The organism is Pseudonocardia sp. OZ21 (assembly GCF_059359135.1).
Genome location: NZ_JCADBN010000030.1, coordinates 1 through 52,150 on the forward strand (window position 1 = coordinate 1; position 52,150 = coordinate 52,150).

The window sequence follows — 52,150 nt, forward strand, 5'->3', positions numbered from 1 at the left end:
CAGGAACGTGACCAGGAAGCCCAGCGCGAACAGCATCGGGGCCTCGAAGGTCATGTGCCCCTTCCACAGCGTCCCGACCCAGTTCACGAACTTGACGCCCGTGGGCACCGCGATCAGGAACGTGGTGAAGGAGAAGAAGGCCAGCAGCACAGCTCCGGTGGCGTACAGATGGTGGGCCCATACCGCCACCGACAGCGCGGCGATGGCGATCGTGGCGTAGACCAGGCCCTTGTAGCCGAAGATCGGTTTGCGGGCGAACACCGGGAAAACCTCGGACACGATGCCGAAGAACGGCAACGCGATGATGTAGACCTCGGGATGGCCGAAGAACCAGAACATGTGCTGCCACAGGATCGCCCCGCCGTTGGCGGGGTCGAACACGTGGGCGCCGAGGTGGCGGTCGGCGAGCAGACCGAGCAGCGCCGCTGTGAGCTCCGGGAACGCGACGAGTATCAGGATCGCGGTGATGAGGATGTTCCACGTGAAGATCGGCATCCGGAACATCGTCATGCCCGGGGCGCGCATGCAGACGATGGTGGTGATGAAGTTGACGGCCCCGAGGATCGTGCCCAGTCCTCCGACGACCAAACCGATAATCCACAGGTCTGATCCGCTACCGGGTGAGTGGACCACGCCGGACAGAGGCGCGTAGGCGGTCCAACCGAAGTCGGCGGCCCCACCCGGCGTCAAGAAGCCGGAGAGCACGATCAACCCACCGAACAGGAACAGCCAGTACGAGAAGGCGTTGAGCCGCGGGAACGCCACGTCCGGGGCGCCGATCTGCAGCGGCACAATGTAGTTGGCGAAACCGAACACGATCGGCGTCGCATACAGCAGCAACATGACCGTGCCGTGCATGGTGAACAGCTGGTTGTACTGCTCGTTCGACAGGAATTGCAGACCGGGGCGAGCGAGCTCGGCGCGTATCAGCAGCGCCATCGCTCCGCCGGCCAGGAAGAACACGAACGACGTCACCAGGTACAGGACCGCGATGTCCTTGTGGTCCGTCGTCCGCAACATCCTGACGAGTGCCGACCCCACGGCAGCACGGCGCACCGGTGCTACACGAGCACGGACCGGTGCCGGAACAAGTTGCGTCATAATCGCCTCCCGGACTAACCAGCCCGCCAGATTCACATCGTCTTCGCCCACCGCTCGGCGAGCGCCTGCGCGGACACGTAGACCTCTCCGCGCTGCAAGGCCAGTAGCTACTACGGGTCATCATGGATCGTGAGGAGCACTCGAACGACGGAGAGTGAGGCTCGATGTCCTCCGATGGCCACACGTCGAAGACTCTCTGGACTATCTAGTCCGACTATCAGGCCTTGTCGGCGAACTGTCAAGTCCACTGAGACCCGACTCCACCCGTCTTCGGACGGAACCGGTGACCGGGCGCCAGCGGTGCGACTTGCACTTTATGTCCTATTAGCAGAGTTGCGCGGTCGCGAGCGCCCGCACCGAAGGGGATCTTACCCCCGTGCGCACTGGACTTGACAGTACTAGACTTGACGGGTAGCTAGATGTCGCACGGTCTGGCGGGCACCGCGCCAAGTCGCCCTGCGGTCGCTCGTGCTGGTCGGATGACCGGCTGATTCGAACACCGACAGTGACGTCGTGTCGATCCTGAGACCGGCCAGCCCACATCGCACGGCCAAACGCAGAGGAGAGGAAGCATCATGTCCGTCACCAGAGGCTTCGCGGGGCCTGGCCGCCCGGCGCGTGATCCGCGCCTGCCACCGGGTCAGTACGACGCCGGCGACGGGTGGCCCGTCCTGCACGCGGAAGCCACTCCGTCCATCCGCACCGACGGCTGGACCTTCACAGTCGACGGCCTCGTTCAGTCGCCTACCACGTGGAGCTGGGACGAGATCCAAGCTTTGCCGGGATCTCGTTACGAGGGCGCCATCCACTGCGTCACCACATGGTCAAAGTTCGGCATGACATTCGACGGGGTCTCGGTCGACACCCTGCTGAAGGCAGCGGGTCCGCTCGACGACGCGGCGTTCGTGCTCGCCCGTTCGCACACCGGCTACACCACCAACCTGCCGATCGAGGATGTGACGGACGGCAAGGCGTGGGTGGTCTGGAACGTGAACGGCACGCCGCTGGAAGCGATCCACGGAGGACCGGCCCGGCTGCTCGTGCCCCACCTGTACTTCTGGAAAAGCGCGAAATGGGTGTCCGGGCTGAAGCTACTGCCCCAGGACCAGCCCGGTTTCTGGGAGCGCAACGGATACCACGACCGGGGAGACCCCTGGCTCGAGCAGCGCTACCAGGGAGATTGACATGTCCACAGACGACAGCGACTCGACCGACGGCGTCGACATCGACTCCGGGCTCCTTCAGCCTGAGGACAGCCTTGACGACCGCGGAGTCCTAGACGTACTGGACGAGGGCTACTCCCCTCCAGACCGTGCCTGGGAACTGAACGACTACGGCCTCACCGCGAGGGAAGCGGCCGAACACGAAAGCCTCAACGGCCGCTTGGCACGCGAGCTGCCCGACATCATGATCCCCGACGGGGACGGGCTGGGAGACGCCTCGGACACCGACGGCGAGTTGTACGACAACGAAGCCGGCACGGCGCGTTCAGGGAGGTTGATCGACGTCGAAGCCACGGGCGAGATCGACGACTTCGCTTACCTCTACGCGGTGGACATCGGTCGCGATGGTGGAGCGGCCTCCGCCGAAGAGGCTGCGGTACACATCGTCAGGGATGAAGACGAACAAGAATTAGCCTGAGGCCGCCAACGCGCCGGAAACGACGGTGTTGGCACCCGATCAATCAGTGTGTGAGACCCGTGGACCAATTCACACCCCCATCTGGACTCTGAGAGACACGGTTAGTCCTATCGAACGAGTTCTCGCCGACTAGCACGGCGCTCGCGCCGCCTCGGCTTCGACGGTGCATCCCGTCCCACCACGCTGAATACCTTCCGAAGGAGGAACTGATGGTCGACACGCTCAAGAATATCCATGCCGTGGATGGTGACCCTGTCATCGAGGGACACATCCCCACCGCGGTCACGGCGGAGGCCTTCGTCTACAACGACGGCTCCACCCAGGTCTTCGAATCCAGCGGCGCTACCACCTACGTCGAGCAGGGCCAGCCGACACAGGGCAAGTGGTACATCGATGACGGTCGCTTCTGCTCCTTCTGGCCTCCCAGCTATCGTGCCTGCTACGACTTGCATTGGATCGTGGAGGAAGGCCGGATCGTGGGCGTGCGGTTCACCGAGCGCAACCGGGGATCAAGCTTCGACGGCCGTTATCGGTGAGCTTGGCGCCCCCGGCTGCAAGGGAGGCGGCCGATCAGGGCCCTGCATCCTCCGCCGACCGATCCGCTCCCTCCGCCGACCGAGCCGAATCCGTTGGCGGCGACAAGTCCGACCGCCCTGGTCGACCAACCAATGGAAAGCAATCGGCACCTACTCAGCACGGACGTGGTAGACGGCGGGCCTTGGTAAAGATCGGCCCAGACGGAAGCGGCACGGAGGTGTATCGGTTGGGTAGCTCCGGTAGTGGATGTACACATGCATTATGGTCAGCGCGTAGCGGCTACGGCGTGGTGGGCGGGATGGCAGCAAGGCTTGGACCGCTGACCTCCCGTACGCCGTCGACCTAGTGGCTTGTCACGCAGCTTTGACCGGGGCTTTCCACGCGGTCGTGGTCGGCCATGACACGCCGCCGGCGTGCAGGATGCGGCGCAGCGTCTCGCGGCTGAGTTCGGCGACGATGCCCTCGTTCAGCAGGGTGGTCGCGCAGCTTGGCCGGCGACCAGGTGGAGAACGCGGTGATGCCCCGGTCGGCGGGTGACGTCCGAGCGATCGTGCAGATCCAGGTGCGGACCTGTTCACCGATCTTCTTCGGGCGTCCCCCGCTCGGTTTTGGGTCCAGCGCGTCGAACCCCCGTTCGTTGAACACGTGGATCACGTCACGCACGTAGTCGTCGCTGACCAGCAGTAACGATGTGATGTCTGGGACGGTCTGGCCCTGGGCGAACGTTCAGCACCACGATCGCGCAGCGCATCCGGACCGGGTTTTGGCGGTCCGGGTGATGCGCTGCAGCTTGCGCCCCTCGTCCATCGACAACGGCCGCACGAACACGCTCGGTCTGCGAGCCACAACCACCTCCCGCACTCGACGTGCGGGCAGCCTCCCGGGCTCGACCAGTAAGATCAATTACCTGGTCGACACTGCGTGTCGAGCCACTAGTTCGGCGGACAGCAGCAGGCGCTGGCGGCGGCTTGTCATCGGTACTCGGGGTTGGGATTGCCGAAGTCGAATCGGCGACCTCGGTCCCACTCCGACCGCCGGTTGCCATATGCAGGGATGCCCTCAGCGCTCTTGATCATCTGCGCCAGGTGCATGAGGTTCCACGTCATGAACGCGGTGTTGCGATTGGTGAAGTCGTTTTGTGGCCCACCCGACCCCGGATCAAGATAAGACGGGCCAGGGCCGATGGCCCCGATCCAGCCCGCATCGGCCTGCGGTGGGATTGTGTACCCTATGTGCTGTAGGCTGTAAAGCACGTTCATCGCACAGTGCTTGACGCCGTCCTCGTTGCCCGTAATGAGACAGCCGCCTACTCGACCGTAGTAGGCGTACTGTCCCGCGTCGTTCAGCAGGTGTGAGCACGCATAGAGCCGCTCGATGATCTTCTTCATTTCGGAAGAGTTGTCGCCAAGCCAGATCGGACCACACAAGACAAGAATGTCGGCAGCAAGGACCTTGCCGTAGAGGGCAGGCCACTCGTCGGTCGTCCAACCGTGTTCAGTCATGTCGGGATAAACCCCGACGGCGATGTCGTGGTCGATGGTCCGTATGACTTCCACCTCCACGCCCTCCCGCTTCATCAGGTCGGCGCTGAGCCGGATCACGCCCTCTGTATTGCTCGATTGTGGAGACCGCTTGAGGGTTCCGTTGAAGAACAAGGCCCGGAGGCCGTCGAAACGAAGATCCACCTGAATTCCTTCGAAGCGAGAGGCCGTTCCTTCGACCTCGCTGGACAGGTCCTTGATACGCAACGATCTCACCGCTCCGAGGCACTCCCGCCCCTCCCCCGGTCGCCTTCGAGCAATGCTTTGAGTGTCGCAGCGTCGTCGGAGACCACGCTGACGGCTCCATGAAGCACTGTCCTCGCTTGGGCACGCGGGATGACCGCCGCGCCTGACGCGTCCGCGAACACGTAGTCGCCAGGCCGAACGGCAACACCGTTCACCACTACGGGCCGATTCGCCTCGAACGGAGTGACGACGTCACCACCCCAGCGGACCGCCTCACCTCGGCAGTACGCAGCAAAACCGTACGTCGAGAGTTCCGCGAAGTCGCGTAGCCGCGCGTCGGTCAGCACGCCGGCCAAGTTGTGGCGGGCCAGCCGGCTCAGCTTGGTACCCCCTGCCATTGAGACATCGGGATGACCGTTGCTCGCCAACACCAGCACGCTGCCCATGCCACCATCGGACACCGCTTCGTCGAACAGGTTGCCGAAGTTGTAGCGATCAGATGGCAGCGCTACTTCGCAGGACGGAAAGTACGAGATCGTGACCGCCGGGCCGAAGAGCAATCTACCCGGCGTCGGGCTCACCAGGTCAAGAAGGTGGCATCGGTGCCGGTGCAGCCGTCCCATGGCGTCCACGATGTCAGCGGTACTGACTTGTTGGGCCAAGACGCCCAACTCCGGATCTTCGATCGTCATCGGACCTCCCGGCGCGCGAGAGCCCCACCTCGTCGCACGACCTGGGGAGCGGCCCGGGCTCAGGTGGTGCGCGGTCCGTTGCTCATATCGTCGACCTGAATCCCATCGGGATCGGCGGGCTGGAGTCGCGTCGTCATGCTCTAGGTGTGGGTTCGCCATCGTGGCGAACGATCGACACTTCTCATTGGTGGCCGACGGTGTTGCTGGTCGGCATATCCCGATTGTAGATGGATCCCCGGCCTGATCGCATCCGTACTCACCCTAGCCCCGGCGGTACCAAGCTCGCCAGGGAAGGACGTGTCGCCCGAAGGCGGCTTGCGACACCATGGCGCTGGCGAGGCACCAGGCGAGCAGACCGCTGGTGATCAGTTGGCAGGCGCCGATGACCAGGACAGTGGCGTGGGCGCCGAGCCCCGATGGCCAGGAGTGTGCAGCCGGCCGCGAGCATTGTGAGCACGCTGGCGAGAGCAACGTTCTCGGTGGTCGCGACGGGGCCGGTGTTGTCACGTTCCCCGTGCGGCCGCGGATCTCATGCATGCCGCAGGCGTTGCCGGCACCCACTATGGGCCAGGTGGTCGACGCTTCGGGCATGGAATGCGCCCAGCCCCACCCAGGTCGTGTGCGCAACGGTGGGCTGACCGGTCGAAGGTGACGTGCGCCCGGCTCCCGTCCATCTGCGACCTCTTCGATCGCCGCCAGCGGCGGGCTGTAGCAGGCGGATGGGTGTCTGGGCAGGCAGCGAGGCGGAGTGACGCGCTGCAGCGCCCTCCCAGCGGCTCCGATGGCGGGGCGGCTACCTACGCGCACTCCGGCGAACCCAGGCGCCAACCGCCCTCCGGCCGCTTCATTGGTACTAGATGGTCCATCGTCGTATCGCTCTCCGGCGTCGAGGGGAGAGCGCGGACAGCGCGGCGGACACTCGGAGCGGAGCATCGCCGGTCCCATGGGTGCATGCGCGGTCATCGCTGCTACCGGGAGGCCGGGCGCTGGGTCCCCTGGTTATGCGGGTGAGCGAGTTGGGCGCGCGGCCACGGGGACGTCTCAGGCGCCGGCTGGAGGACGCCTGGGCGATGTGGTGCGCGCCACTTATTACCCTCCTGCGGGCCGCCCGCCTGATGCCATAGTCTGGAACAAGCAGTCTAGTTTCGGTGCTGACTGCTCTACGAGGGCCTCATCCCGCCCTGGGTCGATCGACGGAGCGTTGAGTCGAAATCGCCGCATCACAGGTCAACCAATGAACAGGAGACCGCTATGTCCGAGTCCTATTCACTCCCCACTGAACCCGAAGGCATGGCCGCGTCGCTGGTTGAGCGGTTCAACTCCGGCAAGGTCAGCGCAATGATGATCCACTACGAGCCGGGGGCCGTGTTCGTCGCGAGAGACGGGCGAACCGTCACTGATCCCACCGAGATCGCTGCCGAACTCGAGCGCGATCTCAGTCTCGGCCTGCCGCTGCAGGCCAAGGCGCGCCATGTGTCCATTGCCGGCGACATCGCCCAGATCGTGCTGGACTGGTCAATTGACGGCACAGGTCCCGACGGCGAGCACGTGCACCTCGAAGGCTCGGCAAGCGATGTCGTGCGCCGCGGCGCGGATGGACGGTGGCGGTACCTGATCGACAATGCTCTTGGGACGACAGTGGGACAGCCCGCCTGAGACGTATGCGCCACGCCAACTCTCGGCGATGGGTCCACTCTTCAGCGTGCCGTCGACGATCACCGCCACGTGGTGAAACTCCCCGTATGACGAAGATTAGCTTTGCACGCTCAACCCTCGCGTGAACGGCCTCGGTTGGGTAATGCCACTGCACTTCACGTGGTCGGGATTTTGACCTGTGCGCCCGAACTCTCCGGGAGGCGACGGAAGCCATGAGGTGCTGTCGGCCCCGGCGGTTCGCGCACGACGGCGGTACCGACATGGTGGCGTGAAGGGCGCCCATTCCTCGCCGATCCGAGGCAACGCCGGTGACGTTCAGCCGGCGATGGGCGGGCACTTCAAGACCGCCGAGCTGCCCCTTCTGCGCGATGTCGGCCGGAAAAGTGAACCGGACTTCGTCCATCCGTTGCTGTGCGCATTCGCCACACATGTAGCGAAACCGACATTCGCTCACCATTGTGGTGCTGGACGATGAACGGCGCACCCATCGCGCTTCGATCTTGCGAGGATGAGGTTGTGAGAACAGCAAAAACGGGTTCCGGATATGATTTCATTGTCGTGGGCGGCGGGAGCGCCGGTTGCGTGATCGGTTCTCGATTATCGGAGAACGACGACGTCCGCGTGCTTCTTGTCGAAGCCGGAGGACGTGATCAGCTGTCGGCCATGGCGAGCCCGGCTGGTTGGCTCGCCCTGCTTGGCAGCTCCGCCGACTGGTGCACCCCGTCCACCGAGCAGGCCTTCCTGGGCTCATCGATCGTTCTGCCGCGCGGACGCGCCCTGGGGGGCTCATCGGCCATCAACGGGCTGAACTTCCTGCGCGGGCATCGCTCGAGCTACGACCGGTGGGCGGCGATGGGGGCAAAGGGGTGGGAGTTCGACGACCTCCTGCCCTACTTCCGGCGCAGCGAACGCGCGGCGGGGCGGGATCCGGCCGTCCGCGGCACGGACGGACCGATGGTCGTATCACCACCGCCCGAGCCGCATCCGCTGATCAGCGCGTGCCTCGACGCGGCCGCCGAAGCGGGGTGTCCAGCGGCGACGGACGTGAGCAGCGGCCTGGAGGAAGGTGTCGGGCGCTGCGACAACACGATCGTCGACGGGGTGCGGCAGAGCGTGGCCGATGCCTACCTGCGCCCCGTGCTGGACCGGCCGAACCTGGACGTGGTCACCGGCGCTGTGGTGCACCGGCTGCGGTTCGACGGTCGTCGTTGTACCGGGGTGGAGTACTCGCTGGACGGCACGGTGATCCTCGCGGAGTGCTCGCGGGAGGTGGTGCTCACCGCGGGGACGATCGGGTCGGCGCAGTTGTTGCTGCTCTCCGGTGTCGGGCCGGCGGATCACCTGCACGACGTCGACGTAGAGGTCCTGCACGACCTTCCCGGGGTCGGGGCCAACTTCCACGACCATCCGGCGGCGATGGTGAGCTACAGCGCCTCCCGCCCGGTGCCGCTGATGCCGGGCAACCCCCCGGGCGAGGCCATGGGACTGGTCCGCAGCGACCCCGCTCTGGGCGACGCGGACCTGCAGATGCTCTTCCTCAGCCGGCCCTTCCATCCGGCCGTCCGCACCGACATGGCTCACGGGTACTCAATCATGTTCAGTGCGATGACTCCGCGCAGCCGAGGGTCGGTGCGGCTCGCAAGCGCCGATCCCGAGGCCGTCCCGCTCGTGGACCCGAACTATCTCGGTGACGACCGCGACGTCGAGACGATGACGGCGGGCCTGCGCCTCGCCAGGCAGATCGGGTGTGCCGAGGCGCTCGCCCCCTGGCGGGGCGAGGAGGCACCCGCGGTGTCGGACCCCGACGACCCGGCCGCCGTCCGGGCGTACCTACGAGGAAGCCTGATGCCCTACTTCCACTACGCGGGTACCTGTCGGATCGGGATCGACGACATGGCCGTGGTCGACTCGGAGCTGCGAGTGCGCGGGCTCGACGGGCTCCGGGTCGCCGACGCGTCCGTGATGCCGTCGGTCGTCTCCGCGAACACCAACGCGACGGTCTGCGCAATCGCGGAACGGGCGGCGGCTCTCATCGCCGAGTGACGCTGCAGGCTCAGGTGAACGCCGCGACGAGCGCGCGGAGACAGGCCTCCCCCGGGGTGACGAGCAGCTGACTGGGCACCTCCACGGGTGAGTCGAGCGGCCGGATCACCACACCGGCCGGGCTCCATCGCACCCAGCCCACGGTCGTGGTGCGCTGCCCCGGCTGATCTCCACCAGGGCGTCCTCGACGGACCACCGGCCGTCCGAGGCACGGGGCGAAGCGGCGTCTCGGCATGCGGTGTGCACGGCATCGTGCAGGCGGGCTCTGCGGAGCGCACGGGAAGCCGTAGCACTCGTACCGTGCTCGTCGTGGCCTTGTCGAGATCGTCCCAGGCGCGCCAGCGCGGCTGTATCGACCGGCTTCCGAGCGGGTCGGCTCGGGTGAGGGTGTACGCCAGCGTCGACCAGCTCACCGGAAGATGTGGCTACGCAAGACCGTCCCTGCGCGGGCGACCCAGAGGGAAACCGAACGTGAAGCGGACAAAGTCCTGACCCGGTTGCTCAATCACGTCGACGAGCGGCGCCATCCTCGTACGGAGGATGCGGTCAACGGGTTGCTCGACCGGTGGCTCGATGTGCTGGACGTTGAACGCCAGACTCGCGCTGGCTACCTCTCGCAGATCGACAAGCATGTCCGGCCGACAAGATGCTCTGCCGCACGTCATGTAGCCCTGAACAACGGTCGATCACGGTTTCTGGGGATCCGTGCCGTTGATGGGACGGAGATCCGGACCTGACGCAGTGGCGTGGGCTTTCCTGTCGGAGTCGACTTCTCTGGCGGCGGCGAGCTTGCAGGGCGCGGCGGGGCTTGCGCTCTTCGAGCTCCTCGGCGGTCACCGGGATCAGCATCGGCTGGCCGGCGACGCCGAACATGGTGACCACGAACCTGGTCTCGGCGTCAGCGAGGTTGTTGCCGTCCTGGTAGTGGATCACGTCGCCGCCCGGCTCCCAGAACGTCTCGCCGGCATGCACCACACGCTGGGATCGCCCTCCAGCTCGGAGATCATCTCGCGCCCTGGACCTCGCCGAAGGCGGGTCCGGTGTGCCGGTGAGGCGGAGAACCGGCACTCCCCGGAGGCAGGGTGACGAGGAGCGTCATCGCTTCGGGGGTCGGGAACCGGCAGGGTCGGCACCGAACCGACAACCTCGATCTGCGGCGGCGGTGTCGCCGCGTTCGGGTCCTCGATGTGGTGAGCGTGGACGACGGACATGGATACTCCCAGCTTCTTCAGCGATTACCTGGAATCACCGACATCAGCAAGGACACATAGCCGTCGGCGTACAACCGCCGATGACCACGAGAGCATGCCCGCGGAACAGCTCCGCACCGATCTCCTTGACCCAGTGCGCCCAGCAGTCGCCGTCCCAGTTGGCCACGTAGCGGTCGCGACGCCCGAACACGCGGGCTGCGTTGAGCGGATCGGAGACCGCATCCCGCACGCCGTCGACACGGCAGGTATCCGCGAGGGCGATGACCGGCCGCAGCATCGCCTTGCTGGGGATACAACCCCAGTACGCGCAGTCACCGCCCACCAATTCCTGCTCTACCACCGCAACCTTGAGCTCCGCAGCTCGGACCCGGCCGGCGACGGTCTGCCCCACCGGGCCGGCACCCATGATGACGACGTCGAAGACGTTGTCCGTTGTCCCATTCATTCCCCGTCCTTCCCGCAACGATCGACGTGCTGGTTCTCGCTCGTACTGGTGGTGGCCACGGCAGCCGTGCCGGACGCGTTCCGCAGCGAGAAAACCGCTCTCCGACCGGGCTGAGGCGCGCGTCGAGCGCGCTGCTCCTGGTACGACGACGCCCTCCTTTCCGGCTGGTCATCAGCGCGGCGAAATCGCCACACCCGGCATTCGTCCGGCCCCCGTCCGCGGAAGCGGAGGACAACTAGAGAGACGACCAGCAGCAGCGAGGGCGCCGTGCACCTCGGCCATGAACGGGCCGGGCCGCAGCCGTAGGCCGCTGCATCGGCCGACACTCCCAGCCTGTCGGGCGCCGGCGCAGTGAGCCGCCCCGCGGTCGCGCCCGTCGCGGCCTGGTCGTCCGCGGTGGCCTTGCTGTAAAGATGCGCACGCCGACCGCGGGCAGGGCGTCCGGGGGTCGGCGGCCTCGCGCGCGAATAGGTGCTCCGCTGGGCCGCGACCAGCGTGTACCCAGACCTCCCGCGCACGGTCGTGCGCGGCCAGGTGTGGAGCCCGCCGTCCTCGACGCCGACCCGTCACCGTACGGCTCGTTCGCCCTCGTGGTTGCCCGGAGCAGGAGTCCTGATCATGAACCTTTTCCCGACTTCAGCTCGACATGGCCTGCAGGCGCCGCGGCGAGCGCCACCCGGTCGAGGGCCAGACCCAAGGCCGTCCGCACCGGCTGCTCGCTACGCCCGGTGTGGGCCAGCACCAGCCCGCCCTGCAGTGCCGCCATGACGCCGGTGCCAAGTTCGGCGAGGTCGGCCGCGGCGTCGAGTTCGCCGCGCTCTTGCATTCGGCGAAGTGCGGCGGCGAGGTAGGACTCCCACGTCCGGAATGCGTCCTCGAGCTTGGCCCTTGCAGCGCTGGACTGCTCGGCCGGCTGGCCGACCAGTGCACCGATCGGGCAAAGGCCGACTCCATCCTGCGTTCGGTTCATAGCCACGAAGACATCGGCCCACTCGCGCAACCACTGACGGAGTCCACCCGGGCGAGCAGCGACCGCTGGCGGGCGAGCACGGGGTTCACCTGGAAGTCGACCACTGCCTCGATCACGAAGTAGCGGTGGACCTGCGAGCGACTGGCGTTCGACGCGGTCAGGACCTGCTCGAGGCTCGTTCCCGCAACACCACGGCTGCAGACGATGCGGGCGGCAGCACGCACGATCAGCTCGCGCGTCACCGTGCCCCGGTGAGTCCGCAGCGGAGCCTCCTCCGCGGCATCATCTCTCGGCATCGATCGAATGCGAACCAGCACACAGACTATCCGGTCCACTTTCAGGCCGTAATCCGTGGCACTAGTCCAGCAGAGCGGCACCGCTTTTCGGGCAAACCTGAGATCCGACTGGGGCGGATGATCGAATCGGAGCATCGCCGATCCCTAGGGGTGCATGCGCGGGGCCTCGCCGTTGCTGGCAGGCGGACGCTGGATCCCATGGTGAGGCGGGTGATCGGGGTGGGTGCGCGGCCACCGGGGATGCCTCGCACCCTGACTCGAGGACGACTGGGGCGATGTGGTGTGCGCCACTTGTCACCCTCCTGTGAGCCGCCTGTTCGATGCCATAGTCTGGAACAGTCAGTCTAGTTATCGTGGTCGTGACCGTTCGACGAGGTCCGCATCCCGCCCTGGGTAGACCGATTGTGCGCTGAGTCGTAATCGCCGCATCGCAGTTCAACCAACATGAACAGGAGACCGGAATGTCCGAGTCTTATTCACTCCCCATCGAACCCGAAGGCATGACCGCGTCGCTGGTTGAACGGTTCAACTCCGGCAAGGTCAGCGCAATGATGATCCACTACGAGCCGGGGCCGCGTTCGTCGCGAGAGACGGGCGAACCGTCACCGAACCCGGCGAGATCGCTGCCGAACTCGAGCACGACCTCAGTCTGGGCCTGCCGCTGGAGGCCAAGACGCGCCACGTGTTCGTTGCCGGCGATATCGCCCAAATCGTGCTGGACTGGTCAATCGATGGCACAGGCCCCGACGGCAAGCACGTGCACCTCGAAGGCTCGGCAAGCGACATCGTGCGCCGCGGTGCGGATGGACGCTGGCGCTACGTGATCGACAATGCCCTTGGGACGGCGGTACGACAGCCCGCCTGACACGTATCCGCCACGGCAGCTCTCCGCGATGGACCCCCTCTTCAGCACGGCGTCGACGATCACCGCCACGTGGTAAAACCGCCCATATCACGGAAGATCGGGTTTCCACGCTCAAGCCTCACATGAACAGGCCGTCGGTTGGGAAATACCACCGCATTTCATGTAATCGAGATTTCGGACCGGCGCACCCCTCCACGAGAGGCAGCACCGCATCGAGCGCCTTTGGGCCGTCAGAGAATCCTGTCACGGACGAGGCATGTCGTCCCGTCTCAAGGACGTGCCGACGATGCCAGGACATCACACGAACGAGTTGGGAGCAACTCATGACCATGAAGCACTCGCATTACATCGAAGTCGTGAATTCGTCGACTCCCCCACCGGAGTTCGAGGTCGTCAGCTCGGTTCCGACCCCGCCGCTGCCCGATTCTTCCGAAGTGATGACCCTCCTCGTCAAACTGCCTCCGGGAAGCGCCGGCAACCCGCCCCATCGGCACACCGGCCCCGCCTTCGGTTACGTGGTCCAGGGTGAGATGGTCTTCGAGCTCGAGGGCGAGCCCGAGCGCGTTGTGCACACCGGCGAGACGTTCTGGGAGCCGGGCGGCGACGTGATCCACTACCAGGACGGCAACAATCTCACCGATGTCGAGACCCGATTCGTCGTCACCATGTTCTGCGTTCCCGGCCAGCCGATGCTGATCCCGGTGAGCCCCGACGAGCTTGAGCAACGCCGGTCGCGCCGCGCGCCTCGACCGTGATCCGCCCGCACCCGCTCGAGAGAACCGAGGTGGCGTCCACAACCGGCAGTTCGTGAGCCAGCGTGCTCGACGTCCGTTGTCGGAGGCACCTGCACGAGTCGCTACGAACCAGAACCGGCGCCTCGACAAGCGCGGCGATCATGTCAGGAGGGACAGGCCGATGCCGATCCACTCGCGAGAATTCCGGCGATGTCTGGGGCACTTCACGACGAGGGTCACGGTGAACGCATTCACCGCGGTGTCCTCGACCCGCCACTGATTCTGGTGTCGCTGGACCGGCGGTCGAAGGTCTGCCCGCCTGTCGAGTCGCGACCGTTCACGGTCAACGTGCTCGAAGCAGCACAGAAGAACCTCGCCCTGCGCGGCCCGACAGCGCCGGGCGCGACATGGCCCGGCCGGTGTTGGTGTCGACGGCCAGTGCCTGATAGCGACAGGGGCTAGCTGGGACGGCCTAGGGCACATGCGCTAGCTGTCGGTCTATGCGTCAGCGGGAGGTGTCCGATAGGCGTGAGTTCATCGGCTGTGTTGCTCGGGGCCGTCGCGTTGCGCTGAACCTCATCCACTTGGCCGGATCGGCACCCCGGAAGACATCGCGAACATGGTGTCGTTTCTGCTCTCGGAAAAGGCAAGCTGGATGACCGGCGCCACCGTCGACGTTGACGACGGCGTCATGGCCGGACGTAACTAACTTGGCCAGCTGATCGGTTCGTGGAGGTACACGCCGGCGCGACCTCGCCGGCCGCCGGGCTGCGATGGGATCGCTGTTCGGCTCGCCGAGATGCGCGCTGGTTCTACAAGCATGCGAACGATGCTTCCCTACGCCAGAGTTGGTATGCGTTTGGATGAGGAGGCCGACCTTGGGAAGTCCGGACGCCGAACGGAGATGGCGACGGATCGCGGGACGCGGCCATCCCTCGTCACACCGAGCTCGGCAGGTGTAGGTGTAATTGACCCGTATCCACAGGACCACGGCGAGAGGCTCGTGCAGGTGTTTCCTCACGTCCGTCGACCATATTTCAGTGTCGGATACGGTCCCATTAAGGATGTCGGAGGCTTTGATGATGTCGATTTTCGCGATTCGACCGTCTTGTGCAACCGCGGAGAAGTATCGCGCAGCGGGCGTGTGGCGCGACTCCGGGCCCATCGGAGATCTGCGGCGGTGGCGTGAGCACAGCCCTGATGCCACCGCGATCAGGGCCTATCGGGCCGGCGCCGTGGGGGCTGCGCTGTGTTCGGTGGAGCTCAGCTACGCCGACTACGCCCACTACGTCGAGCGGTTCGCCGGAGCGCTGTACGAACTGGGCGTGCGGCCGGGTCAGGTGGTGGCGTTCCAGTTACCGAACTGGTGGCAATCCGGCGCACTCTTGCTGGCAGCGATGCGGCTGCAGGCGGTGCTGGCACCGATCATGACCACGATACGGCCTCGCGAGCTGGAACCAATGCTGGCCCGAGTGGGCGCGAACGTCTGCGTCACGGTGGACGAGTGGGACGGGTTCGACCACGCCGCGGCACTGCGCGAGATGGCGCCGCGGCTGCCCGAGCTGCGCCACCGGGTGGTGATCGGCACGGCGAAGGACGGTGAGACCGAGTTCGGCTCGTTCTTCGAGGACACGCCGTGGGAGCAGCGCCACCCGGTCGCGCTGGATGATGCATCCGAAGACCCGGACCGGGTGGCCATACTTTTCTTCACCTCGGGCACGTCGGGCGAGCCGAAAGGCGCGCTCCACAGCCACAACACGGTGCACGCCGGTATGGCTGGTCTGGGGGAGCCGGGAGTCGGGCAGTCGGACGTGATTTTCACGCCTCATGCGCTGATGCACACGCTTGCGTATCGCAGCACGCTGCTTTCCCTGTGGAGCGGGGCGTGCAGGGTGCTGCTCGACTCCTGGTCCGGCGAGCGAGGTGCAGCGATACTCGCCGAGACCGGCACCACGATCATGCTTGCCGCGCCGACGTTCATCCAGGACGTGATCGCGGCCCGGGACGGCGAGCCGCAGCGCGTGCCCGCGCTTCACGCGCTCGTCTGCTCCGGCACCACCATTCCGCGGCCGCTGGTCTCGCAGGCCCGGCGGGTGTTCGGGGTGCCGTTGCAGGCCGGGTGGGGAATGACCGAGACCGGGCTGATCACGCGGACCCGCGAGGAGGACCCGCCGGAGTGGGCCACGCACAGCGACGGACGCCCGTGCAAGGGCGTGGAGATCGACCTGCGGTCCGACACCGACATCACCCGCGACCAACCCGGCCGTGGCTTCGTCCGCGGCGGGGGCGTATGCCTGGCGACCGTGGGCCGTGACACCGGCAAGGTCGTGGTCATCGCCGAGCAGGGTGACGGCTGGTACGACACCGGAGACCTCGCCGCGCCTGACGGATGCGGCGGAGTCAAGCTGATGGGCCGCGCCGCCGACCGGATCGGCGGGGTGTTCATGATCCCGGTCAACGACGTCGAGTCCGTGCTGCTGGGCCATCCCGGCGTCGCGGACGTCGCCCTGGTCGGCTACCCGACCGACGACGGCGGCGAACTGGCGTGTGCGGTGATCGTCTCAGCGACCTCGCCCCCGGTCACCCTGGATGAGCTGTGTGAGTACCTCGGCGACCAGGGCATGACGCAGTGGTACCTGCCCTCCCGCCTGGAGAGTGTCGAAACACTGCCACGCAACGCCAACGGCAAGGTGCGCAAGGAGCTGCTCCGACGCTGGCTGCGTGGCGAAGCCGCGCTCACGGAATGACCGACGGTGGGCCACGACACGTCACCGGCGCGCCATCGTTGTGACCAGGGTGATCCGGCCCAGCTCGTCGAGCGTGAAGACCTCGGGGCCGGCGACGTTGCGGGTGCCCCGCAGCGGGGCTCTCACGCAGACCTCGGCCGCGGCCTGGGCGACGTCGGCCGAGGCCATGGGCTGGATCCGCGTAGCAGGCAGGCGGACGGTCTTGTCGTCAAAGGTCCATGACAGCACCGCGTCCATGGACATTGCGTGCCTCAATAGCCACATACTCGGCCAGCGTGCCATCACGGGTCCAGTCGACCGGCCCGAACACCCGAGCGCTGTCACCACGCCTGATTGGTCACCACGATTGCCTTCATTCACACCTCCATGTCTTGAGCCGCCCGGAGGTTCTGGGCCGCCTACGGTGTGAGCCCAACCCAGTGGCGGCAGCTGCATCACGGCGCTGCGCTGCCGCGCGAGCCATGGCGGATCTCGGCGTGACCGGTCAGCTCACGTCGAGCACGGCCTTGCCCGCGATCCGGCGGGCGAAGAGTGCCTCCACTGCGCTCGCGACGTCCTTCCAGTCCCCGCGCAGGCCGATCTGCGGGTCGAGGCGGCCTTCGGCGAGCATCCCGAGGAGGGTCACGAGGTCCCCGGCCAGCTCTGCGCCCATCATGAACGACTGCAGGCTGCGCAGCTCTCCGACGGTCGCGTACGGCTCGAACACGGTGGGCTCGCCGGACGTGGCGCCGATGGACTGCACCGACCCGCCCACCGCGAGCAGAGCGAACGCTTCGGCGAGCTGAGGGCCTCCGACGTTGTCGAGCACGCCGTGCAGCCCTGGCTCGACGCCCTCGAGCCCGACGATGACGTCGGCCGCTCCCAGCTCGGCGAGTCCTTCGCCGCGCGCCGCGCTACCGACCGACGCGATCACGTGCGCCCCGGCTGCCGCTCCCAGCTGCACCGCGAACCGTCCGACGCCGCCGGACGCCCCGGTGACGAGCACCCGCTGCCCCGTCACGAACCCGAGCCGGCGAAGCGCGCGCAGCGCCGTGACCCCGACGACCGGAAGCGCCGAGGCCGCGCCGAGGTCCACATCGTCGGGCACGACCGCCAACTCGGCGACCGGGACGGCCCGCAGCTGCGCCCACGCACCCGACGGTCCGAACGTGACGACCCGGGCGCCCGATGGCGGCCCGGAGCCGTCGGCTGCGGGGGTGCGCACCACGCCCGCTGCGTCCCAGCCCGGCACGTAACCCGCCGGTTGGTTGGCGACGCCACGCAGCTCGCCGTAGTTGAAGATCGCGCCGCGCAGCTCGCCGTGGTTCAGCGAGATCGCACGTACCTCGACGAGCACCTCGTCGGACGCGGGGACCGGATCTGCGGTCTCACCGAGCCGCAACCTGGCCGGGGCGTCGTGGTCCACCTAGAGCGAGCACGGTCAACTCCTTCCGTGGCGGTCCTGTGCGACCGCCTCCTCGGCCGCCAACCGCAGGCCGGCTGACGAAGGATCGGGCACATGTGCAGCAGCGCCAGGCGCTCGGGCTCGTCGAGCGCCGCGCGCATTCACGGCGGCCGGCGCGGCTCCTCGCTGCCGTCGTCCGCGTAGCGTTCGAGCAGCAACTCGACGTCGGCCCGCTCGCCGTCCGAGTCCTCACGGACGAACGCGGATGATCGTCTTCCCCTTGATCCGCTCGGTCGCGTTGAAGGCGGCGACGGCATCGTCGAGGGCCGCGACGTTGCCGATGTTCGTCCGCAGTCGTCCGTCCCGCACCCGCCGGACGATCTCACTCAGCTGGACGCGATCGGCCTCGACGACGAAGTCGATCGCCAGGCCGTCCGCGGGCCGAGCCTCGGCCGGGCCGGCGATGGTCACCAGCGTTCCTCCGGGTCGGATCACGCCTGCGGACCGCTTCCCGATGTCGCCGCCGATGACATCGAACACCAGATCGACTCCGCCGACGTCTTCGAGGGCGTCATTCTCGAGGTCGACGAACTCCTGCGCGCCGAAGTCGAGCGCCGTCTGACGGTCGGCAGCACGTCCCGTGCCGATGACGTAGGCACCCGCCTCACGCGCGAGCTGCGTCACCATCGAACCGACTCCACCGGCCGCACCGTGCACGAGAACGCTCTGCCCCACCTGGACGCGGCCGTGCACGAACAACCCCTGCCACGCGGTCAGACCCGAGATCGGCACGCTCGCGCCCACCGTGAAGTCGACGTCGCCCGGCAGCGGCGCGAGGTTACGCGCCTCGACGGCCACATACCCCGCCAGCGTGCCGTCGCGAGTCCAATCCGTGAGCCCGAACACCCGCTGACCCACCGACAGCCCCGTCGTGCCATAGCCGAGAGCGCTGACCACTCCGGCCAGCTCGTGCCCAGGGATCGACGGTGTCCGGTCGCGGCCGAGGCGATCCGTCCAGGTCCCGGGCCACGTCAGCTCACCCGGCGTGAATCCCGACGCATGAACCTCAACGACGACGTCGTTCCCCGCTGCGTTCGGCTCCGGCCGCTCCACCAGCGTCATCCCGGCCGTTCCCACGGCCTGATCCGTCACCACAACCGCCTTCATCCGGCACCTCCCCTTGCATCCAGTCCTCGCCGCCACACTCTGATGCCATGGCAGGCTTTATCAGACACGATAGTCCAGTCCTTCGCGATCGCCCGTTGAGTCGCACACGCCGCGACGACGGCCAGCGAATGCCCCGCTGTGGGCAGCTGACCTCAGCTTTGAGATCTCTGCGCGCCGACGAACAGTCGACGCGATGCCCGTGCGGACGCCTGCGACGGCCTGGTCCAGCCGACTATTGGCGAGGTCTACTGGACTGTCAAGTCTGGCCGTGACGCCGCCCGGGGGCGTGACGTCCGGGAGCGTGCTGGCCACAGACGGCGTGGGGGCCGCAAGATGGCCACGCAAGCCAGGATCTTCGAGACCAGCATCCGCACTCGGTAACTGGACTTGACAGTACGCATCATATCCGTCAGCATCCGGTCTTCCGGTCCAGTTATTGAGGAAGCGGGGTGTCGCCGCGCATTCGACAGCAAGCGCTCCTGCGGCCAGGGCCTGCCCCGTACGGCCCGGTGCTGATCAGTTCGAGGTAACGACGGCCGTCATCAGAGATGGTTCCGTGCGGCTAGCCCGGGAGAAGGCTCACGACTCGAGCACTTCCGCTCCATAAGGTCTCCACCGGGTCGGTCGCTTCAGGAATGATCGACTTCGGCTCCCGGACCATCGTCAGATGGACTTGACAGTCCAGTCCATCGGACGCGGCGGCGGCGCGCTCAACGGGCGTTGCATCGCCCGTCTGAGACATGCCCGGACTTCGTTGATCAGGTATGGCCGGAGCGGGGCAGCCACAGGTGATCCACACGCAAGGTCCCCGTGGCCTCGGCACGGCCAGCACTGTGCACCTGCGCTTCCGGCCGAGACCAATAAAAGGGATCCAACCCTGCCCTGGCTGGCTGGCCTGTTGCTCGTGCTGTGGGTCTGTTCCGGGGAATCGTGAACCCGGGAACGCTGGTCTGGATACTCGATGCGGCCCCGGAAACCCCGGAGGCCGCGTCGGCAGTGAATGTGACGAACCTTCAGATAGCCCTGGCGGCAGGGTCTGGCCTCGGCGCGATCCTTGTTTCGTCGACAACCTTGCAGACGGTGTTCCTCACGGCGGGCTTCATCGTCCTTGCCTCCGCCGTGCTCGCCGCGGTGGCGGCACGATTCGTGACCCTCGCCCGGAGGGAATGAGGAGACCGGAGCAAGGCAGGGGGCGCACTCGGGAAGGCGTCACACAAAAGCCCAGAAGGGTCCTTGACACGTGAAAGGCGCAGGTCGATGCACAGCATGGCACCAGTGACCAACATGGCCAGCCGGGGCAGAACGCTCCGGCTGGCCTTCATATCTGCGGTGGTCTCCCTGGTGGCCGCGTTTGCCGCGGTGGGCTCGACGATTCCGCTGTTCAACATCTATCGGGCCGAGGACGGGTTCACCAACGCCGGCATCTCGATGACCGTCGTCGCCTACTCCGTCGCCACTCTCGCCACACTGCTGGTGCTGGGGCGACTGTCCAATCATCTGGGCAGACGGCCCACCTCGATCGCCAGCCTCATCCTGCTCCTTGCGGGCTGCGTGCTGCTACTGAACGTGCACGAGATCGGCATCCTGATCGCCGGACGGCTCCTGATGGGCCTGGGCGCCGGCCTGGCGAGCAGCAGCCTCACCTCCTACATCGTGGACGCCGCACCGGCTCGGCCGGCCTGGCTGGCCTCCGTCGCGTCCAGCCAGACAGTCATGCTCGGCCTGGCCGTCGGCGCCATCGCCTCCGGCGCCCTGGTCCAGTTCGGCCCCTGGCCGCGCGACCTCATCTTCCTGGTCGTCATCGTCCTCCTCCTGGTGTCCGTGGCACTGATCGCCGTCAGTCCGGAAACCGTGACCTGGATGCCGGGGGCGTGGCGATCGCTGCGCCCCCGGGTCTCCGTGCCGGCCCGGATCAGGAGTCTGCTCCCGGTCACGGCCGCGGTTCTCCTAGCGACCTGGGCGGCCGGTGCGTTCTATCAAGCGTTCGTGCCCGCGCTGGTCGAAGATCAGCTCCACACTCGCAGCCCGCTCGGTGTCGGACTGGTGTTCGCCGCCTACATGGGTCCGAGCGTTCTCGGCGCTCCCCTCGCCGGCCGCTTCACACCCGCGACCGCCCAGCGTGTCGGCATGATCGGCTTCCTGGCCGGAATGATCGGCATCGTCACAGCGATCGCCACTGGCACCCTGGTGTTGTTCATCGTCGCGACCATCGTCGCGGGCGCCTCTCAAGGCATCGCCATCAGCGCCGCCACCCGCGCCCTGCTGCACGGCAGCACCCTGGCCGACCGGGCACCGACCTTCAGCGTCATCTACCTCCTCAGCTACAGCGGTGCGACGATCCCCGCCCTCATCGCCGGCCAACTCTCCAACACCTTCTCGCTACCGCAGATCGCTCTCGGATACGGCGGACTCGCCCTCCTCGCTGCTCTGTTCACTGTCATCGCTGCACGCAACCCGCACATCGACGCAATCGGGAACAGCCCAGCACGTTGAGTGATCCTGACGAGCCTCACCGTCATCCCATGCTGTTGATCTGCCCGCCCGCGAGGGAATTTCAGACGCGGGTCGAGACACGAGCCTGAAGCTGACATGATGACACTGCGGCGAAAACTGAAGATCTTCCGATTCTCCGTCGTCGACCAAGAATCTTGCACATCTTAGAAGGGACAGCTACGCGATGTCTGACATTGCAGCCCAGGCACGCTACGAACAGTTCGCCGAACTCCACCGTGGCCCCGACACGTTCATCATGCCCAACGCATGGGACGGCCCGACGGCCCTGCTCTTCAAGGAGGCCGGGTTCAAGTCCATCGCGACCTCTTCAGCGGCTCTCGCCGCGACACTGGGCCGGATCGACGGCATCCACGCCGTCAGCCGGGACACGCACCTCGACCATGCCGCCCTACTCACGTCCGTGAGTGGACTGCCGATCAACGGCGACTTTGAAGACGGCTACGGCGAGACTCCCGAAGATGTCCGGGCCACTGTCGACGCTGCCATTGCCCGCGGTCTCGCCGGCATCGGAGTCGAGGACACCACTGGTGACCCCTCCAACCCGATTCGTGACTTCGATGACGCGGTCCGCCGCATCGAGGCGGCCGCCGCAGCAGCGCACGGACGGATCGTTCTGACCGGCCGTACGGACAACTTCTTGTGGGGGATTTCCGACGTCGATGACACCATCCGCCGCCTCTCGGCCTTCGCGGAGGCAGGAGCCGACGTCCTCTACGCACCGAACCTGCCGGACATGGCCTCCATCAGCGCAGTCATCAGGGCTGTCGCCCCCAAGCCGGTCAACGTCCTCGGCAGCCCGCAGGATACGGCTACCCTCGCAGAACTCCAGACGATCGGTGTCCGCCGGGTCAGCCTCGGGGTCGGCCCCTACACGCACGCCCTCGGAGCTACACAGGTGGCCGTGGCGAAGCTTGCAAAGGGAGACCTGACGGCGCTGGCATCAAATCTCAACTTCGGCCACATCATCGGCCTGATCAAGGTCCATCTTGATTCACGCGGAGAGTGAGTCCGCGATGTCGGTGCCTGCTCGGAGCAGTGTTTCTGATCTCGTGGCGATTGTTCGGAGTCGGTCCTCGAGAGCGCTGCGAGTCCCGTCGACTTCGCGAAGCGATTGAAGGACGGATTGCACCGCGAGCCTCACACCCTTGACTGCGAAGAGCCGGTAATCAGGTGTCCGAAGCGGTTGGTGATCGGTCGCTGGCATTCTGGGCAGAGGTGTTCGAGGAAGGGGTGGTGGTGCGGTCAGGCGAAGACGGCGGGCAGTCTCGAGTCGGCCTTTCACGCCGCCGTGGTCCGTCTGCACCGGGTCCCGTCTCCGGTGAGGCAGTCGGGGCAGTAGCGGGCTGCCGCGGGCAAGAGCCAGTCCAGTACAGGGATGCGTGTGCCGGCGCGGACGACGTCGAGGCTGTGGGCGAGTCGCATCACGTAGCCGGCCAGCAGTTCGCCGGGCGGGGGGGTCCAGGCTTCGGGGCAGTGGTCTGATCAATCGATGCGGAGAATGCCGCGCGCGCGGTCCCGGCCTGCACCGCCACTGCGGGGTGCGTACGCCTCATGACGACGACGAACGCGCCGAGCGCGACGGCACCGCCGGATGTCCAGAGCCCCGCCTGCTGCCGGGCTCCGAAGCAATGGCGGCAGCGCGGGCGGCCGCAGTCTGGGTCGGGACGGCCGCGGCGCACGACGATGCCGCGACCATGCGCACCCGCGTTGCACGGTGCGTCGGCGTCCCCTTTTCGGTTTCGGTCATGGTGTTCTCCTCGCTGAGCACCGTCCGAAACAGACCCGTCCCGTGTCATTGGTTCCGCCGTTTGCAGGGGTCGTCGTGGTTCATCCCTTGACGGTGAAAACTACTTCTGCAGGAAGACCTGCAACATGGCCGTCACTTCGTGTGGCTTTTCCTCCGTCACGAAGTGTCCCGAATTCTTCAGTACTCGTCCCTGGACGTTCACGGCGTAGTCACGCCATTGGTTGGCGATTATTTCACCGAAGGAATCTTCGCCACCGACCGCAAGGATGGGCATCCTCAATTTGCCCTGAGCCAAGAACTCCTTGTTCTGCTGAATGTTCGCGCGGAGCTGACGGTAGACATTCATCCAGGCTGTCGTGCGGCCGGGCTCCTTCAGGAGGTGGGCGTAGAAGTCGTAGTCCGACGCAGTGAACGGCGACTTGTTGCCCGCCAGGTACTCAGTGATCATATCCTCGACGAGGACGCGCTCGTGACCGGCGATGAGATGTTCGGCGAGAGGCAGCTGGAACAGACCCCAGTGCCACGGCGCGGGCTTGTTGGGGTCGGCGTTGAGAACGGGGGAGCTGTAGACGCTGTCATCCGGGATGGGAGCTTCAAATGCAGCCATGCGCCGCACTTCCGACGGCCATTGCGCCGCGTAGTCGTAGGCGACCCACACACCAATATCGTGGGCGACTATCTGGATGCCGTTGTTGAGCCCCAGCTGCTTCAGCAGCTGATGCACATCCTTGGCCAACTGCACTGCCTGGTAACCACCCTCAGTGACCTGGGAGTCGCCAGTGCCACGCATGTCGACGGCGATCACTGTGTGGGTCTTGGAGAGCGGGCCCATCTGCTGCCGCCACTCGGTCCACGACTGGGGGAACCCGTGGATCAGTACCACAGGCGAACCTTGGCCGCCCTGCACGTAGTGCATACGAAAGCCATTTACTTCCGCGTACTTGGACTGAAAACCAGCGGGTGGTTGAGATTGCGGATAAGGCGACGGCGACTGCGCCGCCACGGAGACATGCTCGTGGCTCTCGCCCCCTGCTCCGGAGCTCAAAGTCGCGGAAACCACCAGGAGGGCCACCAAAGCCGCGACTAACGCGGAGAAACTTTTGGCTTTTCCTATTCCGATGCCCATTGTTCTCCTACCTGGAGTTGGTATCTCGTTATGCGTCACACCAGACGCGTTAATACGGCGAAACGACCCGGTCGGTCATTTCATGAAAAACGACCGTCGGACCATGCCCGGTCCCCTGTTCGTTCGCCTGAAGGCTGGAGTCGGCCGCCAGCCGATACCCCACTTCGACCACACGAGTCACGGGCTCACTGGATCTCTTCGGAAGTGCGCGCCCGGGAGAAGCAACTTCTTGCCGCCGGCCCTCGGGCAGCCGAGCCGCCCGCTGGCCGGCGAGATCCGCCTCGGCCTCCACACGCGGCCCAGGCCTTCAGCCCAGCGAGACCCTGGAGGGCGAGGTCGATGGTGTAGCCGGCACACGACCTCGCCGGCGTGACCGCCACGCATATTTGGACCTAGTAGTCCATACTTGCGTCGTTGCGCACGGGAGGCAGTCGTGAGTCGCGCATGCCGCGACGACGGGGGGTGAAGCCCCTCGCTGAGGGCATCTGAGCTCCTATTTGCGGTTTCTCGGGCCGACGGTGCAGTCGACGACGACGCCCGTACGGAGACCTGCGACGGCCTGGTCCAGTCGACTATTGCGAAGCAATACTGGACTGTCAAGTCTAGCCTCGACGGCGTTCGGGAGCGTGAACAGCTTCAGCTCGCCACCGTTGGTTCGAACCCGCACTGCCACTCCGACTTCAGCTCCGAGCTGGGCCTGGACCTACCCGGCCCGCAGAACGGCGTCCGGACCCGGCCGGCACCCAGCTGCTGCTCCTGGCCCGCGGCCTGCCCGGCTACCGGCGCCTTGCCCCGGTCGCTCTCCTCGGCGCAGCTGCGCGGGCAGGAGACGGGCCGCCCGGTCTACGACCTGGACGAGATGGTCAACGAGCTGGCCGGGCACGCCGTGGTGCTCACCGGCGGCCGCAAGGACCCCGTCCGGCTCGCCCTGGAGCAGGACGGTTCGGACGCCGCCGCGGCCGAGTTGGGATGGCTGGTCGACCGGTTCGGTGCTGCCCACGTCGCTGTCGCGCTGACCGATCACGGTCACCCGGACGATTCGCAGGCAACGACCTGCCCGCCCAGCTCGCCACCGAGTACCGGGTGCCAGCGAACGCAGTGCACCACTCGCACCAGTAAAGCCATCGGCCGGGTTACCGGGCGTAGAGGGAGCCCTGGTGGTGACGAGCGCGCCGGGCCTCCTCATCGAAGACGACGACGTCCGGGGACGTCTCCCCGGTATCGATGCCGATCCGGAGGCGGCGGCTTATGACGGGTCCTCCTGCTCAACGATGCGCTGGCAGGACACAGGGAAATTGCAGCCGTGCACCATCCCGTTGAACATGGCCAACTCTGAGGGCCTCAGCAACGCGCAGTGGCAGCTGTATGAGCCGTCCTACCTGCGGTGGGCGCGCTGGGCCGGTCGCATGTGGTGTGTGAACCGCCACGCCGCATCCGGCCTGCAAGACTTCGGAACGAACTCATCGGCACCACGGAGCGGCCGGCGTCGTCGCGAGCGCGGCCGACGATTTTCACCCGCCCGCGAGTGGACCGGAGATCCCTGGCGACCGCAGGGATGACCTGCCCGAACGCCACCCGACGTGTCGGCAGACCGCGATCATCTGTGGAACCCGGGCGTTGGCCGGTCAATAATCGTGGACATGGCGGAGAGCGGCGCTCGCGTGGTGTTGGCCGAGGACGACGTGTTGCTGCGTGAGGGCCTGGCCAGCCTGCTCGCGGGGGCCGGGTTCGACATCGTCGGGCGTTACGGCACGCACACCGAGCTGATGGCCCACGTCTTGCGGCTGCGCCCGGACCTCGTGATCGTCGATATCCGGATGCCGCCCACGCACACCACCGAGGGCTTGGACGCGGCCCGCACGATCCGGCAGGAGCTGCCCGACACCGCGATCCTGGTCCTGTCGGGCCACGTCCAGGTCGAGCAGGCCACCGAGCTGCTCAGGGGCGGGCAGCGGATGGGATATCTGCTCAAGGACCGCGTCAGCGACGTCGAGGACTTCCTCTCCACACTGGACCGGATCATCAAGGGCGCCTCCGTCGTGGATCCCGCGCTCGTGCAGGAGCTGCTCGCCGCTCACCGGGTCGAGGATCCCCTTCGGCACCTTTCACCACGGGAGCGTGAAGTGCTCGCGCTCATGGCCGAGGGTCTGTCCAACGCCGGCATAGCCCACCGGCTGTGGCTGGCCGAGGGGACGATCGAGAAGCACGTCCGCAGCATCCTCACGAAGCTGGACATCGCCGAGGCCGGTGAAAGCCACCGGCGTGTGCTGGCCGTCCTCACGTTCCTCGGCAACAACTGACCACCCGCCCGTACCCCTCGCCGAAGTGCGGGGATGTCACGTTCTCGTCCGGACGTTCCCCTGAACGTCGGTTACATCGAGCAGCACTGTGGAACATGCGCGTGCCTGCTAGCAGGTAATTGATGTTCCTGCTCGCGGGTACAGCGAATTGCCGCTCACCGGGCGGACGTACCTCGCTCCGGCGACGACACTCGCCCTCATCGCCGACATCGGCCAGATCGGCCGACCGGCCCGCTGAGTGGCAAAAAGGGCTCCGCCGCCTGCCCGCGACGCGACCCAAATCCGCGCCGACTGACCCGAGACCTGAGTGGAACCCGTAATGGCAACGATACCGCCCGACACATCGATCATCGGGGATCTGTCACCCGCACACGTCGCTGATCTCATCGACCAGGCCGCCACACTCATCGAGACCGATGGCCTGGAGGTCGGCGACTACTGGACGGGGGCCCTGTTCCAGCCGTATGAGCCCGGGATGCCCTGCTGCACGGCGGGCGCGCTCGCTGCCGTGTCCGGCTACCGCGAGGGCATCGACGCTGAGAAGTCGTTCGTCGGGGTCAGCGACTACGACCCCGAGACCGGTGTCTCCGAGCCCGACCACCCGCATCTCGTGATGGCCACCGCGATGAAGGCGCTCGGGTTCCGGGAGGCCGAGGACCTCTACGACTGGTCGGACAACGCCGGTGACCGGGAGGTTGTGGCGGAGCTCCGGTACGCCGCCGCGCAGATCCGCGCCCAGGCAGGCGGCGCGGCATGAGCTGGACGACCATCAGCGGCGTCTCCGACGAGCAGGTTGCCAGCGTCCCTACCGGGTCCAACGTTCAGGTGACGATCGGGAGCCTGCGACCCCGACAACGGCGAGTACGTCGACGACATCGTCGGACGAACGAGCAGGTCATCCCCGTGCTGGTCGAGCGCGCGCCTCAGCTACTCGCCCGCATCGAGCGCGTCAAGGTGTCCACCGTCAACGCCGCTGTCGTGGCGCCAGCCCGGGGCGAGGAGCCGTTGCCCGGGATCGAGCGGGGCAAGGCCCGCGGATCCCTCGTCGTCCGCCCCGACAGGAACGCCGGCGAGGCTGTTGAGCCGCTCGCTCAGGTCGGCGTCATCACCTGGGACGGGCGCCCCTTTGCTCAGGGCAGACGGCTGACGAGAGCGAACTCCGCGGCTACAAGCCCCGCCCACGCGAACGGAGCGCCGCGGCATGAGCCGCTACCAGCCTGACCAGAGGGTCCAGGTGTTCGACCCCCAGCTGCAGCGGTACATCGAGGGCGGCGTCCTCACCGCCACGACCAGCTGCGTCCGCGTGTCGCTCGACGACCGCATGGTGCCGATCAACGTCGACCCCGCCGACCACTTCCGCGTCCAACCCCTCGACGTCCCGCCATGCACCGGCTGCACGTCGCCGCTGTGCCCCGACTGTGAACCCGGTACACGCGGAGGCCGCGACTGATCACAATCGCTGGCCTGTTCTGCGGCGCCGAAGGGTCCGGACTCGGCGCCTCCGCAGTCCCTGACGGCCGCTGCCACGCTGCAGAGCACAGGCGCTGCCCTCGAAGCCGCGGCCGCGGGCAGTTTGGATGGCGCTACCGGCACCGTGCTGCCACACATTGCCGGCGCGGTCGAGCTCGACACGGTGATCGCCCCGGGCAGGCAGCTCACCGGCCTTTCCGCCGTGCAGCGGATCCGACTGGGGCCCAACGCGGCCGACAACGTGCACACGTCTGGGCTGACGAACACAGCGTGCACGTCCTGATCAACGGCGGGCTGGTCAGGAGCGCCCGTCGGACCTGTCCCCCGACGACCTGGGCCTGCTCCGGATGCGTGGAGCACTTCCGGCTGGACCGCCCCCAGCCTCACTCTCACCGACCGGAGCGGCGATCCTGCCGGGCGGCCGCGAGGGCCGGCAGACCACCTATTGGCGCAGGTCGGCCCGCTACACCGCGCCGACAGCTCCGGCGGAGGGCGCGCGCCGGCGCCGGAAACGGCTAGCGGGGTTGAGCCGCGTCGCGGTCGTACGAAGGGTCGCCTTCGCTCTCGAACAGGTGTAGGCACGGTGTGAGCGGGGTCTGTGCGTGGAGGTGTCGGATGGAGGCAGGCGGGGTGCTGCCGGGCCGAGATCCGCAGGCCGAGGTACTGCACGAGAGCGAACGCACGCGCGTGAGTCGGCTGTACTTGACTGGTCGCACGGTCATCCGTAAGGAGCCGCTGGGGCCGGACGCCGAGCGCCGGCTGCGGCACGAGCGGGCGATGCTGGAGCGGCTCCACGATGTCGCGGGGGTGGCGCAGCTGGAGGCGCCCCGATACCCGGGGTCCATCGTGCTGGCGGATGTTGGTGGCACCAGCCTGGTAGGGCTGGCCAAGCCGCTGCCGCCTGATGTCCTGATCGGGCTGGCGGTGGGGTTGGCCCAGGCGGTGGCGGGGATGCACCGGCGGGGTGTGATGCACCGCGACATCAGCCCGGCCAACATCGTGATCTCTCCCGACGGTGTCCCGTGTCTGGTCGATTTCGCGTTGGCGACCTCGTTCGCCGAGATCCGCCCGGAGTTCACCCACCACACCCAGATCGTGGGGACGTTGGCCTATCTGGCGCCGGAGCAGACCGGGCGCACCGGCCGCTCGGTGGACCAGCGGGCCGACCTCTACGCGCTGGGCGCGACGCTGTACGAGCTGGCCACGGGGGACCCGCCGTTCGGTACCGAGGACCCGCTGCGCCTCGCGCACGATCACCTGGCGCGCGTGGCGGCGCCGCCGGCGAAGGTGAACCCGGCGGTACCGGGGCCCCTGTCGGAGATCATCCTGCACCTGCTGGAGAAGGAACCGGACCACCGCTACCAGACCGCCGAGGGCGTGGTTCACGACCTGGAGCGGGTGCGGGAGGTTCAGGTGAGTCCGACGGCGGCTTCGGTCCGCATCGGCGAGCACGATGTTCCGCTGCGGCTGCTGCCGCCGCGGCTGATGAGCCGCGACGGCGAGTTGGCGACCCTGCAGGCGGCGTTCGAGGACGCGCGGGAGGGCCGGTGCCGGGCGGTGCTTGTCGGCGGGACACCCGGAGTGGGCAAGACCGCGCTGGTCGACGAGCTGCGGCCACTGGTGGCCGGCCGGGGCGGCTGGTTCGTGGCCGGCAAGTTCGACCAGTACCGACGCGACCTCGAGTTCAACGGGGTCCACCAGGCGTTTCGGGCGCTGGGCCGCCTGCTGCTGGCCGAGCCGGAGGCCGAGCTGACCGAGGTCCGCGCACGGATCCTGGCCGCGCTCGGCCCGAACGCCGGACTACTGACCGCGGTGGTGCCGGAGTTCGCCGCGCTGCTGGCCGTGCCGCCCGATCCCGGGGATCCGCTGACCGCGCAGAACCGGGCGCAGCGGATGGGCGTGCAGGCGCTGCGGGCGGTCGCGTCGCGGAAACATCCGGTGGTGCTGTTCCTCGACGACCTGCAGTGGGCCGGCCCCACCCCGCTCGGCTTTGTCGACATGCTGCTCGGCGAGGAACCGGTCGAGGGCCTGCTGTTGGTGGGCGCCTACCGCGACGAGGACGGGGACGCGGCGCATCCGCTGGCGGCGCCGCTGTCCCGATGGCGTGACCAGGCCGGAGCGCGGCACCTGCGACTGGACAACCTGCCCGTCCCGAGCCTCGTCACCATGGTCGCTGAGATGCTGCACGCGGCCCCGGCCGCGGCGGCGGGTTTGGCCGAGCTGATCGGGCCGCACACGTCCGGCAACCCGTACGAGACCGTCGAGCTGCTGAACGCCCTGCGCCGCGACGGCGTGCTCACCGCGACCGCCACGGGATGGCGATGGGACACGGCCGCGGTGCGCGCCCATCTGGGCCGGTCAAAGGTCGGCGAGCTGCTGGCGGCACGCATCGAGACCGTACCGCCGCGGTCCCGGCAGCTGGTGGAGGCGATGGCCTGTCTGGGCGGGCGCGCCGAGCTGAGCCTGCTGCAGACTGCAACCGGCGCCCACGCAGCCGAGGTGGAACCGATGCTGGCGCCTGCCCTCGCCGAAGGCCTTCTCGTCATGGAGCCCGGCGCCCACGAGGCGGTGCGGTTCCGCCACGACCGGATCCGCGAGGCGATCCTGCGCGAGCTCGACCCGGGACGGCGATGCACCCTGCAGCTGGCCACCGCCCGGCGGCTGGCCGGCGTGCCGGAGTTGTACGCGGTCGCCGCCGAGCAGTACCTGTCGGTCGTCGACGCGATCGACAATGCCGGCGAGCGACGTCGGGTGGTGGCGCTGCTGCGGCGCGCCGCCGAACAGGCCGGTTTGATCGGGGACCACGCGCTGGTGAACGCGCTGCTGGCCGCCGCGCTGCGGCTGATCGAACCGGGTGAGACCGCCACGCTGATCGCGGTGCACACCGGTCGCCACGCCGCCCTCTACGGCCTGGGGCGCCTGGATGAGGCGGACGAGGAGTACCGCACGATCGAAGGGCTGGGTCCCACCGCGTTGGACCGTGCGGCCGCGACGACGGTGCAGGTGAGCAGCCTGACCCACCGGAACCGATTTGCGGACGCGATCGGGCTCGGCATCGACTTGCTGCGTGAGCTCGGCATCACCGTGCCGGTGGCGGACCGGCTCGCCGCCGAGCTCGACCGCCAGTTCGACCGCCTGCACCGGTGGCTGGACCGCACCGATGCTGCCGATGATCTGGCTCGGCCCGACCTCACCGAACCCACACTGCTGGCCACGACCCGTCTGATCGACGCGGTCCAGCCGGCGGCCTACTTCGCCGGCGGCCACGCCACTGTCGCCTGGCTGAGCCTGGAAGCGCTGCGGATCTGGATCGAGCACGGCCCTGGCCCTACCCTCATCGGACCTGCCAGCGCCGCCGCCGTCGCCGTGGTGGCGCTGCGCGGCGACCACGCCGCCGGATACCTGGCGGTGCGCCGGGTCCTGGCATTGGGCGAGGCCCGCGCCTACGAGCCCGGCACCTCCGAAGCCCGCCGGCGGTTCGCTCTGCTGAGCTGCTGGTTCGAGCCGATCGAGAACGGGGTCCGAGCCGCGGGGCGGGCCCGCGAAGGGCTGATCGCGGCGGGCGACCTGGCCAACGCCGGCTACACCTACCACCCGACCGTGCATTACCTGCTGGACTGCGCGCCGTCACTGGACGTCCTCGTCGCCGAGATGGAGGCGGGGCTGGCCGTCGTGCGCCGGACCGGCAACGAGCAGACCGGCCAGTGGCTCGACAGCTACCAATGGCTGGCCGGTGTACTGCGCGGCGAAAGCGTCGCCACAACCCCTAAGGTGGCCCTCACCGACAGGTACACCAACAACCCGATGGCGCTCTTCCACGCGCATCTCAGCCACGCGCTCGTCGCCGCGGTCTTCGGCGATCCGGTCGGCCTGTCGCAGCACACCGCGGCGGCGATGCCGCTGCTGTCGCAGCACACCGCGGCGGCGATGCCGCTGCTGTCGTCTGTACCGGGCCTCTACCCCACCGCCGTGGCCCGCCTGCTGCGCGGGTTGGCCCTCGCCGAGCAGGCGCGCGCCAGCCACGGTGACGAACGCGGCCGTCTGCTGTCCGAACTGGACGAGGTGACGCAATGGCTCGCCGCCCGCGCCGCGGACGCGCCGGACAACTTCCGGCACCTGACGCGGTTGCTGGTGGCGGAGCGGGCCTGGGCGGTCGGCGACTTCCGCACCGGCGCCCTCGCGTTCGACACCGCCCGGCGCGAGACCGCCGGCCGGCAGCGCCCGTGGCACCGCGCCCTCATCACCGAACGTGCCGCCCGCTTCTACCTCGCACACGGGTTGGAGCAGGCCGGCCGCGACCTGCTCGCCCGCGCGCGGCAGTACTACGCCGCATGGGGCGCGACGGCGAAGGTCGCCCAATTGGACTGGGCCTACCCGACCTCACGGCTGGGAGCACCCACGACCAGCGAGCCCGACGGCGACCGGCGTGCCGATGATCCACGGCTGTCCTCAACGGTCACGACCGGCACACTCGACCTGCTCGGCGTCCTCGCCGCGTCGCAGGCGCTCAGCTCGGAGACCAACATCGAACGCCTGCACACCCGCGTCGTCGAGGTACTCAGTGCAATGACCGGCGCCACCAGCGTGCACCTGCTGTTGTGGGACGACGACCGCCACGACTGGCTGCTGCCCACACCGAACCACCTCGCGGATACCGCCACGGCGGGCGGCCCGCATGAACGCGACCTGCCGATGTCGGCAGTGCGCTACGTCCAGCGGACCGCTGAGATCCTCATCGCCGTCGACGCCACCCGCGACGACCGCTTCGCCCGTGATCCGTACATCGCCGGCCTCGGCGCCTGTTCGTTGCTGGCCATGCCCATCCTCGGCCGCGGCGCGCTGCGGGCGGTGCTGTTGCTGGAGAACCGCCTCATGCGCGCCGCGTTCACCACGGAACGGCTCGACGCCGTCAGACTCATCGCCGCGCAGCTCGCCGTCTCCCTCGACAACGCCCAGCTCTACGCCGACCTCACCGCCTCGCGAGCGCGTATCGTCGCCGCCGCCGACCAGGCCCGCCGGCAGATCGAGCGGGACCTGCATGATGGCGCCCAGCAACGTCTTGTCACGCTAGCCATGCGCGCGCGGATCGCCCGAGCGGCCGTACCGCCCGAGTCCTGCGCGCTGACGGAACAGCTGGAGGCTCTCGCGGCCGAAGCCGCCACTGCCATGACCGAGCTGCGCGAGCTCGCCCGCGGCATCCACCCCCCGACCCTCGCCCAAGGCGGACTGCTCCCCGCCCTCAACGCGCTCGCCCGCCGATCGCGCGTCCCCGTGCGGATCAAGGCCCCCGCCCGACGGCTCCCGGAACCGGTCGAAATCGCGGCCTACTACGTCGTCGCAGAGGCGCTGACGAACGCCACCAAGCACGCCGAGCCGTCGATCGTGACCGTGGGTGTCGAGATCGACACCACTCCGGCCGGCGTCGTCCTGCGGGTCCAGGTGCGCGACGACGGCCGCGGCGGCGCGCACTTCACCGGCGGGACCGGCCTGCTCGGACTCAAGGACCGCGTCGAGACACTCGGCGGCCGGCTCGCCCTGCACTCCGCCCCCGGCGCCGGCACCGCCGTTCTGGCCGAGTTCCCCCTGCAGTGCGCGGGCGTGGACCTGAGCTGAGCAGGAGTCACCTCACCGTCGTGTGCCGCCTCCGATGTCGCGGACCAGCGACGTGATCCCCGCGGCGGAGAGCGTCGGCTTCCACACGAACCCGATGGCCGGGCTCGCCTCGATCAGGTCGGTGAGGTCCTCCTCGGCGTTCACGGAAATCAGGATCAGGTGCCCAGCGTCGAGGTTCGGCTGGCCGGCCAGGTATCGCGCCAACTCGAAGCCGTCGGTCGTGCCGAGGTCGACGTCGATGAGCGTCACGTCGGGGCGCAGTTCGGCAGCGCGGACAAGTGCCTCGGCACCCGTCGAGGCGACGCCGACGATCCGGAGACCCTCCTGTTCGAGCAGAGTCCGCGCGGCGCACAGGAAATCCAGGCTGTCGTCGACGAGCAAGCACCGCAGGGTCACGATCGTCAGGCTAGGGCCGCCGCGCCAGCCCGACTATGCAGCTAGCCGCTATCCGAGCGGGCAGAACTTCGTGGTCGCCCCCTCCCCTCCGCTCCCTCCCTGGGCACCCTGGAAACGACCGGCCTCCCGGCTAGCAGGGTTTCCGACGGGGCGGATCTCCGGACCGGCCATTGGCTGCTGACCGGGCAGACAGCGCCTACTGAACCCGCGATGGTGGGACTCGCAGGCCATCGCTCGGCCTGAGCCGTGGAGTCCGCACGACCTCCTCATCGACCCGGACGTCGGCGGCACTGGTCAAGAGGAGTCTCATGACTTTCCGTTGTCGCATCCGGCCCACTCGTCCGCCGTCCGGCGCATCGGGCACTCGCGCCGCCGACAACGCCCCCGTTCCCCGGTGTGGTGTGCTGCTCGGAGGCCGCTACCGGCTCGCGAAACGAGTGGGCCGTGGGGCGACGGCGGACGTGTGGCGTGCCCACGACGAACTGCTGGACCGGGACGTCGCGATCAAGCTGTTCCGCGCACACAGCCCGATCGGCGCCGAGGCGCGGCTCACCACCCGGGTACGGGATCCCAACGTCGTCGCCGTGCACGACCTGGTGCTGCACCGCGGTTCGGCCTGCCTGGTGATGGACTACCACCCCGGCGTGAGCCTCGCCGAGCTGCTGCGAGACCGGCACCGGCTGCCACCGTCCGTCGTCGCCGCACTCGGCCTGCAACTGTCCGCCGCACTGGAGGCGGTGCACGAGGCCGGCGTGGTGCACTGCGACGTGAAGCCGGCGAACCTGATGATCGCGGACAACGGCAGGCTGGTCCTGATCGACTTCGGCATCGCCGAGCTCAGTGGCGGCGAGCCGGCCCACCCCGCCCGCCGCACCGGCGACGTCGTCGGCTCTCCGGCGTACACCGCCCCGGAGCTCGTCCTCGGCGGGCCGCCGCGCCCCGCCTCCGACCTCTGGTCTCTCGGGACCGTGCTCTTCGCCGCCGTCCAAGGCCGGCCTCCCTTCCTGCACGAAGGCCTCGTCCCGACGCTCACCGCGGTGCTCCACGATCCGCTGCCCCCGGCCTCGCGAGCCGGTCGTCTTCGGCCACTCGTGGAGCAGCTGCTGGTCAAGGATCCTGCGGCGCGACCGTCGTCGGCAGCGATCCGGTCGATGCTCGTCGAGGCCTACCCCGCGTCGTTCTCGAGCACGGTGGATGTGCGTGCTGTCGCGCCGCGCAAGCCCGTGTACACGCGCTCCCGAAGGGCGGCATGAGCACGTTGAGGTCCGCCTGGATCTGCGGTGGCCCGGTCGCATTGGCCGCCAGGACCATGCGGAACGGCGTGGACAACCAGATGTCCGGGGTCGTCGCTCGCGCGGGCAGCGCTACCTGATGGCCAACACCACCGGGCCCCGCGCGCCACGAGAGGTCAAGACCGAGCTGGTGGAGATGCGCGGGAAGGTCTTCCGCAAGGTGTTTGTCGGGCCGACCACAAGCCACGGCTTGGTCAAGGAGCACTGGATCTACATCGGAATGATCGAAGTCGACACCGACCACGCCGCATGACCCAGGGACATCTGCGACGAGCGGGCGGGCGCTGATGACACGTGGCGATAATTGTGAGCGAATCGCCCGCGCTCTGCCCGAGTAACGACGACCCGATCAGTGACGCGTTGGTCCGAATTATCGGGATCCCCCTGAGCACCCAGTGCACACGCGACGCCGGCGTACCGACCCTGCCCGGTGTTATCGACCGCAGGCTGAGGGTGTGCTGGTCCTCCGGGTTGGGCTCGAAGTGGCCCCAAGCCGAAGCGACTGTTGGTTCCCGTGCGCTGGGATTCCGACCTCGTCCTTGAGCATTCGCGCGACGTGCAGCAGGTTCCATGGCCATGCCGTGGTGTTCGGTCATGAGGGGTTCTGTTCGGTCGGCACGGCGGGTTCGCCGCCATTGATGAAGGCGTCGCGCGGGTGTTGCACCGACGCCAGCGAGAGGATGTCGCGGCCGAACAACGCGGCGGTCAGCCAGATCACGAGCACGCGGACCTTGCGTTCCCAGCTGGGCACAGCCAGCACGTGGTAGCCGCGGTGCATCAGCCAGGCGAGCGGCCCTGTGATCACGATTCGCCGGTACTGGAAGATGCCGTGACCGATGCCGAGCGACGCAATAGTGCCGAGGCTGTGGTGCCGGTAGTTCTTCGGCTTTCCGCCGTGCAAGGTCGCGGCGATGTTGCGGGCGAGCAGCTTGCCCTGGCGGACGGCGTGTTGGGCGTTCGGCACCGTTCGGGTGCCCGGGGTCGGGGAGGTGAGGTCCTCGATCCCCGCGTCGTCCCCGGCGGCCCAAGCGTCGGGTGCCGGTTCGGTGTCGGTGCCGACCCGCAGGTCTGGCCGGGTGACGAGGAAACCGCGCTCGTCCACCGGTAGGTCGGTGCGCATGCTCACGACCGGGTTCGACGCGTTGCCCGCCGTCCACACGATGAGCTCCGATTCGAACTCCTCGCCGGTGGAGAGCACCACGTGCCCACTGGTCGCCGACTTGACCTGCGTGTCCAGGTGCACCCGCCCACCTCGCTGTTGCAGGAAGCGCACGACCCAGCGGCCAGACCGCTCGGTGACCTCGGGCAGGATCCGGCCTGACGCCTCGATGAGGTGGAACCGCAGCTCGTCGCGGTGCAGTTCGGGGTAGCGCTGCAGCAACGCGGTCGCCAGCGACAGCAGCTCGGCGAAGCCCTCGATGCCGGCGAAGCCGCCGCCTACGAAAGTGACGGTGAGCAGCTTCTGCCGCTGCGGGCCAGGGGGTAGCGTGGCCGCCCGGTCGAAAGACGTCAGCAGCCGGTCGCGGATTGCGACCGCCTCCTCCACGTGCTTGAGACCGATCGCCTGCTCGGCGATACCGGGCACCGGGAACTTGCGGGTGACCGCGCCCGCGGTGACCACGATGAGGTCGTAGCCCAGTTCGAAGGTGTCGCCGTCGGCGGGCCGGACCGTGACCACGCGGTGCTTGTGGTCGATCGCGCTGACCATCCCAGCGATGACGCGCGTGCGGTGCAGATGGCGACGCAGCGACACCGCGGCGTGCCGGGCCTCGATCGACCCGGCCACCACCTCGGGCAAGAACGGCTGGTAGGTCATGTAGGGCCGCGGGTCGACCACCGTCACTTCGGCCTCGCCCCGACGCAGCTTCTTCTCGAGTTTCCACGCGGTGTAGAAGCCAGCGTAGCCACCGCCGACGATCACGATCTTGCGCATGATGCCCTCTCTTTTTCTTGGGTGCGGTGACCGCGGATACGGAACCGACAATGGCGGTATCTCAAGGACGGCGTCCAGCAGGCCGGGCGATACATCGAGTACGACGCACGAGTGCGATCCTTCGACAGACTGACGATCATTTTATATGCCTTGCGCCAACTCGGCTCGACTCAGTTGAGCCGACGAGGTAGACATCAAGGATTCCCCATTCGGCCGGCGCCGGAACAGATGCTCAGTTGCCAGATTGCCGATAACGCGGACCCCCGTGCTCCCGTATACCTAGGGGCGACCGTTCGTTCGTCTCCGCACGTTGATGGGGAGCGGCGGAGGCCGCCGCGGACGCAGCCCCGGACCGGGGACGTTGGGGGCCTCGACGAATTCCCCCCGCAGAGCCTTGTCCGGCGGTGCCGTCCCATGCCGTTCTGCACCACCGCGAACGTGCCACCCTCGCCATGCACCTCATCCGCCGCCGTGACCGCTCCTGCGAACCGGGCAAGGATCCGGGTGGCGAGCCCGCAGCACCTCACGTCGACGCGGAGCCCCCGCCCTCGACTCATCACCTTCCGGGGATCGCCGCATCCGAGCCTGCACGGCCACTCCTACTCCACAGATTATGGACTATCGGTTCCATCTTACGTCGTCCCCGATTCACGCTGCGCTGCAACGCGCTGTCCCGAGCTCGCACACGGGTCGGGGCCGGGCCGGATCCTGATCGAGGCCGCGTTCCGCTCGGGAGTCCCGACTCGGGTGTGCTCGCCGCTGGCCACATGCTCGCTGATCAGGGCGGTTCTCCGCTTCCGCCAGGTGGCGCGCAGCACGCATCCCGATAGCGGTGGCTGTGGACCTCTCGCTCGACAGCATCGAGGCCCGGCGGGCGCGCAGCGACCGCGCGTCCGGGGCAGCGAGCTGACGCCGTTCAGGGCCGGCCGCCACCACATAGTCAGACTTGACAGTCCAGTATCGCGACGGCCATATTGGGTCTGTCCAGGCCGCAGCCGGCCTTCCGCCGGACGCCGAGGCCTGCCCTCCGAGTGCCGGCGACGGCGACCGAGAGGGATTACCAGATGGCGTTGACGAGGGGATTTACCGGTCGCAGCCGCGGCGCGCGCGACTCGCGGTTGCCTCCCGGCCAGTACGACGCCGGCACGAACTGGCCGGTCTTACACGTCGAGCCGACTCCTAGCGTCGACACTGCCGGGTGGAGCTTCGAGATCGACGGGCTCGTCGACAAGCCGGTTCGTTGGAGCTGGGATGAGATCCACGCGTTGCCGGTCTCTCGGTACGAGGGCGCCATCCACTGTGTGACCACATGGTCGAAGTTCGGCATGCGGTTCGACGGCGTATCCGTCGACACTCTCCTCGACGTCGCGGGAGTCGGTGACGACGCAGCGTTCGCGTTGGCAAGATCCCACACCGGCTACACCACCAACTTCCCGCTCGAGGACCTCACCGGCGGCAAGGCCTGGGTCGTGTGGGACGTCGACGGCGCCCCGTTGGCCAGCATCCACGGCGGCCCGGTCCGGCTGCTCGTGCCCCACCTGTACTTCTGGAAGAGCGCGAAGTGGGTGTCGGGCCTGACATTGCTCGCCGAGGACCGGCGGGGCTTCTGGGAGCAGCGCGGCTACCACGACAGGGGGGATCCGTGTCTCGAGCAGCGCTACCAGGGGGATCGATGACCGCAGTCTCCGGAGAGCCGCCCCACCCCGGACCGTGGCAGTCCGGCAGGGTTACCGGCATCCGCCAGGAGACCCCTACGGCGAAGACCTTCACCCTCACACTGCCCCAACCGCGCTCGTTCTGGGCGGGCCAACACTTCATCGTGCGCCTGACCGCCCCCGACGGGTACCGGGCGCAGCGGTCCTATTCGATCGCCAGCGCACCGTCGGACTCGGCGGAGGTCGATCTCACTGTCGAGATCCTGCCGGGCGGCGAGGTGTCGCGCTTCCTCCACGAGGCCGTCGAGGTGGGCGACACGCTCGATGTGCGGGGCCCGATCGGCGGCCACTTCGTCTGGAATCTTCAGCCCGCGCTCGGAGTGGCGGGCGGTTCCGGGGTCGTACCACTGATGTCGATGCTGCGCCACGCCCGCAGACTCGGCCGGCCGGACCTCTTCCGCCTTCTCGTCTCGGTGCGTAGCCCTGAGGAGCTGTACTACTCCGCCGAGATTCAGGGACCGGACGCCTCGATCGTCTTCACGCGCGCCGTCCCCGACGGACATGATCGTCCACCGGGTCGTCTCATGGCCCGGGACCTCGCGGCAGCCCTGGACGGGGACCGTGATGTCTACGTCTGCGGGTCCACTGCCTTCTGTGATGCCGCCACCCAGCTGGCCGCGACCGCGGGTGTGCCCGCTGAACGGATCAAGGTCGAGCGGTTCGGATTCTCGGGATGACCGGCCCGGGGTCCCAGTACGAGACGAAAGGAATCGAATGATGATCGAGCAGCAGCGGGCAGTTCTCGCCGGGGGTTGCTTCTGGGGGATGCAGGACCTCATACGCTCCCGCCCCGGCGTGTTGGCCACCCGCGTGGGATACACCGGCGGCGACACCCCCAACGCCACCTACCGCAACCACGGCTCGCACGCCGAGGCCATCGAGATCACCTACGACCCGTCCGCCACCACCTACCGCGACCTGCTGGAGTTCTTCTTCCAGATCCACGACCCCAGCACCCCGAACCGGCAGGGCAACGACGTCGGCCCGTCCTACCGGTCGGCGATCTTCTACCTCGACGACGAACAGCGCCGGGTCGCCGAGGAGACGATCGCTGATGTCGACACCTCCGGGCGGTGGCCGGGCAAGGTCGTCACGGAGGTCACGCCGGCCGGCGCGTTCTGGGAGGCCGAGCCCGAACACCAGGACTACCTGCTGCGCTACCCCCACGGCTACACCTGCCACTTCCTTCGGCCGGACTGGGTGCTGCCGCGACGCCGTGACGTCGCGCCGCGACCGTCGTCCCAGCTGACCTGACCATCGCCACCATGGACGGATCGGCGACGGGGACGAGTCCCGCGCTGCTGCGGATCCGCGAGCAGATCATCGCCGACCCGGCCAACCGGGACGCGACCGCCGCGGGCCTGCAGCCGATCTACACCGCGCACCCGGCCGCCCGGATCGTCCTCATCGGGCAGGCCCCGGGAACACGCGCGCAGCGCAGCGGGATCCCCTGGAACGACCCGAGCGGCGTGACGCTGCGGGGCTGGCTCGGGGTGACCGACGACCAGTTCTACGACCCGATGTTGTTCGCGATCTTGCCGATGGACTTCTACTACCCGGGCAAGGGAGCCCACGGCGACCTGCCGCCCCGACCCGAGGTCGCACCACGCTGGCATCCACGGCTCCTCGCGGAGCTTCCGCACGTCCGGCTCACCGTCCTGATAGGCCGGCACGCCCAGAAGCACTACCTGCCCGAATCCGCCGGAGCGAACCTCACCGACACAGTCCGGGCGTTCCGCGACTACCTCCCCGACCGCATGCCCCTCGTCCACCCCTCACCACTGAACTTCCGCTGGCAGACCCGCAACCCATGGTTCGTCGAGGAGACCGTCCCGGCGCTGCGCGCCCGCGTGCACGCGGTCCTCCAGCCGGACGTCGATCCGGCCGGCCGGGAAGCCGGAGTCTGAGACGCCGGTAGAACCGCCAGCCCGGAGCGGGCGTAGGTAGGCGCACAGGATCTGGGGGCCGCCGGTGTAGCCGCGGTCGGTGATCTCCTCGAACAGCTTGGCGGCGTTGGCGCAGCCCTCCTGCCAGCGCGGGTGCAGGTAGGGCTTGGACTGCGCGAGCAGACTCGCCCGTCGTCCGGTGCCGGTGTTGACCAGCAGTTCCGGGCGACAACTCGACAGGCGGGTTGATTCTGCGGCGCGCCCGGGGCTGGCGATGGCGCACGACATGTGCCAGTACTGGACTGGTGTGCCCGCGTGTTGGTGGGGCTTCCCCGGGGTTGAGCTGATCAGCTCGCTGCGCCGGATGCACGTTTCTGAGGTAGCGCGAGGGCTTCCACGTTGCGGATCGCGAAATCGAGCGCCAGTGCCATCGGCCGTGCACTTCGCCTGGACTGTGAGAGAAGGTATCCGCCCTGGTAGGCCGCCACGATGCCGGTGGCGAGTTCGGCAGGGTCGGCCCGGGCATCGAGTTCGCCACGGTCCTGCATCCGGCGGATGCCCGCGGCGAGGTACGACTCCCAGTTCTGGAACGCAGCGTTGATCAGAATCCGCGCTGGTTCCGACTGATCCGCCAGCTCACTGGCCAGCGAGCCGATCGCGCAGCCGTGCGCTCCGTGGCGCTCGTCGACGAAACGAACGACCGCATCGCGCCAACGCCGCAGACCCTGCAATGAGCTGAGCTGTTCGAGGTGGGGTTCGTGCCGCTCCATCACTCTTGCGGTCTGCATTCTGATCACCGCGGTGACCAGAGCGTCCTTGTCGTCGAAGTAGTGGTAGAGCTGTGACTTGCTGGTACCGGATGCCTCGACCACCTGGTCCATCGTCGTGCCAGCGACCCCGTTGGCGTGCATGAGCTCGGCCGCGGCTCGGACGATACGGTCGCGGGTGAGGGCGCCGCGGGCGGTCAAGCGCCGCGCGGGAGACTCGGCTCCGGCACTCGTCACGGAGGCGATCCTAGCCTGACGACGTGATGCCGACGTCTGAACGCGGCATTTCGGACAACCTCGTCCAGAGGACTCGGCACGCGGTGCGATGCCGGCTACAGGCGTGTCGCGCAGGCGCCGGAGAGCGTTCCGTAGTCCGGCGGCCCTCCTGCGCACCGCAGCAGGCTCCCGGTGGAGTGGCACAAGCGCGCTCGCCGCGCCGCTGTCGTCCGCGATGTCCCCGGCCACCTGCCTTCGGGTAGTGACGGCCTGGCTGAACCGGACGAATCCGCTTCGGCCTCACACGGGGATCTGCCGGCGCACGACAGCACGGAGCACATGGGGCCGGGCCGCCGACACGCTGCGCCTCGGCCGGTCACTGTCACTCTGGGCACGATCTTCGGCTCGAAGCTGCCGTTGCAATCACGCGGTATCGCTAGTTCGATCGGCCCAACCTCGGTACGGACCATCGGACATCTCCTCGTCCAAGGCAGTCTGCAGTACTGTTTTGAGTAGTCGCCGCTGGTCAGGCAGGTGGTGACGACGTGATCGGCGCGGCTGGATCTGGCTGGTGGCGGTGACGGGGCATGTCCACCCGGACGGTTCCCGGCCGGCCTTCTGGCTGTGGGCCGTACGGGCGCGCTGTGGGCGTCTGGTGAGGAGGCGGCGTCGTTGCCGCCGGAGCGGAGGCCTGATGGTTACTCAGCTGAGCGACCGGATCGCCGGGGAGCAGGCGGCGCTGCGGCGGGTGGCGACGCTGGTGGCCCAGGCGACGCCGCCGGAGGAGGTGTTTGCCGCCGTCACTGAGGAAGCCGGGCGGCTGCTGGGCGCCCACCACGCGTGGATGACCCGGTACGACCCCGATGGCGCGGCAAGGTTGGTCGCCACGTGGAGCAGCACCGACACCCCCGTCCCCACCGGGACCCGACTGAATCCCGGCGGGCAGAACGTGTGCACGCTGGTGTTCCAGACCGGCGCTCCCGCGCGGGTCGACAGCTCCACCGACGCTACGGGTCTCGTCGCCGACCTCGCCCGCGAGTTCGGTTACGGCGCGGTCGTGGGCGTGCCGGTCAGCGTCGAGGGCCGCCTGTGGGGCGCCATGGTCGTCGCATCCCCGCAAGGGGAGCCGCTGCCGGCCGACTCCGAGACGTGGCTGGCTGGGTTCACCGAGCTCGTAGCCACCGCGATCGCCAACTCGCAGGCGCGGGTCGAGCTGCGCTGGTTCGCCGAGGAGCAGGCGGCGCTGCGGCGGGTGGCGACGCTGGTGGCCCAGGCGACGCCGCCGGAGGAGGTGTTTGCCGCCGTCACTGAGGAAGCCGGGCGGCTGCTGGGCGCCCACCACGCGTGGATGACCCGGTACGACCCCGATGGCGCGGCAAGGTTGGTCGCCACGTGGAGCAGCACCGACACCCCCGTCCCCACCGGGACCCGACTGAATCCCGGCGGGCAGAACGTGTACACGCTGGTGTTCCAGACCGGCGCTCCCGCGCGGATCGACAGCTCCACCGGCACCTCGGGCCCGGACTGCGAGGTCGCCAGCGAGCTAGGCGTCCGCGGGGCAGTCGGCGTGCCGGTCAGCGCCGGGGGCCGCCTGTGGGGCGCCATGGTCGTTTCATCCACACAAGAGGAGCCGCTGCCGGCGGGCACCGAGGCGCGGCTGACCGGGTTCACCGAGCTGGCCGCGACCACAATCGCCAACGCCGAGGCCCAGGCAGAACTGGCCGCCTCCCGGGCGCGGATCGTGGCCACCGCCGATGCCACCCGTCGCCGGATCGAGCGCAACCTGCACGACGGCGCTCAGCAGCACCTGGTTTCCCTCGCCCTGCAGCTACGAGCCGTGCAGCGGGCCGCGCCGTCCGGAGCCGGTGAGCTCATGCGGCAGCTGGACGCGGTGGCCACTGCGCTGCTCGAGGTGCTGGAGGAGCTGCGCGAGATCGCCCACGGCCTGCACCCGGCCAAACTGGCCGAGCGCGGGCTGAGCTCCGCGCTGAAGGCGCTGGCCCGCCGCTCTGCGGTCCCGGCCCGACTGGATGTCCGAATGGAGGGGCGGCTGGCCGAGCCGGTCGAGACCGCCGCTTACTACGTGGTGGCCGAGGCGCTGACCAACGTGGCCAAGCATGCGCACGCCACCGCTGCCGAGGTCCAGGTGGCCGCCGGTGAGGGCGTGCTGCACGTGCGCGTCCGCGACGACGGCTGCGGCGGCGCCGACGTCACCCGCGGCTCCGGTCTCACCGGCCTCAAGGATCGGGCCGAGGCGCTCGGCGGTCGCCTGGCGCTGTACAGCCCGCCCGGAGAGGGCACCACTCTTCAGGTTCAGCTCCCAGTAGAGCAGGACCGCCCAACCGCGGCAGGTCCGGCAGGCCCAGGCGCCGCAAACAGCGCGCAAGTGGTGCCACCGTGTCGCGTTCTCTAGGTGCAGCTCTGTCCCGCTGATCGGCGACGTCCGCGATCTCGTACGGCAACACGATGGCCGAATCACAACCGCCGTACTTCGCGACGCCACCCACTGGGACGAGGTCGTCAGTGAGCTCGGCAGCGAGCACCTGCGACGGCACGCCCTGCGCCACACCGGCCTGACATGGATGGCCGACGCCGGCGTCCCGGTCCACGTGCTATGCACCACCACCGGCGAGGAGGCGAGCTCGATGATCGTGAACTTCACCGCCGTGTCGGCGGTCCACCGCCCGATCAAGTGGACGTACTCCCCCATCTCGTCGCGGTAGCGGCCGTGGCTGCGTCCGAGATGCCCGTACCGCTTGACCACGGCGATCCCGCGGACGAACTCCACCGTCACGATCCCGACAGCTGCGCGGTCGTACTCCTGGAACTTCTCCCCGCCGCCGTTCATCATCACCGCGTACAGGACCTCTGTGACCAGCGGCGGGACCAGCGCGGCCATCGCGAGCTGCCACTGCACGACGAAGAGATAGCCGAGGCTGAGCACCGGGACGCAATCGCAGTGTCCTGCCGACCCACCCGCCGACGGCCGTCGCCGAGCAGTCGACGCTGCTCGACCGCCTCTCGGGCGGCCGCTTCGACCTCGGAGTCGGGCGCGGCGGCCCGGTCGTCGACTACGAGGTGCTCGGGTGCTCGCTCGCGTACGGGCGCGACGGCATGCCCGAGGCCCTCGCCTGCTCATGGGCTCCTCCACCGGACCCGTCTCGGCCGACAGCGACCTCTACCGCTTCCGGCCGGTCGCCCCACGCCGCGTCCCCTGACGCGCCCGCTCCCCGAAGCGCGCCCGAGAAGCTGAGCACTTCGCCGGTCGGGCCGGGTCCGTTCTGAGGTAGCGCTCGGAAACTGAGGATCGGCAGCTTGACGCGGTGCGGTACGCCACACGTCGACCAGCTCCGGCACCGCTTCGGGGGATCCCGATCGTCAAGTCGGCAGGAGACGGGCGCGCAGGACGACGTCGTCGACGTGGTGGGTCGACACCGCGCCGGGTGGGCGTGGTCGCGTCGCGTGGAGCTCGATCTTCCAGCCCGATGCGTCGGCCAGGACGGCGGCGATCTCGTCGACACCGAGGTAGGCGTCCGGGTCGAACATGCGGGTCTGCTCGGCCACGTCGATCGGCTCGCGCATCGGCGTCAGGTCGTGCCCGACCACGAGCAGGGTGCCACCGGGCGCGACCGCGGCGAGCAGGTTGCGTAGACCGCGTCGGTCGGGAGTGCGATGGACGGCGCCGTACTGCATCGACACGAGGTCGTAGCCGCCGACCTCGAACGCGTCCGATGCGTTGGCGTCGCGATGCAGGCACTCGACGTCGAGGCCGCGGCGTCCGGCCTCGGCGGCGACGCGGCCCAGTGCGTGTGCGGATATGTCGGTGGCGGTGACCTTCCAGCCCTGCTCGGCTAGCCAGATGGCGTCGCCGCCCTCTCCTGCCCCGACGTCGAGTACGCGGCCAGCGGCCAGGCTGCTCACCTGGTGCACGAGCGTCCCGTTGGGGTTGCCGCTCCACATCCTCGCGTCGCCCCCGTAGCGATGGTCCCAGTCGGTCTCGTCGCCCGACGGTCGGGCGGCTGCGCGCACGTCGTCGTCGGCGAGGCCGAACGCGATCATGGCGCCGACGCGGCTGCCGTGTGCGGCGGCGTGGAGCACCTGCATGCTCGGGTCGGTCACGTTGCCCGCCGCGTACAGGCCGGGCACCGAGGTCTGTCCCGTCGGATCGACCTCCACCACGTCGCCAGCGCCGGTGACGTGCGGGACCGTCGACAGGCCAGCGGTCGCGAACACGTCCGCCCGGGCCCGGAACCTCGGGGCCACCACCACGGCGTCGGCCTCGATCGTGCGCCGGTCGACCAGCTCGACGCCAGCGACCCGGCCGTCTTCTCGGGTGACGACGCGGCGGACCGGCGTCCGGACGGCCTCGGTGCCGGCCGCGGCCAGCGCGTCGAGGGCACCGTCGTCGAGCTCGGAGGCGTCGTGCACGACGATGGAGTAGCGGTCCGTGAGGTGCCGGAACAGCGGTGCCGGATGCAGTCCCATCGAGTGCGTGACGATCTGCACGATGCGCTGGTCACGCACCTCGAAGCCGTGGCAGAACGGGCAGTGGATCACATCTGTACCCCAGCTCTCGGCCAGGCCCTCGATGTCCGGAAGCTCGTCGGCCAACCCCGTCGCCGCCAGCACCCGGCGAGCCACCACGGCATGACCGCCGCCGACCTCGACCCGGAACCAGCCGTCGTCGCGTCGCTCGACGGTCCGCGCCCGGCCGGTGAGGATCTCCCCGCCGTAGCTGCGGACCTCCTCGCGCCCCCGACCGATCAGCTCCGACGGTGGCGCGCCGTCGGATCCGAGGTAGCCGTGCATGTGTGCGGCGGGGGCGTTGCGGGGAGTGCCGTCGTCGACGACCACCACCGACCGGCGCTGCCGGACGAGCTGCAGCGCGGCCGCCAGCCCGGCCGCCGATCCGCCGATGACCGCGACGTCGCAGTGCCGTTCCATCTGTCCCGGTGGTGTGTGCGACTCATGTGCGTGCTCAGCCATGGCATCGACGATACGATTCCTGGACGAAGCAGCAAGTATCCTTGCAATATTCGCAAGAGGCGACCGGAGGTGACGGAATGGGCGAGGATCCCGACGTCGAAACGGTGGTTCGTACCCGGCTGCGCAGCCTGCGCACCACGCTGGGGTACTCGCTCGACGAGCTGGCCGAGCGCACGCGCCTCAGCCCGTCCACCATCAGCCGCGTCGAGACCGGCAAGCGAGCCCTCGGCCTCGACGTCCTGCTACCCCTGGCCACCGCCTTACAGGTGAGCCTCGACGCACTGCTGAACGTCGAAGACAACCACGACGTGGTCATCCGCCCGACGCCCAACCGCGAGGGCACCCGGACCACCTGGCTGCTCAGCCGACCCGACGGGCGCACCATGGCGGCGAAGATCCGGCTCGAGCACACCACCGGCAAGCCTCGCCAGCGGGTCCACCCCGGCCACGACTGGTTCGTCGTCATCCATGGTCGGGTGCGCCTGTGGCTCGGTGACCGCCAGATCGACGTCGAGACCGGTGAAGCGGCCGAGTTCGCGACCATGACGCCACACGCCCTGAGCGCGCTCGACGGCCCGGCCGAACTAGTGATGGCCTTCGACCGAGACGGTCAGCGAGCACACGTCCACCAATAGCCAGCAGCCGGCCGAGGGACACCGCGCGGCCCATGGCAACGCCGCCGGCGCCCGCAGGGACGCAGCAGATCGGGCGACGACCGCCTCGCTCACCGAGAAGCCACCGCGGAGGTGCTCACACCGATCGCGGGGATGGTCGTGGGCCGCGAACTCGATCAGCGACGTGGAGCTTTCACCCACCGTTACCGGCCAGGACGACGCCCGGGTGCTCGGCACGGTAGTCGCGACCGTCTACCTCGAGGCCGAACCGGCGCCGTCGGCGTCCGTGCTGCCAGCAGTCAGATCAGAACATGGTTACGCGTCCACCACTTGCGCAAGATCGCCGGGCACGGCGCCATCCTGACAACCCAGCGCTACCTGCACCCGGACCAGCAGGCCGTCACCGACGCCGCCGCCTTGTCTGCCGACACCTCGGCGGGTCCCAGATGGGTCCCAAGCTCCAGACGTTGTAGATCATGTCGAGCAACAGCCCAACGAGCTACCAGGGACCTCAGTGGATCGTTTCCGCGAGTAGAAATGCTGATGGGCGGCTCCCCCGACGAAAGGGAACCGCCCATCACACCGTCGGGACGACAGGATTTGAACCTGCATCGCAGCAGTCCTCTGACCAGCGAAAATCGAGATTCCGCTGCTCTGGCTGTGCAGCACGGCGCATGTCAAGCACGCTGTCAGCGGCCATTGAGATGCCCAGGTGAGTGGCCGCTGGTGTCCAGGCTGATGGCCATTAGAAGCCCAGGCGTGTGGCCAGTGGTGTTCCCGTCTGGGGGTCAGTTCAAGGGGACCACTCCCTTCCCGGCGAGGGCCTCGGCGAGGCGATGCGAGTCGCCCGTGGTGGTCACGAGGTGAGCGTGGTGCATGAGGCGGTCGGTGCTCGCGCCCGCGAGGGTCTTCGGCATGATCGTGTCGAAGCCCGAAGCATGGATGTTGCTGGTCACCGCGATGCTGCGACGTTCGTAAGCGGCGTCGATGATCCTGTAGAAAGCTTCGGCGGCGTCCCCGTCGACCGGCAGCAGGCCAATGTCATCAATGACGATCAAATCGGCCCGGCAGATCCGGGCGACGGTGCGGGCGGTGGACCCGTCGACCTTCGACTTCCCGATAGCGGTGCTCAGCGATGCAGGCCCGCACGTTGCGAGTTACCTACCTCGTGGGCCTGTTCAGATGCAGATCACGATCTTTCCTCGGGTGCGCCCACGCTCGGCGTGCGCGTGGGCGTCGGCGATCCGCTCCAGGGGGTAGGCCTGTTCGATACGGGGTGTGTATCGGCCTTGCCCGCCCAGTTCCGCCGCCGCGGACAGGAGAGTGGAATCGTTCTCCGCGTTGACCACATGCGTGCCCAGGCGCTGCCCGCCCGCATGGTCGGCGACCGTCGCGACGCGCTTCGGGTCACCTGTGATCGCGACGAGGTCGTCCAGCGATCCGGAGGCCGCGGTGTCGAGCACGATGTCGACTCCGCGCGGGGCGAGAGCGGACAGACGCTGCGCGAGGCCGGGGCCGTAGGTGGTGGGAACGGCGCCGAGTGCGGTGAGGAACTCGTGGTTGCGTTCACTGGCTGTCCCGATCACAGTGGCACCTTGCGCCACCGCGATCTCGACCGCCGCGCTGCCCACGCCTCCGGCGGCGCCCTCGACGAGAAGGGTGCGCCCCGCGAGGGAGCCGAGCGCGTCGAGCCCACGCATCGCGGTCACTGACGCGAGACCGGCACCAGCGGCCTGCTCGTCGTTCCACGTGGCGGGGGTGTGCGCCCAGGCCGAGAGGATGAGCAGCTCTGCGGTCGCCCCGGTGACACCGCCCAGTCCGAAGACACGGTCGCCGATGCTCACCCCCTGCACCCCGTCGCCGATCTCGTCGACCACACCGGCGCCGTCGCGCCCGGGAATGGCGGGCAGCTCCAGGGGAATCAGCTGGTGCAGGGCGCCGGCGCGCAGCTTCCAGTCGATGGGATTGACGCTGGCCGCCGCGACGCGGACACGGATCTCACCGGGTCCGGGGCGGGGGTCGGGGGCCTGCTCGATCACCAGGCTCTCCGTTCCGCCGTATTCGTGGAACCGGGCTGCGCGCATAATGGTCTGCCTTACTTTGACGGGCCGGAATGACGTGTTCATCCGACTCTCGTCACTCTAGAACCTGACGTTGACGTGAGGTGCAAGTCGCAACTGCCGCCCGGCCGGAGGAGGGCAGGCGCGGATGGGTGAGGTTGCCGAGCGGGCGGGGGTGAGCGTGGGGGCCTGCGCCACTACGAGGGATCACGCCGCCCGTCACGGTCGACACCCATGTGCCCTCGGGCGGGCTCGGCGATCCCGGCACGACGCGAGGACTGCCGTGCGTACGTGAACCGCGTGAACGCCCCTCGGGTCCGCCACCGGGTCATGATCAATCTCAGCGCCGGCAACGGTTCGATCGGCCCACAGGGCTGCCCCCGGAGCCGGTATCGCTAGCTAATCTGACGTCAACGTGAGGTACGAGCGGGAAGGGAGTGACCTGCGTCATGCGCATCGGACAGCTTGCCAGGCGGTCAGGGGTCAGCGTGCGGGCCCTGCGCTACTACGAGGAACAGCGGCTCCTGGAATCGGCGCGGACGCCCGGTGGGCAGCGTGACTATCCCGACGAAGCCCTGAAGCGGGTCCAGCTCATCCAGGACCTCTTCGCGGCCGGCCTCTCCAGCCGTACCGTCGTCGAACTCCTGCCGTGCGTGAGCACCGGCGTCGCGACCCCCGCCATGCTCGACCAGCTCATCATCGAACGCGACCGCATCGCCGCATGCATCCAGGACCTGACCCGAGCCAAGACCAAACTCGGCCGCGTGATCGAGAATGTGACCGCGGCGAACGTGGCGCAGGACTGATCAACCCGTCGCGAGGGGTGGGGCCCCGACCTATCCGGCATCTACCGGGCACTGGCCGGCCACGGGAAGCCCCAGGCGTATCCGGAGGCCGTCGAAACAGCGTTCGTCGCTCTCGCTACCCCGGACACACGCCGGGCAGCGGTGGGCAGGGCAGGCCGCGGCTGACCACGGTGCCGGCACACCGTAGGACCGGTCAGCCGCAACCTCTCCGACCGGACAACGTCCACGAGCGGATAGCAAGGGTCCGGGCGGCCTGCGGCTGGATCGACCACGCCATCGATACCGGAGAGGTGGACATGTGACTTCCTGTGGCCATCAGCCTGGATTCGTATGGCCGCGTACCTGGACTTCGCCATGGCCACTCTCACACGCTCAGGGCCATCCAACGCAGCACCGTGCTCCACATCTGCTCCACGCTCACCAGTATCGAGCTTGGCCCGGCGAGCCGAGTCGGGCTCGGATGTCCGTGGGCTGCGACGGCGAGCACGTCGAACAAGATGCATGACGCCGGTATCGCGGCGGAGATTTGCCGCGCTCGTGAGGCGGCGGGATACAGCCGCCGCTGCGGGGCGGTGGACCGGCCGTGCTGGCACCAGTAGTGAGCCGGTCGCGCTGCGCCTGTGTCCGACCGCCGATGCCACGTGTCAGAACTCCCTCAGCACGTGCTCGTACCCGGACGCCGCCGGTGGACATCCCGACAGAGGAGCGTTGCGACCTAGTGGCTGGGCCACCGCATTCGTTCGGGCGTAGAAGCGGACCGAGGGTCAATCCGTCGGCGCCGGGCCGAGTACCTCGATCAACGCCAGATCCACACCTCTCCGGTCGAGCTCGAGCGGGAAAGTGCCTGCCACATCGGCCGAGAAGCGGATGACGGCGAACGCATTCTCCCGATCAACCCGACCCGCTCGGGACCCGCCCCCGATATCCGGGGCCGGCGACACCAGCGTGCCCGACCACGCCCGCTCGCTTCCTCGCCTGCCACGAACGTCGTCGTCGTGATCAGAGCATCCGAGGGCTCACCGTGACCCAGCTGTTCGTGGTGCCCCGGTGACCATTGACCTCTGCTCGCTGCGCGGCCGGCCGAGCCTGGCCGATGCGGTACTCGCACCGGTCCTTCGAAATGGCCGGTCTGCGTAGGTGAGTCACCATCGCCATCCCGCAAGCCCGGAATTCTCCCGCAATGTCGAGCGGCTGTGTCCCGGAGCCGGTGAACGGCCCACCCGCTCTAGCGACCGAAGAACTCATCACCGGGAGCGCGGGTCGCTGTCGGGCTGAGTCTCCCCGCCGGTGCTCTGGGCCGCCACCTCGTACGGCGACGGCCTGTGGCCGACGTGCGCCTCCTCGCGGAAGCGCTCGACCAGGTGCGGGTAGTGCAGCTCGAACGCCGGACGCTCCGAGCGGATCCGCGGCAGCTCCGTGAAGTTGTGTCGCGGCGGCGGGCAGCTCGTGGCCCACTCCAGCGAGTTGCCGAAGCCCCACGGGTCGTCGACGGT

General features: G+C 68.2%; 44 protein-coding genes and 3 pseudogenes. 28 read left to right on the forward strand and 19 right to left on the reverse strand.

Annotated features, from left to right (window positions below):
* The coding region (locus AC5L35_RS36220) for a cbb3-type cytochrome c oxidase subunit I (protein WP_495064317.1) at nucleotides 1-1,101 on the reverse strand (1,101 nt) is incomplete at its 3' end.
* Nucleotides 1,102-1,676: 575 nt separating this feature from the next.
* Here AC5L35_RS36220 and AC5L35_RS36225 point away from each other — a divergent pair.
* From AC5L35_RS36225 to AC5L35_RS36235, 3 genes are all read left to right on the forward strand, one after another.
* Complete coding sequence (locus AC5L35_RS36225; RefSeq protein ID WP_495064280.1) at nucleotides 1,677-2,285, forward strand: sulfite oxidase-like oxidoreductase; 609 nt, start codon at nucleotides 1,677-1,679, stop codon at nucleotides 2,283-2,285.
* Nucleotide 2,286: 1 nt separating this feature from the next.
* Nucleotides 2,287-2,742 carry a DUF5709 domain-containing protein gene (locus tag AC5L35_RS36230; RefSeq protein ID WP_495064281.1) on the forward strand — a complete coding sequence of 152 codons (456 nt, stop codon included), beginning with the start codon at nucleotides 2,287-2,289 and terminating at the stop codon, nucleotides 2,740-2,742.
* A gap of 209 nt (nucleotides 2,743-2,951) precedes the next feature.
* Nucleotides 2,952-3,278: a hypothetical protein gene (locus AC5L35_RS36235; RefSeq protein ID WP_495064282.1), complete on the forward strand. Its 327-nt coding sequence runs from the start codon at nucleotides 2,952-2,954 to the stop codon at nucleotides 3,276-3,278.
* Between the two features lie 343 nt (nucleotides 3,279-3,621).
* Here AC5L35_RS36235 and AC5L35_RS36240 read toward each other — a convergent pair.
* The 3 genes and pseudogenes from AC5L35_RS36240 to AC5L35_RS36250 all read right to left on the reverse strand — a co-directional run.
* Nucleotides 3,622-3,987, reverse strand: a pseudogene (locus tag AC5L35_RS36240) (helix-turn-helix domain-containing protein); the annotation flags it as partial.
* Nucleotides 3,988-4,250: 263 nt separating this feature from the next.
* The gene (locus tag AC5L35_RS36245) at nucleotides 4,251-4,964 is read right to left on the reverse strand and encodes a flavodoxin family protein (protein WP_495064318.1); all 714 of its coding nucleotides are present in this window, start codon (nucleotides 4,962-4,964) and stop codon (nucleotides 4,251-4,253) included.
* Nucleotides 4,965-5,032: 68 nt separating this feature from the next.
* A complete protein-coding gene (locus tag AC5L35_RS36250; protein ID WP_495064283.1) occupies nucleotides 5,033-5,698 on the reverse strand; it encodes an RraA family protein in 666 nt (221 codons plus the stop codon).
* Nucleotides 5,699-6,949: 1,251 nt separating this feature from the next.
* On the opposite strand from AC5L35_RS36250, the gene AC5L35_RS36255 reads away from it, so the two are divergent.
* Nucleotides 6,950-7,354, forward strand: a complete 405-nt coding sequence (locus AC5L35_RS36255) for a YybH family protein (protein ID WP_495064284.1) — start codon at nucleotides 6,950-6,952, stop codon at nucleotides 7,352-7,354.
* A gap of 471 nt (nucleotides 7,355-7,825) precedes the next feature.
* Nucleotides 7,826-9,397 carry a GMC family oxidoreductase gene (locus AC5L35_RS36260; RefSeq protein WP_495064285.1) on the forward strand — a complete coding sequence of 524 codons (1,572 nt, stop codon included), beginning with the start codon at nucleotides 7,826-7,828 and terminating at the stop codon, nucleotides 9,395-9,397.
* A 10-nt stretch (nucleotides 9,398-9,407) separates the two neighbouring features.
* Here AC5L35_RS36260 and AC5L35_RS36265 read toward each other — a convergent pair whose 3' ends face one another.
* The 4 genes from AC5L35_RS36265 to AC5L35_RS36280 all read right to left on the reverse strand — a co-directional run bounded on the left by AC5L35_RS36265 (nucleotide 9,408) and on the right by AC5L35_RS36280 (nucleotide 12,265).
* Nucleotides 9,408-9,530, reverse strand: a complete 123-nt coding sequence (locus AC5L35_RS36265) for a hypothetical protein (protein WP_495064286.1) — start codon at nucleotides 9,528-9,530, stop codon at nucleotides 9,408-9,410.
* A gap of 1,121 nt (nucleotides 9,531-10,651) precedes the next feature.
* Nucleotides 10,652-11,053: an FAD-dependent oxidoreductase gene (locus tag AC5L35_RS36270; protein WP_495064287.1), complete on the reverse strand. Its 402-nt coding sequence runs from the start codon at nucleotides 11,051-11,053 to the stop codon at nucleotides 10,652-10,654.
* 616 nt (nucleotides 11,054-11,669) lie between these two features.
* On the reverse strand, nucleotides 11,670-12,023 hold the full coding sequence (locus AC5L35_RS36275) for an LmrA/YxaF family transcription factor (protein WP_495064288.1): 354 nt from the start codon (nucleotides 12,021-12,023) through the stop codon (nucleotides 11,670-11,672).
* Nucleotides 12,020-12,265, reverse strand: coding sequence for a TetR/AcrR family transcriptional regulator (locus tag AC5L35_RS36280; RefSeq protein WP_495064289.1), 246 nt, complete (start codon nucleotides 12,263-12,265; stop codon nucleotides 12,020-12,022). The genes AC5L35_RS36275 and AC5L35_RS36280 overlap by 4 nt, the downstream gene beginning before the upstream one ends.
* A 634-nt stretch (nucleotides 12,266-12,899) precedes the next feature.
* On the opposite strand from AC5L35_RS36280, the pseudogene AC5L35_RS36285 reads away from it, so the two are divergent.
* The 4 genes and pseudogenes from AC5L35_RS36285 to AC5L35_RS36300 form a co-directional block, all read left to right on the forward strand.
* Nucleotides 12,900-13,184, forward strand: a pseudogene (locus tag AC5L35_RS36285) (YybH family protein); the annotation flags it as partial.
* Between the two features lie 323 nt (nucleotides 13,185-13,507).
* Complete coding sequence (locus AC5L35_RS36290) at nucleotides 13,508-13,939, forward strand: cupin domain-containing protein (protein WP_495064290.1); 432 nt, start codon at nucleotides 13,508-13,510, stop codon at nucleotides 13,937-13,939.
* Between the two features lie 520 nt (nucleotides 13,940-14,459).
* Nucleotides 14,460-14,627, forward strand: a complete 168-nt coding sequence (locus AC5L35_RS36295; RefSeq protein WP_495064319.1) for an SDR family oxidoreductase — start codon at nucleotides 14,460-14,462, stop codon at nucleotides 14,625-14,627.
* Between the two features lie 355 nt (nucleotides 14,628-14,982).
* Nucleotides 14,983-16,665: an AMP-binding protein gene (locus AC5L35_RS36300; protein WP_495064291.1), complete on the forward strand. Its 1,683-nt coding sequence runs from the start codon at nucleotides 14,983-14,985 to the stop codon at nucleotides 16,663-16,665.
* 21 nt (nucleotides 16,666-16,686) lie between these two features.
* On the opposite strand, the gene AC5L35_RS36305 is transcribed toward AC5L35_RS36300, so the two are convergent.
* Entirely contained in the window at nucleotides 16,687-16,908 is a 222-nt protein-coding gene (locus AC5L35_RS36305; RefSeq protein ID WP_495064292.1) for a hypothetical protein, read from the reverse strand.
* A gap of 241 nt (nucleotides 16,909-17,149) precedes the next feature.
* Nucleotides 17,150-18,070, reverse strand: a complete 921-nt coding sequence (locus AC5L35_RS36310) for a zinc-binding dehydrogenase (RefSeq protein WP_495064293.1) — start codon at nucleotides 18,068-18,070, stop codon at nucleotides 17,150-17,152.
* Between the two features lie 95 nt (nucleotides 18,071-18,165).
* Between AC5L35_RS36310 and AC5L35_RS36315 the strand changes: the two genes are divergently transcribed.
* On the forward strand, nucleotides 18,166-18,318 hold the full coding sequence (locus AC5L35_RS36315) for a hypothetical protein (RefSeq protein WP_495064294.1): 153 nt from the start codon (nucleotides 18,166-18,168) through the stop codon (nucleotides 18,316-18,318).
* Here the strand turns inward: AC5L35_RS36315 and AC5L35_RS36320 are convergent.
* Nucleotides 18,299-19,216: an NADP-dependent oxidoreductase gene (locus AC5L35_RS36320; RefSeq protein WP_495064295.1), complete on the reverse strand. Its 918-nt coding sequence runs from the start codon at nucleotides 19,214-19,216 to the stop codon at nucleotides 18,299-18,301. The genes AC5L35_RS36315 and AC5L35_RS36320 overlap by 20 nt on opposite strands.
* Nucleotides 19,217-20,125: 909 nt before the next feature.
* On the opposite strand from AC5L35_RS36320, the gene AC5L35_RS36325 reads away from it, so the two are divergent.
* The 3 genes from AC5L35_RS36325 to AC5L35_RS36335 all read left to right on the forward strand — a co-directional run bounded on the left by AC5L35_RS36325 (nucleotide 20,126) and on the right by AC5L35_RS36335 (nucleotide 22,736).
* The gene (locus tag AC5L35_RS36325) at nucleotides 20,126-20,386 is read left to right on the forward strand and encodes a hypothetical protein (protein ID WP_495064296.1); all 261 of its coding nucleotides are present in this window, start codon (nucleotides 20,126-20,128) and stop codon (nucleotides 20,384-20,386) included.
* 114 nt (nucleotides 20,387-20,500) lie between these two features.
* Nucleotides 20,501-21,709, forward strand: a complete 1,209-nt coding sequence (locus tag AC5L35_RS36330) for an MFS transporter (protein ID WP_495064320.1) — start codon at nucleotides 20,501-20,503, stop codon at nucleotides 21,707-21,709.
* A gap of 184 nt (nucleotides 21,710-21,893) precedes the next feature.
* Nucleotides 21,894-22,736 carry an isocitrate lyase/PEP mutase family protein gene (locus tag AC5L35_RS36335; protein ID WP_495064297.1) on the forward strand — a complete coding sequence of 281 codons (843 nt, stop codon included), beginning with the start codon at nucleotides 21,894-21,896 and terminating at the stop codon, nucleotides 22,734-22,736.
* Between the two features lie 841 nt (nucleotides 22,737-23,577).
* On the opposite strand, the gene AC5L35_RS36340 is transcribed toward AC5L35_RS36335, so the two are convergent.
* Nucleotides 23,578-24,480, reverse strand: a complete 903-nt coding sequence (locus AC5L35_RS36340; RefSeq protein WP_495064298.1) for an alpha/beta fold hydrolase — start codon at nucleotides 24,478-24,480, stop codon at nucleotides 23,578-23,580.
* A gap of 1,763 nt (nucleotides 24,481-26,243) precedes the next feature.
* Here AC5L35_RS36340 and AC5L35_RS36345 point away from each other — a divergent pair.
* The 4 genes from AC5L35_RS36345 (at nucleotide 26,244) to AC5L35_RS36360 (ending at nucleotide 33,986) form a co-directional block, all read left to right on the forward strand.
* Nucleotides 26,244-26,903 (forward strand): response regulator, encoded by a 660-nt coding sequence (locus tag AC5L35_RS36345; RefSeq protein ID WP_495064299.1) that lies wholly within the window; start codon nucleotides 26,244-26,246, stop codon nucleotides 26,901-26,903.
* Between the two features lie 319 nt (nucleotides 26,904-27,222).
* The gene (locus AC5L35_RS36350; RefSeq protein ID WP_495064300.1) at nucleotides 27,223-27,660 is read left to right on the forward strand and encodes a DUF6197 family protein; all 438 of its coding nucleotides are present in this window, start codon (nucleotides 27,223-27,225) and stop codon (nucleotides 27,658-27,660) included.
* 444 nt (nucleotides 27,661-28,104) lie between these two features.
* Nucleotides 28,105-28,353: a hypothetical protein gene (locus tag AC5L35_RS36355; RefSeq protein WP_495064301.1), complete on the forward strand. Its 249-nt coding sequence runs from the start codon at nucleotides 28,105-28,107 to the stop codon at nucleotides 28,351-28,353.
* Between the two features lie 635 nt (nucleotides 28,354-28,988).
* Nucleotides 28,989-33,986: an AAA family ATPase gene (locus tag AC5L35_RS36360; protein ID WP_495064302.1), complete on the forward strand. Its 4,998-nt coding sequence runs from the start codon at nucleotides 28,989-28,991 to the stop codon at nucleotides 33,984-33,986.
* A gap of 12 nt (nucleotides 33,987-33,998) precedes the next feature.
* Here AC5L35_RS36360 and AC5L35_RS36365 read toward each other — a convergent pair whose 3' ends face one another.
* Nucleotides 33,999-34,382 (reverse strand): response regulator, encoded by a 384-nt coding sequence (locus AC5L35_RS36365; protein ID WP_495064303.1) that lies wholly within the window; start codon nucleotides 34,380-34,382, stop codon nucleotides 33,999-34,001.
* A gap of 308 nt (nucleotides 34,383-34,690) precedes the next feature.
* On the opposite strand from AC5L35_RS36365, the gene AC5L35_RS36370 reads away from it, so the two are divergent.
* Together AC5L35_RS36370 and AC5L35_RS36375 are read left to right on the forward strand one after the other, a co-directional pair.
* Nucleotides 34,691-35,635, forward strand: a complete 945-nt coding sequence (locus tag AC5L35_RS36370; RefSeq protein ID WP_495064304.1) for a serine/threonine-protein kinase — start codon at nucleotides 34,691-34,693, stop codon at nucleotides 35,633-35,635.
* 118 nt (nucleotides 35,636-35,753) lie between these two features.
* A complete protein-coding gene (locus AC5L35_RS36375) occupies nucleotides 35,754-35,927 on the forward strand; it encodes a hypothetical protein (protein WP_495064305.1) in 174 nt (57 codons plus the stop codon).
* 339 nt (nucleotides 35,928-36,266) lie between these two features.
* On the opposite strand, the gene AC5L35_RS36380 is transcribed toward AC5L35_RS36375, so the two are convergent.
* Nucleotides 36,267-37,658 carry an NAD(P)/FAD-dependent oxidoreductase gene (locus tag AC5L35_RS36380; protein ID WP_495064306.1) on the reverse strand — a complete coding sequence of 464 codons (1,392 nt, stop codon included), beginning with the start codon at nucleotides 37,656-37,658 and terminating at the stop codon, nucleotides 36,267-36,269.
* 1,013 nt (nucleotides 37,659-38,671) lie between these two features.
* Here AC5L35_RS36380 and AC5L35_RS36385 point away from each other — a divergent pair.
* The 4 genes from AC5L35_RS36385 to AC5L35_RS36400 are packed head-to-tail and all read left to right on the forward strand — an operon-like array spanning nucleotide 38,672 to nucleotide 41,229.
* Nucleotides 38,672-39,283 (forward strand): molybdopterin-dependent oxidoreductase, encoded by a 612-nt coding sequence (locus tag AC5L35_RS36385; protein ID WP_495064307.1) that lies wholly within the window; start codon nucleotides 38,672-38,674, stop codon nucleotides 39,281-39,283.
* A complete protein-coding gene (locus AC5L35_RS36390) occupies nucleotides 39,280-39,999 on the forward strand; it encodes a ferredoxin reductase (RefSeq protein WP_495064308.1) in 720 nt (239 codons plus the stop codon). The genes AC5L35_RS36385 and AC5L35_RS36390 overlap by 4 nt, the downstream gene beginning before the upstream one ends.
* A gap of 37 nt (nucleotides 40,000-40,036) precedes the next feature.
* Nucleotides 40,037-40,576: a peptide-methionine (S)-S-oxide reductase MsrA gene (gene msrA / locus AC5L35_RS36395; RefSeq protein ID WP_495064309.1), complete on the forward strand. Its 540-nt coding sequence runs from the start codon at nucleotides 40,037-40,039 to the stop codon at nucleotides 40,574-40,576.
* Between the two features lie 11 nt (nucleotides 40,577-40,587).
* Nucleotides 40,588-41,229: a uracil-DNA glycosylase family protein gene (locus AC5L35_RS36400; RefSeq protein WP_495064310.1), complete on the forward strand. Its 642-nt coding sequence runs from the start codon at nucleotides 40,588-40,590 to the stop codon at nucleotides 41,227-41,229.
* 326 nt (nucleotides 41,230-41,555) lie between these two features.
* On the opposite strand, the gene AC5L35_RS36405 is transcribed toward AC5L35_RS36400, so the two are convergent.
* Complete coding sequence (locus AC5L35_RS36405) at nucleotides 41,556-42,212, reverse strand: TetR/AcrR family transcriptional regulator (protein ID WP_495064311.1); 657 nt, start codon at nucleotides 42,210-42,212, stop codon at nucleotides 41,556-41,558.
* Nucleotides 42,213-42,885: 673 nt separating this feature from the next.
* Between AC5L35_RS36405 and AC5L35_RS36410 the strand changes: the two genes are divergently transcribed.
* The 3 genes from AC5L35_RS36410 (at nucleotide 42,886) to AC5L35_RS36420 (ending at nucleotide 45,476) form a co-directional block, all read left to right on the forward strand.
* Nucleotides 42,886-44,604, forward strand: a complete 1,719-nt coding sequence (locus AC5L35_RS36410; RefSeq protein WP_495064312.1) for a GAF domain-containing sensor histidine kinase — start codon at nucleotides 42,886-42,888, stop codon at nucleotides 44,602-44,604.
* A 169-nt stretch (nucleotides 44,605-44,773) separates the two neighbouring features.
* Nucleotides 44,774-44,914, forward strand: coding sequence for a hypothetical protein (locus tag AC5L35_RS36415; RefSeq protein ID WP_495064313.1), 141 nt, complete (start codon nucleotides 44,774-44,776; stop codon nucleotides 44,912-44,914).
* A 241-nt stretch (nucleotides 44,915-45,155) separates the two neighbouring features.
* Nucleotides 45,156-45,476, forward strand: a complete 321-nt coding sequence (locus tag AC5L35_RS36420) for an LLM class flavin-dependent oxidoreductase (RefSeq protein ID WP_495064321.1) — start codon at nucleotides 45,156-45,158, stop codon at nucleotides 45,474-45,476.
* Between the two features lie 93 nt (nucleotides 45,477-45,569).
* Here AC5L35_RS36420 and AC5L35_RS36425 read toward each other — a convergent pair whose 3' ends face one another.
* Complete coding sequence (locus AC5L35_RS36425) at nucleotides 45,570-47,177, reverse strand: FAD-dependent oxidoreductase (protein ID WP_495064314.1); 1,608 nt, start codon at nucleotides 47,175-47,177, stop codon at nucleotides 45,570-45,572.
* 77 nt (nucleotides 47,178-47,254) lie between these two features.
* On the opposite strand from AC5L35_RS36425, the gene AC5L35_RS36430 reads away from it, so the two are divergent.
* Nucleotides 47,255-47,812, forward strand: a complete 558-nt coding sequence (locus tag AC5L35_RS36430) for a helix-turn-helix domain-containing protein (protein WP_495064315.1) — start codon at nucleotides 47,255-47,257, stop codon at nucleotides 47,810-47,812.
* Nucleotides 47,813-48,579: 767 nt separating this feature from the next.
* On the opposite strand, the gene AC5L35_RS36435 is transcribed toward AC5L35_RS36430, so the two are convergent.
* Both AC5L35_RS36435 and AC5L35_RS36440 read right to left on the reverse strand, forming a co-directional pair.
* Nucleotides 48,580-48,924 carry an ATP-binding protein gene (locus AC5L35_RS36435; protein WP_495064322.1) on the reverse strand — a complete coding sequence of 115 codons (345 nt, stop codon included), beginning with the start codon at nucleotides 48,922-48,924 and terminating at the stop codon, nucleotides 48,580-48,582.
* A gap of 45 nt (nucleotides 48,925-48,969) precedes the next feature.
* A complete protein-coding gene (locus tag AC5L35_RS36440; RefSeq protein ID WP_495064323.1) occupies nucleotides 48,970-49,875 on the reverse strand; it encodes an NADP-dependent oxidoreductase in 906 nt (301 codons plus the stop codon).
* 425 nt (nucleotides 49,876-50,300) lie between these two features.
* Here AC5L35_RS36440 and AC5L35_RS36445 point away from each other — a divergent pair, with 425 nt between their 5' ends.
* Nucleotides 50,301-50,657 (forward strand): MerR family transcriptional regulator, encoded by a 357-nt coding sequence (locus tag AC5L35_RS36445; protein WP_495064316.1) that lies wholly within the window; start codon nucleotides 50,301-50,303, stop codon nucleotides 50,655-50,657.
* Between the two features lie 1,244 nt (nucleotides 50,658-51,901).
* Here the strand turns inward: AC5L35_RS36445 and AC5L35_RS36450 are convergent.
* Nucleotides 51,902-52,150: pseudogene (locus AC5L35_RS36450) on the reverse strand (cytochrome ubiquinol oxidase subunit I); the annotation flags it as partial.

What these genes read in the sequence shown, in the direction of transcription:
- AC5L35_RS36225 (WP_495064280.1), top strand. Translation starts at nt 1,677, where the DNA reads ATGTCCGTCACCAGAGGCTTCGCGGGGCCTGGCCGCCCGGCGCGTGAT.
- AC5L35_RS36230 (WP_495064281.1), top strand. Translation starts at nt 2,287, where the DNA reads ATGTCCACAGACGACAGCGACTCGACCGACGGCGTCGACATCGACTCC.
- AC5L35_RS36235 (WP_495064282.1), top strand. Translation starts at nt 2,952, where the DNA reads ATGGTCGACACGCTCAAGAATATCCATGCCGTGGATGGTGACCCTGTC.
- AC5L35_RS36250 (WP_495064283.1), bottom strand. Translation starts at nt 5,698, where the DNA reads ATGACGATCGAAGATCCGGAGTTGGGCGTCTTGGCCCAACAAGTCAGT.
- AC5L35_RS36255 (WP_495064284.1), top strand. Translation starts at nt 6,950, where the DNA reads ATGTCCGAGTCCTATTCACTCCCCACTGAACCCGAAGGCATGGCCGCG.
- AC5L35_RS36260 (WP_495064285.1), top strand. Translation starts at nt 7,826, where the DNA reads ATGAACGGCGCACCCATCGCGCTTCGATCTTGCGAGGATGAGGTTGTG.
- AC5L35_RS36270 (WP_495064287.1), bottom strand. Translation starts at nt 11,053, where the DNA reads ATGAATGGGACAACGGACAACGTCTTCGACGTCGTCATCATGGGTGCC.
- AC5L35_RS36275 (WP_495064288.1), bottom strand. Translation starts at nt 12,023, where the DNA reads ATGAACCGAACGCAGGATGGAGTCGGCCTTTGCCCGATCGGTGCACTG.
- AC5L35_RS36290 (WP_495064290.1), top strand. Translation starts at nt 13,508, where the DNA reads ATGACCATGAAGCACTCGCATTACATCGAAGTCGTGAATTCGTCGACT.
- AC5L35_RS36300 (WP_495064291.1), top strand. Translation starts at nt 14,983, where the DNA reads ATGTCGGAGGCTTTGATGATGTCGATTTTCGCGATTCGACCGTCTTGT.
- AC5L35_RS36305 (WP_495064292.1), bottom strand. Translation starts at nt 16,908, where the DNA reads ATGTCCATGGACGCGGTGCTGTCATGGACCTTTGACGACAAGACCGTC.
- AC5L35_RS36320 (WP_495064295.1), bottom strand. Translation starts at nt 19,216, where the DNA reads ATGAAGGCGGTTGTGGTGACGGATCAGGCCGTGGGAACGGCCGGGATG.
- AC5L35_RS36330 (WP_495064320.1), top strand. Translation starts at nt 20,501, where the DNA reads ATGGCCAGCCGGGGCAGAACGCTCCGGCTGGCCTTCATATCTGCGGTG.
- AC5L35_RS36335 (WP_495064297.1), top strand. Translation starts at nt 21,894, where the DNA reads ATGTCTGACATTGCAGCCCAGGCACGCTACGAACAGTTCGCCGAACTC.
- AC5L35_RS36345 (WP_495064299.1), top strand. Translation starts at nt 26,244, where the DNA reads ATGGCGGAGAGCGGCGCTCGCGTGGTGTTGGCCGAGGACGACGTGTTG.
- AC5L35_RS36350 (WP_495064300.1), top strand. Translation starts at nt 27,223, where the DNA reads ATGGCAACGATACCGCCCGACACATCGATCATCGGGGATCTGTCACCC.
- AC5L35_RS36355 (WP_495064301.1), top strand. Translation starts at nt 28,105, where the DNA reads ATGAGCCGCTACCAGCCTGACCAGAGGGTCCAGGTGTTCGACCCCCAG.
- AC5L35_RS36360 (WP_495064302.1), top strand. Translation starts at nt 28,989, where the DNA reads ATGGAGGCAGGCGGGGTGCTGCCGGGCCGAGATCCGCAGGCCGAGGTA.
- AC5L35_RS36370 (WP_495064304.1), top strand. Translation starts at nt 34,691, where the DNA reads ATGACTTTCCGTTGTCGCATCCGGCCCACTCGTCCGCCGTCCGGCGCA.
- AC5L35_RS36375 (WP_495064305.1), top strand. Translation starts at nt 35,754, where the DNA reads ATGGCCAACACCACCGGGCCCCGCGCGCCACGAGAGGTCAAGACCGAG.
- AC5L35_RS36385 (WP_495064307.1), top strand. Translation starts at nt 38,672, where the DNA reads ATGGCGTTGACGAGGGGATTTACCGGTCGCAGCCGCGGCGCGCGCGAC.
- AC5L35_RS36390 (WP_495064308.1), top strand. Translation starts at nt 39,280, where the DNA reads ATGACCGCAGTCTCCGGAGAGCCGCCCCACCCCGGACCGTGGCAGTCC.
- msrA (WP_495064309.1), top strand. Translation starts at nt 40,037, where the DNA reads ATGATGATCGAGCAGCAGCGGGCAGTTCTCGCCGGGGGTTGCTTCTGG.
- AC5L35_RS36400 (WP_495064310.1), top strand. Translation starts at nt 40,588, where the DNA reads ATGGACGGATCGGCGACGGGGACGAGTCCCGCGCTGCTGCGGATCCGC.
- AC5L35_RS36410 (WP_495064312.1), top strand. Translation starts at nt 42,886, where the DNA reads ATGGTTACTCAGCTGAGCGACCGGATCGCCGGGGAGCAGGCGGCGCTG.
- AC5L35_RS36415 (WP_495064313.1), top strand. Translation starts at nt 44,774, where the DNA reads ATGGCCGACGCCGGCGTCCCGGTCCACGTGCTATGCACCACCACCGGC.
- AC5L35_RS36425 (WP_495064314.1), bottom strand. Translation starts at nt 47,177, where the DNA reads ATGGCTGAGCACGCACATGAGTCGCACACACCACCGGGACAGATGGAA.
- AC5L35_RS36430 (WP_495064315.1), top strand. Translation starts at nt 47,255, where the DNA reads ATGGGCGAGGATCCCGACGTCGAAACGGTGGTTCGTACCCGGCTGCGC.
- AC5L35_RS36440 (WP_495064323.1), bottom strand. Translation starts at nt 49,875, where the DNA reads ATGCGCGCAGCCCGGTTCCACGAATACGGCGGAACGGAGAGCCTGGTG.
- AC5L35_RS36445 (WP_495064316.1), top strand. Translation starts at nt 50,301, where the DNA reads ATGCGCATCGGACAGCTTGCCAGGCGGTCAGGGGTCAGCGTGCGGGCC.